The 47,329-nt window shown below is 36.8% G+C and carries 47 protein-coding genes, 1 tRNA gene, 2 rRNA genes and 4 pseudogenes (2 of these 54 running past the window's edge); 25 read left to right on the top strand and 29 right to left on the bottom strand.

Translation table 11 applies throughout. The annotated features are described in order from the left end of the window. The 3 genes from A6J68_RS02690 to A6J68_RS02680 all read right to left on the bottom strand — a co-directional run. Positions 1–1,023, bottom strand: a 23S ribosomal RNA gene (locus A6J68_RS02690); it reaches 1,880 nt to the left of the window's first position. A gap of 154 nt (positions 1,024–1,177) precedes the next feature. After that, positions 1,178–1,250: transfer RNA gene (locus tag A6J68_RS02685), tRNA-Ala, on the bottom strand. A gap of 54 nt (positions 1,251–1,304) precedes the next feature. Next, a 16S ribosomal RNA gene (locus A6J68_RS02680) occupies positions 1,305–2,853 on the bottom strand. Together the 16S and 23S rRNA genes with 1 tRNA gene alongside form the textbook arrangement of a ribosomal RNA operon. A gap of 419 nt (positions 2,854–3,272) precedes the next feature. On the opposite strand from A6J68_RS02680, the gene A6J68_RS02675 reads away from it, so the two are divergent. From A6J68_RS02675 to A6J68_RS02660, 4 genes and pseudogenes are all read left to right on the top strand, one after another. Beyond that, on the top strand, positions 3,273–4,418 hold the full coding sequence (locus tag A6J68_RS02675; RefSeq protein WP_000529594.1) for a betaine/proline/choline family ABC transporter ATP-binding protein: 1,146 nt from the start codon (positions 3,273–3,275) through the stop codon (positions 4,416–4,418). Next, a complete protein-coding gene (locus tag A6J68_RS02670) occupies positions 4,418–5,053 on the top strand; it encodes an ABC transporter permease (protein ID WP_000247053.1) in 636 nt (211 codons plus the stop codon). The genes A6J68_RS02675 and A6J68_RS02670 overlap by 1 nt, the downstream gene beginning before the upstream one ends. 116 nt (positions 5,054–5,169) lie before the next feature. Next, positions 5,170–5,982: pseudogene (locus tag A6J68_RS02665) on the top strand (osmoprotectant ABC transporter substrate-binding protein); the annotation flags it as partial. Continuing rightward, a complete protein-coding gene (locus A6J68_RS02660; protein ID WP_000812155.1) occupies positions 5,983–6,633 on the top strand; it encodes an ABC transporter permease in 651 nt (216 codons plus the stop codon). A gap of 61 nt (positions 6,634–6,694) precedes the next feature. Here the strand turns inward: A6J68_RS02660 and A6J68_RS02655 are convergent, their stop codons facing one another. The 6 genes and pseudogenes from A6J68_RS02655 to A6J68_RS02615 all read right to left on the bottom strand — a co-directional run bounded on the left by A6J68_RS02655 (position 6,695) and on the right by A6J68_RS02615 (position 11,532). Further along, a complete protein-coding gene (locus tag A6J68_RS02655; RefSeq protein ID WP_001024511.1) occupies positions 6,695–7,876 on the bottom strand; it encodes an MFS transporter in 1,182 nt (393 codons plus the stop codon). Between the two features lie 72 nt (positions 7,877–7,948). Beyond that, positions 7,949–8,802 (bottom strand): annotated as a pseudogene (locus A6J68_RS02650) (MutR family transcriptional regulator). An 830-nt stretch (positions 8,803–9,632) separates the two neighbouring features. Continuing rightward, positions 9,633–9,914 carry a hypothetical protein gene (locus tag A6J68_RS02630; RefSeq protein WP_000052405.1) on the bottom strand — a complete coding sequence of 94 codons (282 nt, stop codon included), beginning with the start codon at positions 9,912–9,914 and terminating at the stop codon, positions 9,633–9,635. Positions 9,915–9,947: 33 nt separating this feature from the next. Beyond that, a complete protein-coding gene (locus A6J68_RS02625; RefSeq protein WP_000256356.1) occupies positions 9,948–10,334 on the bottom strand; it encodes a hypothetical protein in 387 nt (128 codons plus the stop codon). Further along, positions 10,319–10,999, bottom strand: coding sequence for a hypothetical protein (locus tag A6J68_RS02620; RefSeq protein ID WP_001873767.1), 681 nt, complete (start codon positions 10,997–10,999; stop codon positions 10,319–10,321). Before A6J68_RS02620 ends, A6J68_RS02625 begins: the two co-directional genes overlap by 16 nt. Beyond that, complete coding sequence (locus A6J68_RS02615) at positions 10,945–11,532, bottom strand: hypothetical protein (protein ID WP_001873766.1); 588 nt, start codon at positions 11,530–11,532, stop codon at positions 10,945–10,947. Before A6J68_RS02615 ends, A6J68_RS02620 begins: the two co-directional genes overlap by 55 nt. Positions 11,533–11,940: 408 nt before the next feature. Here A6J68_RS02615 and A6J68_RS02605 point away from each other — a divergent pair, with 408 nt between their 5' ends. The 15 genes and pseudogenes from A6J68_RS02605 (at position 11,941) to A6J68_RS02535 (ending at position 25,936) form a co-directional block, all read left to right on the top strand. Beyond that, positions 11,941–12,255: a YdcP family protein gene (locus A6J68_RS02605; protein WP_000420682.1), complete on the top strand. Its 315-nt coding sequence runs from the start codon at positions 11,941–11,943 to the stop codon at positions 12,253–12,255. A 15-nt stretch (positions 12,256–12,270) separates the two neighbouring features. Beyond that, positions 12,271–12,657, top strand: a complete 387-nt coding sequence (locus tag A6J68_RS02600; RefSeq protein ID WP_000985015.1) for a YdcP family protein — start codon at positions 12,271–12,273, stop codon at positions 12,655–12,657. 28 nt (positions 12,658–12,685) lie between these two features. After that, on the top strand, positions 12,686–14,071 hold the full coding sequence (locus A6J68_RS02595; RefSeq protein ID WP_000813488.1) for an FtsK/SpoIIIE domain-containing protein: 1,386 nt from the start codon (positions 12,686–12,688) through the stop codon (positions 14,069–14,071). Positions 14,072–14,073: 2 nt separating this feature from the next. Further along, on the top strand, positions 14,074–14,226 hold the full coding sequence (locus A6J68_RS02590; RefSeq protein WP_000879507.1) for a hypothetical protein: 153 nt from the start codon (positions 14,074–14,076) through the stop codon (positions 14,224–14,226). 22 nt (positions 14,227–14,248) lie between these two features. Beyond that, the gene (gene mobT / locus A6J68_RS02585; protein ID WP_000398284.1) at positions 14,249–15,454 is read left to right on the top strand and encodes a MobT family relaxase; all 1,206 of its coding nucleotides are present in this window, start codon (positions 14,249–14,251) and stop codon (positions 15,452–15,454) included. 42 nt (positions 15,455–15,496) lie between these two features. Next, positions 15,497–15,718, top strand: coding sequence for a hypothetical protein (locus A6J68_RS02580; RefSeq protein ID WP_001009056.1), 222 nt, complete (start codon positions 15,497–15,499; stop codon positions 15,716–15,718). 116 nt (positions 15,719–15,834) lie between these two features. Next, positions 15,835–16,332, top strand: coding sequence for an antirestriction protein ArdA (locus A6J68_RS02575; protein WP_000342539.1), 498 nt, complete (start codon positions 15,835–15,837; stop codon positions 16,330–16,332). Positions 16,333–16,420: 88 nt separating this feature from the next. Further along, positions 16,421–16,813: a conjugal transfer protein gene (locus A6J68_RS02570; RefSeq protein ID WP_000723888.1), complete on the top strand. Its 393-nt coding sequence runs from the start codon at positions 16,421–16,423 to the stop codon at positions 16,811–16,813. Beyond that, positions 16,797–19,244, top strand: coding sequence for an ATP-binding protein (locus tag A6J68_RS02565; RefSeq protein WP_000331160.1), 2,448 nt, complete (start codon positions 16,797–16,799; stop codon positions 19,242–19,244). The genes A6J68_RS02570 and A6J68_RS02565 overlap by 17 nt, the downstream gene beginning before the upstream one ends. A 2-nt stretch (positions 19,245–19,246) precedes the next feature. Continuing rightward, a complete protein-coding gene (locus A6J68_RS02560) occupies positions 19,247–21,424 on the top strand; it encodes a CD3337/EF1877 family mobilome membrane protein (RefSeq protein WP_000804748.1) in 2,178 nt (725 codons plus the stop codon). Then, the gene (locus tag A6J68_RS02555; protein ID WP_000769868.1) at positions 21,421–22,422 is read left to right on the top strand and encodes a lysozyme family protein; all 1,002 of its coding nucleotides are present in this window, start codon (positions 21,421–21,423) and stop codon (positions 22,420–22,422) included. The genes A6J68_RS02560 and A6J68_RS02555 overlap by 4 nt, the downstream gene beginning before the upstream one ends. Then, positions 22,419–23,354 (top strand): conjugal transfer protein, encoded by a 936-nt coding sequence (locus A6J68_RS02550; RefSeq protein ID WP_001224320.1) that lies wholly within the window; start codon positions 22,419–22,421, stop codon positions 23,352–23,354. Before A6J68_RS02555 ends, A6J68_RS02550 begins: the two co-directional genes overlap by 4 nt. Positions 23,355–23,667: 313 nt before the next feature. After that, positions 23,668–23,715, top strand: a pseudogene (locus A6J68_RS11730) (hypothetical protein); the annotation flags it as partial. A gap of 15 nt (positions 23,716–23,730) precedes the next feature. After that, positions 23,731–25,650 carry a tetracycline resistance ribosomal protection protein Tet(M) gene (gene tet(M) / locus A6J68_RS02540; protein ID WP_000691753.1) on the top strand — a complete coding sequence of 640 codons (1,920 nt, stop codon included), beginning with the start codon at positions 23,731–23,733 and terminating at the stop codon, positions 25,648–25,650. Positions 25,651–25,768: 118 nt separating this feature from the next. Continuing rightward, positions 25,769–25,936, top strand: coding sequence for a cysteine-rich KTR domain-containing protein (locus A6J68_RS02535; protein ID WP_000336323.1), 168 nt, complete (start codon positions 25,769–25,771; stop codon positions 25,934–25,936). A 59-nt stretch (positions 25,937–25,995) separates the two neighbouring features. Here the strand turns inward: A6J68_RS02535 and A6J68_RS02530 are convergent, their stop codons facing one another. Beyond that, positions 25,996–26,349, bottom strand: a complete 354-nt coding sequence (locus A6J68_RS02530; protein WP_001227347.1) for a helix-turn-helix transcriptional regulator — start codon at positions 26,347–26,349, stop codon at positions 25,996–25,998. Positions 26,350–26,853: 504 nt separating this feature from the next. Between A6J68_RS02530 and A6J68_RS02520 the strand changes: the two genes are divergently transcribed. Continuing rightward, complete coding sequence (locus tag A6J68_RS02520) at positions 26,854–27,276, top strand: sigma-70 family RNA polymerase sigma factor (protein WP_000804885.1); 423 nt, start codon at positions 26,854–26,856, stop codon at positions 27,274–27,276. After that, complete coding sequence (locus A6J68_RS02515) at positions 27,273–27,503, top strand: helix-turn-helix domain-containing protein (protein ID WP_000857133.1); 231 nt, start codon at positions 27,273–27,275, stop codon at positions 27,501–27,503. Before A6J68_RS02520 ends, A6J68_RS02515 begins: the two co-directional genes overlap by 4 nt. Before the next feature lie 225 nt (positions 27,504–27,728). On the opposite strand, the gene A6J68_RS11555 is transcribed toward A6J68_RS02515, so the two are convergent. Beyond that, a complete protein-coding gene (locus tag A6J68_RS11555) occupies positions 27,729–27,980 on the bottom strand; it encodes a hypothetical protein (RefSeq protein WP_001845478.1) in 252 nt (83 codons plus the stop codon). Between A6J68_RS11555 and A6J68_RS02505 the strand changes: the two genes are divergently transcribed. Then, entirely contained in the window at positions 27,964–28,167 is a 204-nt protein-coding gene (locus A6J68_RS02505; RefSeq protein ID WP_000814511.1) for an excisionase, read from the top strand. The two genes, A6J68_RS11555 and A6J68_RS02505, sit on opposite strands and share 17 nt — an antisense overlap. A gap of 81 nt (positions 28,168–28,248) precedes the next feature. Next, positions 28,249–29,466, top strand: coding sequence for a tyrosine-type recombinase/integrase (locus A6J68_RS02500; protein WP_001291561.1), 1,218 nt, complete (start codon positions 28,249–28,251; stop codon positions 29,464–29,466). Between the two features lie 121 nt (positions 29,467–29,587). Here the strand turns inward: A6J68_RS02500 and A6J68_RS02495 are convergent, their stop codons facing one another. The 14 genes from A6J68_RS02495 to A6J68_RS02425 all read right to left on the bottom strand — a co-directional run bounded on the left by A6J68_RS02495 (position 29,588) and on the right by A6J68_RS02425 (position 43,420). Further along, positions 29,588–29,980 (bottom strand): hypothetical protein, encoded by a 393-nt coding sequence (locus tag A6J68_RS02495; protein WP_001172779.1) that lies wholly within the window; start codon positions 29,978–29,980, stop codon positions 29,588–29,590. Between the two features lie 85 nt (positions 29,981–30,065). Further along, the gene (locus A6J68_RS02490; RefSeq protein WP_000749953.1) at positions 30,066–30,473 is read right to left on the bottom strand and encodes a hypothetical protein; all 408 of its coding nucleotides are present in this window, start codon (positions 30,471–30,473) and stop codon (positions 30,066–30,068) included. A gap of 70 nt (positions 30,474–30,543) precedes the next feature. Beyond that, on the bottom strand, positions 30,544–30,834 hold the full coding sequence (locus tag A6J68_RS02485) for a WXG100 family type VII secretion target (protein ID WP_000078283.1): 291 nt from the start codon (positions 30,832–30,834) through the stop codon (positions 30,544–30,546). A gap of 818 nt (positions 30,835–31,652) precedes the next feature. Continuing rightward, on the bottom strand, positions 31,653–33,101 hold the full coding sequence (locus tag A6J68_RS02480; RefSeq protein ID WP_065736059.1) for an ATP-binding protein: 1,449 nt from the start codon (positions 33,099–33,101) through the stop codon (positions 31,653–31,655). Positions 33,102–33,156: 55 nt separating this feature from the next. Beyond that, entirely contained in the window at positions 33,157–34,359 is a 1,203-nt protein-coding gene (locus A6J68_RS02475) for an abortive infection system toxin AbiGii family protein (RefSeq protein ID WP_057499240.1), read from the bottom strand. Next, positions 34,359–35,240 (bottom strand): abortive phage resistance protein AbiGI, encoded by an 882-nt coding sequence (abiGI, locus tag A6J68_RS02470; RefSeq protein ID WP_057499241.1) that lies wholly within the window; start codon positions 35,238–35,240, stop codon positions 34,359–34,361. The genes A6J68_RS02475 and abiGI overlap by 1 nt, the downstream gene beginning before the upstream one ends. Positions 35,241–35,291: 51 nt before the next feature. Further along, positions 35,292–35,780: a hypothetical protein gene (locus tag A6J68_RS02465; RefSeq protein ID WP_057499242.1), complete on the bottom strand. Its 489-nt coding sequence runs from the start codon at positions 35,778–35,780 to the stop codon at positions 35,292–35,294. Between the two features lie 62 nt (positions 35,781–35,842). Beyond that, positions 35,843–40,246: an Eco57I restriction-modification methylase domain-containing protein gene (locus A6J68_RS02460; protein WP_057499243.1), complete on the bottom strand. Its 4,404-nt coding sequence runs from the start codon at positions 40,244–40,246 to the stop codon at positions 35,843–35,845. A gap of 2 nt (positions 40,247–40,248) precedes the next feature. Next, on the bottom strand, positions 40,249–40,941 hold the full coding sequence (locus A6J68_RS02455; RefSeq protein ID WP_057499244.1) for a hypothetical protein: 693 nt from the start codon (positions 40,939–40,941) through the stop codon (positions 40,249–40,251). A 345-nt stretch (positions 40,942–41,286) separates the two neighbouring features. Beyond that, positions 41,287–41,643: a hypothetical protein gene (locus A6J68_RS02450; protein WP_057499245.1), complete on the bottom strand. Its 357-nt coding sequence runs from the start codon at positions 41,641–41,643 to the stop codon at positions 41,287–41,289. Continuing rightward, positions 41,643–42,005, bottom strand: coding sequence for a plasmid mobilization protein (locus tag A6J68_RS02445; RefSeq protein WP_057499246.1), 363 nt, complete (start codon positions 42,003–42,005; stop codon positions 41,643–41,645). Before A6J68_RS02445 ends, A6J68_RS02450 begins: the two co-directional genes overlap by 1 nt. Next, positions 41,998–42,288: a DUF5962 family protein gene (locus A6J68_RS02440; protein ID WP_057499247.1), complete on the bottom strand. Its 291-nt coding sequence runs from the start codon at positions 42,286–42,288 to the stop codon at positions 41,998–42,000. The genes A6J68_RS02445 and A6J68_RS02440 overlap by 8 nt, the downstream gene beginning before the upstream one ends. A gap of 14 nt (positions 42,289–42,302) precedes the next feature. Further along, positions 42,303–43,127, bottom strand: coding sequence for a DnaD domain protein (locus A6J68_RS11550; protein ID WP_225791481.1), 825 nt, complete (start codon positions 43,125–43,127; stop codon positions 42,303–42,305). Positions 43,128–43,135: 8 nt separating this feature from the next. Next, entirely contained in the window at positions 43,136–43,420 is a 285-nt protein-coding gene (locus A6J68_RS02425) for a DNA-binding protein (protein WP_057499248.1), read from the bottom strand. 147 nt (positions 43,421–43,567) lie between these two features. Between A6J68_RS02425 and A6J68_RS02420 the strand changes: the two genes are divergently transcribed. Together A6J68_RS02420 and A6J68_RS02415 are read left to right on the top strand one after the other, a co-directional pair. Beyond that, entirely contained in the window at positions 43,568–44,086 is a 519-nt protein-coding gene (locus A6J68_RS02420) for a helix-turn-helix domain-containing protein (RefSeq protein WP_057499249.1), read from the top strand. 53 nt (positions 44,087–44,139) lie between these two features. Next, complete coding sequence (locus A6J68_RS02415; protein ID WP_057499250.1) at positions 44,140–45,294, top strand: site-specific integrase; 1,155 nt, start codon at positions 44,140–44,142, stop codon at positions 45,292–45,294. 133 nt (positions 45,295–45,427) lie between these two features. On the opposite strand, the gene rpsI is transcribed toward A6J68_RS02415, so the two are convergent. The 4 genes and pseudogenes from rpsI to A6J68_RS02390 form a co-directional block, all read right to left on the bottom strand. After that, positions 45,428–45,820, bottom strand: a complete 393-nt coding sequence (rpsI, locus tag A6J68_RS02410; RefSeq protein WP_000035940.1) for a 30S ribosomal protein S9 — start codon at positions 45,818–45,820, stop codon at positions 45,428–45,430. Positions 45,821–45,840: 20 nt separating this feature from the next. Next, positions 45,841–46,287 (bottom strand): 50S ribosomal protein L13, encoded by a 447-nt coding sequence (gene rplM / locus A6J68_RS02405; protein WP_001867156.1) that lies wholly within the window; start codon positions 46,285–46,287, stop codon positions 45,841–45,843. A 224-nt stretch (positions 46,288–46,511) separates the two neighbouring features. Next, positions 46,512–46,631 (bottom strand): annotated as a pseudogene (locus A6J68_RS02400) (helix-turn-helix transcriptional regulator); the annotation flags it as partial. A 536-nt stretch (positions 46,632–47,167) separates the two neighbouring features. Further along, positions 47,168–47,329, bottom strand: the 3' portion of a protein-coding gene (locus A6J68_RS02390; protein ID WP_000143135.1) for a DegV family protein. Its footprint extends 699 nt past the window's final position; the window shows 162 of its 861 coding nt (coding positions 700–861); its start codon lies off the right edge, out of view; its stop codon occupies positions 47,168–47,170.

Below are 47,329 nucleotides of genomic sequence, written 5' to 3'. Positions count from 1 at the left end.
TCTGGGCTGTTTCCCTTTCGACTACGGATCTTAGCACTCGCAGTCTGACTGCCGATTATATCTCGTTGGCATTCGGAGTTTATCTGAGATTGGTAATCCGGGATGGACCCCTCACCCAAACAGTGCTCTACCTCCAAGAGACTTAACATCGACGCTAGCCCTAAAGCTATTTCGGAGAGAACCAGCTATCTCCAAGTTCGTTTGGAATTTCTCCGCTACCCACAAGTCATCCAAGCACTTTTCAACGTGCCCTGGTTCGGTCCTCCAGTGAGTTTTACCTCACCTTCAACCTGCTCATGGGTAGGTCACATGGTTTCGGGTCTACAACATGATACTATGGCGCCCTATTAAGACTCGGTTTCCCTACGGCTCCGTCTCTTCAACTTAACCTCGCATCATATCGTAACTCGCCGGTTCATTCTACAAAAGGCACGCTCTCACCCATTAACGGGCTCGAACTTGTTGTAGGCACACGGTTTCAGGTTCTATTTCACTCCCCTCCCGGGGTGCTTTTCACCTTTCCCTCACGGTACTGGTTCACTATCGGTCACTAGAGAGTATTTAGGGTTGGGAGATGGTCCTCCCAGATTCCGACGAGATTTCGCGTGTCTCGCCGTACTCAGGATACTGCTAAGGTTAATCTATCATTTTAAATACGAGGCTGTTACTCTCTTTGGCTTACCTTCCCAGGTAATTCTTCTATAATGATTAATCCTATATCGCAGTCCTACAACCCCGAAGTGTAAACACTTCGGTTTGCCCTCCTGCCGTTTCGCTCGCCGCTACTAAGGCAATCGCTTTTGCTTTCTCTTCCTGCAGCTACTTAGATGTTTCAGTTCACTGCGTCTTCCTTCTCATATCCTTAACAGATATGGATACTAGTCATTAACTAGTGGGTTCCCCCATTCGGACATCTCTGGATCAGCGCTTACTTACAGCTCCCCAAAGCATTTCGTCGTTAGTCACGTCCTTCTTCGGCTTCTAGTGCCAAGGCATCCACCGTGCGCCCTTATTAACTTAACCTTATTAAACTAGTTTCTTTAAAACTAGAAAACTCATTAAATATTCACAGCGTTTTCGGTTTATTTTCTTGTTACTTTCTACAATCTATTTCTAGATCGTGGAATTTGATATAGATATTCAATTTTCAATGAACAATTTGAACCTTTCGATTCAATGGAGCCTAGCGGGATCGAACCGCTGACCTCCTGCGTGCAAAGCAGGCGCTCTCCCAGCTGAGCTAAGGCCCCACAAGACCTCTCAAAACTAAACAAGACGCAAATGGCAGGTTTCCTTATCCTTAGAAAGGAGGTGATCCAGCCGCACCTTCCGATACGGCTACCTTGTTACGACTTCACCCCAATCATCTATCCCACCTTAGGCGGCTGGCTCCTAAAAGGTTACCTCACCGACTTCGGGTGTTACAAACTCTCGTGGTGTGACGGGCGGTGTGTACAAGGCCCGGGAACGTATTCACCGCGGCGTGCTGATCCGCGATTACTAGCGATTCCGACTTCATGTAGGCGAGTTGCAGCCTACAATCCGAACTGAGATTGGCTTTAAGAGATTAGCTTGCCGTCACCGGCTTGCGACTCGTTGTACCAACCATTGTAGCACGTGTGTAGCCCAGGTCATAAGGGGCATGATGATTTGACGTCATCCCCACCTTCCTCCGGTTTATTACCGGCAGTCTCGCTAGAGTGCCCAACTTAATGATGGCAACTAACAATAGGGGTTGCGCTCGTTGCGGGACTTAACCCAACATCTCACGACACGAGCTGACGACAACCATGCACCACCTGTCACTTCTGCTCCGAAGAGAAAGCCTATCTCTAGGCCGGTCAGAAGGATGTCAAGACCTGGTAAGGTTCTTCGCGTTGCTTCGAATTAAACCACATGCTCCACCGCTTGTGCGGGCCCCCGTCAATTCCTTTGAGTTTCAACCTTGCGGTCGTACTCCCCAGGCGGAGTGCTTAATGCGTTAGCTGCGGCACTAAGCCCCGGAAAGGGCCTAACACCTAGCACTCATCGTTTACGGCGTGGACTACCAGGGTATCTAATCCTGTTTGCTCCCCACGCTTTCGAGCCTCAGCGTCAGTTACAGACCAGAGAGCCGCTTTCGCCACCGGTGTTCCTCCATATATCTACGCATTTCACCGCTACACATGGAATTCCACTCTCCCCTTCTGCACTCAAGTCCTCCAGTTTCCAAAGCGTACAATGGTTAAGCCACTGCCTTTAACTTCAGACTTAAAGAACCGCCTGCGCTCGCTTTACGCCCAATAAATCCGGACAACGCTCGGGACCTACGTATTACCGCGGCTGCTGGCACGTAGTTAGCCGTCCCTTTCTGGTTAGTTACCGTCACTTGGTAGATTTTCCACTCCTACCAACGTTCTTCTCTAACAACAGAGCTTTACGATCCGAAAACCTTCTTCACTCACGCGGCGTTGCTCGGTCAGACTTCCGTCCATTGCCGAAGATTCCCTACTGCTGCCTCCCGTAGGAGTCTGGGCCGTGTCTCAGTCCCAGTGTGGCCGATCACCCTCTCAGGTCGGCTATGTATCGTTGCCTTGGTGAGCCTTTACCTCACCAACTAGCTAATACAACGCAGGTCCATCTCACAGTGAAGCAATTGCTCCTTTTAAATAACTAACATGTGTTAATTACTCTTATGCGGTATTAGCTATCGTTTCCAATAGTTATCCCCCGCTATGAGGCAGGTTACCTACGCGTTACTCACCCGTTCGCAACTCATCAGTCTAGTGTAAACACCAAACCTCAGCGTTCTACTTGCATGTATTAGGCACGCCGCCAGCGTTCGTCCTGAGCCAGGATCAAACTCTCATTAAAAGTTTGAGCTTTGCTCTTTTCTGTCTCGCTGACAGATTTATTGTTTTTTGTCATTGACGGATTTACAATGTAAATCCACCCTGCACATTCGTTCGTCTTGTTCAGTTTTCAAAGGTCTTTGCCTCTCTTGAGACAACTTCTATATTCTAGCAAACTTATTCTGCTTTGTCAACCACTTTTTTTAAGTTGTTAACTACGCGCTACTAGAAACTGCTCTCTCGAGACAACTTATTTAGTTTACTACATCATCTCTTACTTTGTCAACTCTTTTTTCATACTTTTTCTACATTTTCTGAAAATGTAGATCGGGCGCAAGCTTAACGATTCTTTTTAAAATCATTAAATTTTAAAACAAATTTCAGACATATTGCCAAAGTTTTGATATTATTACTATAATATAGTTTGTAGAGGAGAATAATATGGGCCAAGAACCTATCATCGAATATCAAAATATCAATAAAGTGTATGGGGAAAATGTTGCGGTTGAAGATATTAACCTTAAAATTTACCCTGGTGATTTCGTTTGTTTCATCGGTACGAGTGGATCAGGTAAAACAACATTAATGCGTATGGTTAACCATATGTTAAAACCAACAAATGGTACTCTATTATTTAAGGGAAAAGATATCTCTACTATTAACCCCATTGAATTAAGACGCAGAATTGGATATGTTATCCAAAACATTGGTTTAATGCCTCATATGACCATTTACGAAAATATAGTTCTTGTACCAAAATTATTGAAATGGTCAGAAGAAGCTAAAAGAGCTAAAGCAAGGGAACTTATTAAATTAGTTGAATTACCCGAAGAATATTTGGATCGCTACCCTAGTGAGTTGTCTGGCGGTCAGCAACAACGTATCGGTGTCATTCGCGCTCTTGCAGCAGACCAAGATATTATTTTAATGGATGAGCCTTTTGGAGCTCTGGATCCTATTACTAGAGAAGGTATTCAAGACTTAGTCAAGTCTCTTCAGGAAGAAATGGGGAAAACTATCATCTTAGTTACTCATGATATGGATGAAGCCCTCAAGTTAGCAACAAAAATTATTGTTATGGACAATGGTAAAATGGTCCAAGAAGGGACACCCAATGATCTCTTACATCATCCTGCTACTAGTTTCGTTGAACAAATGATTGGAGAAGAGCGTCTCCTTCATGCGCAGGCTGATATTACTCCTGTTAAACAGATAATGTTAAATAATCCTGTTTCAATAACTACTGAAAAAACACTAACTGAAGCTATTACACTAATGCGCCAAAAACGCGTTGACTCACTTCTAGTAACCGATAACGGTAAATTAATTGGTTTTATTGACTTAGAATCTCTAAGCAGTAAATATAAGAAAGATCGACTTGTTTCTGATATCTTAAAACATACTGATTTTTATGTTATGGAAGACGACTTACTTAGAAATACTGCTGAGCGTATTTTAAAACGTGGTTTAAAATACGCTCCAGTTGTTGACCATGAGAATAACTTAAAGGGCATTGTTACTCGTGCATCCCTAGTTGATATGTTATACGATATTATTTGGGGCGATACTGAAACGGAGGATCAATAATGGTCAATTTCTTATCACAGTATGGCATGCAAATATTAGTAAAAACATGGGAACAAGTCTATATCTCATTTTTTGCTATAGCACTTGGGATTGCAATTGCTGTTCCATTGGGTGTGGTCTTAACACGTTTTCCCAAAGTAGCCAAAATTATCATTGCTATAGCTAGCATGCTACAAACTATACCAAGTTTAGCCTTATTAGCTTTAATGATTCCATTGTTTGGAATTGGAAAAGTCCCAGCTATCGTTGCTTTATTTATTTATTCCTTGCTTCCTATACTAAGGAATACTTATATAGGTATGAATAATGTCAATCCAACACTTAAAGATTGTGCTAAAGGGATGGGAATGAAACCTATTCAATCTATATTTCAAGTTGAGTTACCTTTAGCTACTCCAATTATTATGGCTGGTATTCGCTTGTCTACTATTTATGTTATTGCTTGGGCTACATTAGCTTCTTATATAGGTGCAGGTGGACTTGGTGATCTCATTTTTAGCGGGTTAAATCTTTTTCAGCCCAAATTAATTCTAGGGGGCACAATTCCTGTTATTATCCTGTCACTTATTATAGATTATCTTTTAGGATTACTGGAAACAGCTCTAACGCCCAGAACAACAAGAAGGGAGGCTTAGATATGCTTAAAAAATCGCACTTTTTACAGATATTTACACTTTGCTTAGCCCTCTTAACGATTTCTGGTTGTCAATTAACCGATACTAAAAAACCTGGTCATACCACAATTAAGGTTGCTGCCCAAAGTTCTACAGAGTCTAGTATCATGGCAAATATTGTCACCGAATTAATTCATCACGAATTAGGATACAACACAACTTTAATAAGCAATCTTGGTTCCTCTACGGTTACTCACCAAGCTTTGCTCCGTGGTGATGCTGACATTGCTGCCACACGTTATACAGGAACAGACATCACAGGAACTCTTGGCTTAAAAGCTGTTAAAGACCCTAAAGAAGCTTCTAAGATTGTAAAAACTGAATTCCAAAAACGCTACAATCAAACTTGGTATCCTACTTATGGTTTTTCTGATACTTATGCATTCATGGTTACTAAAGAGTTTGCCAGACAGAATAAAATCACCAAGATCTCTGATCTCAAAAAGTTATCAACAACTATGAAGGCAGGGGTTGATAGTTCATGGATGAATCGCGAGGGAGATGGATACACTGATTTCGCTAAAACATACGGTTTTGAATTTTCACATATTTACCCTATGCAAATTGGCTTAGTCTATGATGCGGTTGAAAGTAACAAAATGCAATCTGTATTAGGCTACTCCACTGACGGTCGTATTTCGAGCTATGATTTAGAAATTTTAAGGGATGATAAAAAATTCTTTCCTCCTTATGAAGCCTCTATGGTTGTCAACAATTCTATCATCAAAAAAGATCCTAAACTAAAAAAATTACTCCATCGACTCGATGGTAAAATCAATTTAAAAACGATGCAAAACCTTAATTATATGGTAGATGATAAACTTTTAGAACCTTCAGTTGTTGCCAAACAATTTTTAGAAAAAAACCATTATTTTAGAGGAGATAAATAAATGAAACAAATGAATACTTTCCAACAATTTATCTACTACTTCCAACATAATGGTAGTTATATCTTAGAACAATTTATCCACCACTTTTTAATTTCAATTTACGGCGTTATTTTAGCTGCAATTGTTGGTATCCCTCTAGGTATCTTCATCGCTAGACGTGGTAAAATTAAAACCTTTGTTATGGGAATCGCAAATGTCATCCAAACCATTCCTTCTTTAGCTATGATCTCTATCATTATGTTAGGTCTAGGGCTAGGTATTAAAACAGTAGTTGCAACTGTCTTTCTTTATTCTCTTCTGCCAATCATCACAAATACTTACACTGGTATTAGAAATGTTGACTCCGACTTACTAGATGCTGCTAAAGGAATGGGCATGACTAAGCGTCAACGTTTATTTATGGTTGAGTTACCACTATCTATTTCTGTTATCATGGCTGGACTTAGAAATGCCCTTGTTGTAGCAATTGGTATTACAGCCATTGGTGCTTTCGTCGGTGGAGGCGGACTTGGAGATATCATCATAAGAGGAACTAATGCAACAAATGGTGGTGCTATTATCTTAGCAGGATCTCTTCCAACAGCCCTTATGGCAATTTTCTCTGATTTAATCCTAGGCGGTATCCAACGCATGCTTGAACCAAGAAAATAACTATTAAAAACTTGTCAGTAGAGACAAGTTTTTTTGATGTTTCAGAATAATTTCTTAAGTTCTAAAATTGTTTTTTACTATAGCTAAATCCTAATCCTCCCAATATAGCAATGGCACATCCTATAACAATAAAGCTAACATTTGATAAGGCAAATGAAAAGATAGTCATAAATAGTGTTCCTATAGGCATAAACATAATAGCAATAGTAAATATAGTCGACATCACACGCCCCATATACGCTTCATCGACCCTGATTTGTACCTGACTGAAAAAATGAATATTAAACATTGTCAGAAGACTATTAAAAAGAAAACTACCACTGTAAGATATCCATATCGGTAATTCAAATAGAGATGGGAATCCCATAACTATGACTCCCAAACTACTGAATACTAGCATAGATAGCATAGAATTAATACTAGATTTAATTTTTCTAGCAATAAGCGCTCCAATAATTGATCCGATAGCTGATATACTAAGTATTGTTGCATAAGCACCTGAAGTTTTCAATAGGGAGTTAGTAAAAGGTAAAAGATAATTGAACATTGCTAGGAAAGTGTTTAATAAAGCAGCAATAATTAGAAAAAACATAATTTCTTTTTCTTTTTTGATGTAAGTAAATCCATCTGCAATATCAGCTAAAATATTTTTTATCGCTACCTTTTCTTGTTTTGAAAGCTGTACCCTTTCCACTTTAATAGCATAAAGAAACAGGAAAGAGATCAAAAAAGTAATCGCATCAACAATTAAAGTAATCCTAATACCAAAATTATTAAAAATAAGGAAACCTAAAACAGGGGAACTTACACTAATAATTTGCACAATGGTTTCCAGATTAGCATTATAGGTAATGATATCAGCTTTATCTACTATTTCAGGAATATAAGATTTATAAGCCGGAGAAGAAAAAGCATTGGAAACCGCTAAGATAGCATTAGCAACTATTAGACCATACACCATTACTTTATCATCTCCAATAAAAGAAAGTAAGAAACACATGATAGCACAGATAGCATCTGTTATTAGTAAAATTTTTCTTCGTTGAAAGCGATCAGCTAAGGCGCCTCCAAAAGGGTTGAGGACAATAGAAACCAACAACTCTACTATCTGATAAATACCTAAAATCTTTTGTCCTAGACCACCTATCGAAGCAATCCAAGTACTATTTCCATAATCATAAAGCACATCACCAAGTTTACTGACTGCTCGACTAGATAGTAATTTTATACCATTAATATTCATAATTCCCTCCTTAGTTCGACATTATAGCAAACCAAAAGGAGAAATATTAAAAAATCCCATAAATGGGATTTTTTATAATCTTGTTACCCTATTAAAGTGTTCCTGAAAATTTTCAACATGATGTTTAGAACCAATTGCTTGGAAGCAAAAAATAGCTTGCTTCATGCTTTGTATTCCTCGACTATCCCCTTTAGCATAGGCAAGAAATCCTTTTTCATAGAGTAAAATAATACGGTGATAAGCATTCCGCTCATTATTTAAAAGTGCTTCAACTTTCTCTAGAAAAAACGTTGCTTCTTCTAGAGCGCGCCGTTCTATTAGTGTCTCTACCACATTTAGGAGGGTTGCTTCGACAACATTGCGGTTTGTATAAATATCTCGATAATATTCCTTTTGATTGATAACCTCTTTAACAAGTTGGCAAATATGCCTTGTGTTGTAATACCGGTAAAGATTTCCAATCAAAATATAGTCACTAATTTCCCAACTATCCTTTTGAAAGAGGTAATCCGACAAAAAGCAAAGGTCTTCTTCCGACATTTTTCTTGAGGAGTCATATTCACATATCATTCCTCTAAAAAGAACTATGTTTAAACGACAACGTATATCTGAACTATCCTTTTTTAGTTTACCTTCTTCCACAGAAATCATCTTTTCTAACCCAGCTACGTCTCTTTGATAATGATATTGAGCCATCTGAGACATTACTGATCAGATTTTTGATATTTATTTACTCTATCCATAAATTCGCTAATTGATAAATCAATTGCCTCTAAAGCCCCTAAAAATTTTGTTAATGATAAATCTGATTCACCCCTCTCAAATCGTGATAACTGAGAAACAGAAAGTTCATTTGAAGCAACCTGTTTAAGAGAAAACTGTCGATTAAGTCGAAATTCCCTAAAAATAGGGCCATATATAAACATTAGTATTCCTTTCTAACCGTAATCTCATTGGTAAACTTATGAGGTAATTTCAATAATTTATATTTACCAACTTTAACCAATATATGAGCTGATATATAGTCATTTTCTTTTATTTGTAATATCATATCACAAGTTCTTCTAAATCAACATATGTTAATTTATCTGGGAATTTTTCTCGTAAGGTTACTTTCATATATTGAGTACTTACCATACAAAATTCCTCCATCATATACTCTTTTTTTCAATTATAAATTAAAATAGAATCATCTCATCTAACTTTGTCATTGCCTTTGTGCTATTTAAAGTAGTTATTTAAATTTACAATGGTTTCTCAAGTATTTAGAAGTTTTAAAAATGACTTTAGGACAATTTTTGAATATTACACAAAAAACACCCCATGGTGTGAACCATGAAGTGCTTCCAATCGCTGATATATAGGTATATATTAACGTTTTGAGGATTGTGATGCTTTACGGGCTTTTTTTAAACCTGGTTTTCTCTGACAACTGTAATATATGGTGTTATATGGTATAAACTAGCTAAAAATCAACAATTTATATCCCAAAAGTGCACTATGTATTACAATATGTTCGCGGAGGGGTTATCAAAAGGTTATCAAAAAATTTGTTTTCGGGGCTTATAAAATAAAGAAATTAATTATTTATAATTTGATTGAGATACTTATCATTTTTATCTATTGCTTTACCAAAATGTAAATAATAAACTTTGTTATCCTTCATGTAAAATGTTATGTCTTCTAATCCAACTTGATTATTTTCATATCTATAATAACTATCAGGATAGTAAGCTTCCTCAACATTTTCACTCGATTATAAATCATCATAACTACCTTTATTTAAATCTACCTGTGCCTTTACTTTTTCCCAAAATTGTCCTACAAGTCCAGTGTCAATTTGGTTTTTTATCGTTTTTATTGATGATTTAGCAGTCTCAGAAATATCATCAATCTTTTCACTATAAGTCGTCTTAATAGAATCAGCTTCTTCTACTATTTCCGGGGCATGGACAAACCTTACTAAAGCTTTTTGAATTTGCTTTTTGAATTCTTTGTCTTCTTTGGTTCCTTTCAATACAGCGCCTATTAAACTCATTTATTGCCTCTTTCACTTTATAGTCCATCTAAATTAGTAGTATTTTCTTCCTTCTAAACTAGAAATGTCATTTTCTAATTTTACTCGGTCTTTTAGAAACTGTGTCCGACTATTTTCCTCTTGGACAATGATAGTCTGTTTATAGTTTTCATATTCATCAATTAATTCCATTTGATAACTTTCAATTATTCGATTTAAACTCATAAAAGTCGAACCATCTGAATCATTTTGTCTCAAAAAGTGACTTGTCTCTTCATAGACTTCTTGTAAATAAGTCTCTAACTCGTTCTTTTTATCCTCAAGGCTATATAATTTATCTTCTATCTCCATATTTTCGCGATGATAATTATCTTCCAATTTCCCTAGGTTTATTTTTAGACTATTAATTTTGTTTTCATTTTGATCTAGTATTGTGACCATTCCTTAAATTCTCCTGCTAATTTGGAGTCCTCTTCTAGCAATTTTTGGACACCAGATTCAATTTGTTTTTGAAGATTAGTATATGAAGTTGTGATCTCTTGTGCATTAGTAACTTTTTCATCAAAGAAAGTTTCAATTGGTGTTACTATGGTGTCCTCTCTAACTCCACCCGCACTATATGCATCAGCTAATTCTTCTGGACTTAAATCTGTTATACCAGGAGGCATCACTTTAGTTTTTGCAAATAGTTCTGATGCTTTTTCTTTAGCTAATTCAGCATTCTTCTTGATATCATCAGAAGCTGTTTGAGATGCCGTGGTTAAACCGTTAGCAATAAATATAGCCTGTTCAGAATCTAAATATACTTTTTCACTATGACTAAGTTTGCCTCCAGATTTTTTTAATTTAGCTTTAGCTTTTTGAAAATGAACTTCTTCATAAAGAACAGACTGAACAGCTGGTGACTTAGGATTTACGATGTTACCTTTTTCATCTTTTAACTGACCATCATCAGTAAATTTCCAACTCTCTATTTTATGACTTTTACCATTTACCCATTTCACGGTACCATAACCTTTATCATCTAGTTTATTAAAATCGTTCCACCAAGTTACATTATCCTCTTTATGTCGAAAATTAGCAAAATATTCAGGATGCTTAGCCATGAATTTTTTTCATCTTCATTTAAAGTGCTATACCTAAACCATCCATTAAATACTGTAGTCGGGATATGATATTTAGCACCTAATTTTAGCATATAAGCAGATTGAGAATAGCCTGAAAGCTGAGTCACAGTCCATTTGTCATGTGACTGTACGTCTTTTAAAAATTTATCAGCTGATTTTAACTGAGTCGAACTTTGATGTGGTTGAGCAGATGAAACTGCGCCAATTAAATCTTTATAATTACTTGAATCCGTTGCGGCGGAAATAACTGCAACACTGTTATAATCTACTTTACCCTTGATAATTGGTGCAACTGCCATACCCTGATAGCCAGACATATCGTCAGGAGAAGTTTTTAATACCTTAAACGCTTTACCCGTCTTTGTTACTATTAAATTTGTTTCATTAGATTTTTTTGGATTAGCTGTTATTATTTTTCCGCCATTTTGTTTCACATAGTTTGGATTTACACTATATACGTTCTCACCTTGATTCAATCTATTTAAATCATACTCGCTATAAGAATATGTCATTATCTTTTTTCCTTTTCTCCTGTAGAAAACTCAACTAAAATATGATTTTTTGTTCTTCCATATTTTTAATTTAAAAATAGCATAAAAATCTAGTTATCCGCATAAAAACTGGACTTATCACACTTTATCAAGGTCAAAACCACTCAATTTACTACTAATTTACTACTTATGAATGAGCTTTGATACGACGATTTATCCTTGAAAAGTGAAGATATAAAGATACTTCCAATAAAATTTGAATATTTAATAGGTAGACACTTCAAAAAATGAGGTGTCTATTTTTTTACCCGATTTTGAAAGGAAGTGAACTTATGAAAACAAAAAATCAAGAATCAAAAGGTCGTTCCCCACTCTTTAAGACCATCAAACATTCATTCAGCCAATAAAAAAGAAAGGATAGGTAAAAATATGGAACTTAAATTTGTGATTCCCAACATGGAAAAAACATTCGGCAATTTAGAATTTGCTGGCGAGGATAAAGTCGTTCAGCGAAGAATCAACGGACGGCTAACTGTCTTATCAAGAAGCTATAATCTCTATTCTGATGTTCAAAGAGCAGATGATATTGTGGTGGTGCTTCCTGCTGAAGCTGGCGAAAAACATTTCGGCTTTGAGGAACGTGTGAAGTTAGTCAATCCACGTATTACCGCAGAGGGCTACAAAATCGGCACTCGTGGTTTTACAAATTACCTTTTACATGCTGACGACATGATAAAAGAATAAAGAAAGAGAGGAAAAATGATGAGATTAGCAAATGGCATTGTATTAGATAAAGACACGACTTTTGGAGAATTGAAATTCTCTGCTCTACGTCGTGAAGTGAGAATCCAAAATGAAGACGGGTCGGTTTCAGATGAAATCAAGGAACGTACCTATGACTTAAAATCCAAAGGACAAGGACGCATGATTCAAGTAAGTATTCCTGCCAGCGTGCCTTTGAAAGAGTTTGATTATAACGCACGGGTGGAACTTATCAATCCCATTGCGGACACCGTTGCTACTGCCACCTATCAAGGAGCAGATGTTGACTGGTATATCAAGGCAGACGATATTGTGCTGACAAAGGATTCTAGTTCATTCAAAGCTCAACCACAAGCAAAGAAAGAACCGACACAAGACAAATAGTCGCTAGGTAGAAAGGAGACTTTTTCGCATGAAACAGCGTGGTAAAAGGATTCGCCCATCTGGTAAAGATTTAGTCTTTCATTTTACGATAGCGTCACTCCTGCCTGTTTTCCTGCTGGTTGTCGGACTGTTTCATGTGAAGACAATCCAGCAGATCAACTGGCAGGATTTTAACCTATCACAAGCAGATAAGATTGACATTCCCTATTTAATTATCAGTTTCAGTGTCGCAATTCTTATCTGCTTGCTGGTAGCGTTTGTATTCAAACGGGTTCGCTATGATACGGTTAAACAACTTTACCACCGTCAAAAACTGGCAAAGATGATACTTGAAAACAAGTGGTATGAATCTGAACAGGTCAAAACAGAGGGTTTCTTTAAAGATAGTGCTGGTCGTACAAAGGAAAAGATAACCTACTTCCCTAAAATGTATTATCGACTTAAAAATGGCTTGATACAGATACGGGTGGAAATCACGCTGGGAAAATATCAAGACCAACTCTTACACTTGGAAAAGAAATTAGAGAGTGGCTTGTACTGTGAGCTGACGGATAAAGAGTTAAAGGATTCCTATGTGGAATATACTTTGCTCTATGACACCATAGCCAGTCGTATTTCTATTGATGAAGTAGAAGCTAAAGATGGTAAACTTCGCTTAATGAAAAACGTATGGTGGGAATATGATAAGCTCCCTCATATGTTGATTGCTGGTGGTACAGGTGGCGGTAAAACTTACTTTATACTGACACTGATTGAAGCCTTGCTTCATACAGATTCAAAACTGTATATTCTTGACCCGAAAAATGCTGACCTTGCGGACTTAGGTTCTGTGATGGCAAATGTCTACTATAGAAAAGAAGACTTGCTTTCTTGCATTGAAACATTCTATGAAGAAATGATGAAACGTAGTGAGGAAATGAAGCAGATGAAGAACTATAAGACTGGCAAAAATTATGCTTACTTAGGTCTCCCGGCACACTTCTTAATCTTTGATGAATACGTCGCTTTCATGGAAATGCTGGGAACAAAAGAAAACACCGCAGTTATGAATAAGCTGAAACAGATTGTCATGTTAGGTCGTCAAGCTGGCTTCTTTCTAATACTGGCTTGTCAACGTCCAGACGCAAAATATTTAGGCGACGGAATCCGTGATCAGTTTAATTTCAGAGTGGCTTTAGGTCGTATGTCTGAAATGGGCTATGGCATGATGTTTGGCAGTGACGTACAAAAGGATTTCTTCTTAAAGCGAATCAAAGGTCGTGGCTATGTTGATGTAGGAACAAGTGTCATATCAGAGTTTTATACTCCCCTTGTACCAAAAGGATATGATTTCTTGGAGGAAATTAAAAAGTTATCCAACAGCAGACAGTCCACGCAGGCGACGTGCGAAGCGGAAGTCGCAGGTGTGGACTGATCTTGCTGGCTGGTGTGGCAATAGCCACGCCAGCACTTAACCCCCCGTATCTAACAGGGGGGTACAAATCGACAGGAAACAGTCAAAAAAACATTAGAAAATCCTTTGGTTACAAGGGATTTACAAAATTTCAGCGTATGTCAAATGGGCTTTAAAAGTTGACATACGCCTTTTTGATTGGAGGGATTTTTACTGAATGAACAAACTTGGTTACAGCATTTAAAAGAAAAACGCTTGGCTTATGGACTATCTCAAAACCGTTTAGCTGTTGCGACTGGTATTACAAGGCAGTATCTAAGCGATATTGAAACAGGAAAAGTCAAGCCATCAGAGGATTTACAGCAGTCCCTTTGGGAAGCTCTGGAACGCTTCAATCCCGACGCTCCCCTTGAAATGCTGTTTGATTATGTAAGGATTCGCTTTCCGACAACAGACGTACAGCAGGTGGTCGAAAACATCTTACAACTGAAACTGTCCTATTTTCTTCATGAGGACTATGGTTTCTATTCTTATTCAGAGCATTATGCTTTAGGCGACATATTCGTCCTTTGCTCCCATGAACTGGACAAAGGAGTTCTGGTGGAATTGAAAGGTCGTGGGTGCAGACAATTTGAAAGCTATCTTCTGGCACAACAAAGAAGCTGGTATGAGTTCTTTATGGACGTTTTGGTGGCTGGCGGTGTGATGAAACGCCTTGACCTTGCCATTAACGATAAGACAGGGATTTTGAATATCCCTGTACTCACTGAAAAGTGCCAACAGGAAGAATGTATCTCCGTCTTCCGCAGTTTTAAAAGCTATCGCAGTGGCGAACTGGTACGCAAAGAGGAAAAGGAATGTATGGGAAACACCCTCTATATCGGTTCATTACAAAGTGAAGTTTATTTCTGTATCTATGAAAAGGACTACGAGCAGTACAAGAAAAATGATATTCCCATTGAAGACGCAGAAGTAAAAAACCGTTTTGAGATTCGATTGAAAAATGAGCGTGCCTATTATGCAGTCCGTGATTTACTCGTCTATGACAATCCAGAGCATACCGCCTTTAAAATTATCAATCGGTATATCCGTTTTGTAGATAAAGACGATTCCAAACCTCGTTCTGATTGGAAACTGAATGAAGAATGGGCTTGGTTTATTGGGAACAATCGTGAACGATTAAAACTAACCACAAAACCAGAGCCTTACTCCTTCCAAAGGACGCTGAACTGGCTATCTCATCAAGTTGCCCCGACCTTAAAGGTTGCGATTAAACTTGATGAAATCAACCAGACGCAGGTTGTAAAAGACATTCTCGACCATGCGAAACTGACAGACCGACACAAGCAGATTTTGAAGCAACAGTCAGTAAAAGAACAGGACGTGATAACAACAAAAAAATAACTCAAATACAAATTCATTGAATATAGAGAGGAGAACATTTTTATGAATTTTGGACAAAACCTTTATAACTGGTTTCTATCAAACGCTCAATCACTGGTGCTTTTAGCAATCGTTGTGATTGGCTTGTATCTTGGCTTCAAGCGTGAGTTTAGCAAACTGATTGGCTTTTTAATTATTGCGATTATTGCGGTTGGCTTAGTCTTCAACGCTGCTGGAGTAAAAGACATTTTACTAGAGCTATTCAATCGCATTATTGGTGCTTAAATAAAACCGTTCTTTTGTGGAATATAAGTGGTTTTCTTATGTTCCGCAAAGGAATGGTACACCAAACGAAGTGCGGTAGGGATTTTTGAATCTCTACAAAGAAAGGACGTGAATATATGGACGATATGCAAGTCTATATTGCGAATTTAGGCAAATACAATGAGGGCGAATTGGTCGGTGCGTGGTTTACCTTTCCCATTGACTTTGAGGAAGTCAAAGAGAAAATCGGCTTGAATGATGAATATGAGGAATACGCCATTCATGACTACGAGTTACCCTTTACGGTTGACGAATACACTTCCATTGGCGAACTCAATCGACTATGGGAAATGGTATCGGAATTACCCGAAGAATTACAATCGGAGCTATCTGCTCTGCTCACTCATTTTTCAAGCATTGAAGAACTAAGCGAACATCAAGAGGATATTATCATTCATTCCGATTGTGATGATATGTATGACGTGGCACGCTACTACATTGAAGAAACGGGTGCTTTAGGCGAAGTACCAGCTAGTCTTCAAAACTATATTGATTATCAAGCCTATGGTCGGGATTTAGACCTTTCAGGAACGTTTATCTCAACCAATCATGGGATTTTTGAAATCGTCTATTAAATCTGTCGGTACATTACTACTGGCAGATTTTCTATTTTACGGGGTGGCTCAATCAGCTACCCCTATTTTTTATGAAAGGATTGATTACATGAAGAAAATACGAAGCTATACCAGTATCTGGTCTGTGGAAAAGGTACTGTATTCTATCAATGATTTTAGACTTCCGTTTCCCATAACCTTTACGCAAATGACATGGTTTGTCGTGTCACTCTTTGCAGTGATGATACTTGGCAACTTGCCCCCTCTTTCCATGATAGAGGGAGCATTTCTCAAATACTTTGGGATTCCTGTGGCTTTCACATGGTTTATGTCTACAAAAACTTTTGATGGTAAAAAGCCTTATGGATTTTTGAAGTCTGTCATTGCTTATGCACTGCGACCAAAGCTGACCTATGCAGGAAAAAAAGTAACGCTTGGCAGAAACCAGCCACAAGAAGCCATTACAGCAGTTAGGAGTGAATTTTATGGCATATCCAATTAAATACATTGAAAACAATCTCGTCTGGAATAAAGACGGGGAATGTTATGCTTACTATGAGCTTGTTCCTTACAATTACTCATTTCTAAGTCCAGAACAGAAAATACAAGTGCATGATTCTTTCAGACAGCTTATCGCACAAAATCGTGATGGCAAAATTCATGCTTTACAAATCAGTACAGAATCCAGCATACGTTCTGCACAAGAGCGTTCCAAAAATGAAGTCACTGGCAAGCTCAAAGCGGTTGCCTATGACAAAATCGACCAACAGACAGACGCTTTAATATCCATGATTGGCGAAAATCAAGTGAACTACCGTTTCTTTATCGGCTTTAAGTTGCTTCTCAACGATCAGGAGTTTTCTATGAAAAGTCTTACCGTTGAAGCAAAAAATGCTTTGTCTGATTTTGTCTATGATGTGAACCATAAGCTGATGGGCGATTTTGTTAGTATGAGTAATGATGAAATCCTGCGTTTTCAGAAGATGGAAAAGCTCTTAGAAAATAAAATCTCTCGTCGTTTCAAAATCCGCAGGTTAGATAAGGACGACTTCGGCTATCTGATTGAACACCTTTACGGACAGACAGGCACTGCCTATGAAGAGTATGAGTACCATCTATCAAAGAAAAAGCTGGATAATGAAACGCTGATTAAATACTATGACTTGATTAAGCCTACTCGCTGTTTGGTGGAAGAAAAACAGCGATATTTGAAAATCCAGCAGGAAGATGAAACCGTCTATGTAGCTTACTTTACCATTAACAGCATTGTCGGAGAACTGGACTTCCCGTCCTCTGAAATCTTCTACTACCAGCAACAGCAATTTACATTCCCGATTGATACGTCAATGAATGTGGAAATTGTAGCGAATCGTAAAGCCCTATCTACTGTCCGCAATAAAAAGAAAGAACTGAAAGACTTGGATAACCACGCTTGGCAAAGTGATAATGAAACCAGCTCCAATGTGGCGGAAGCTCTGGAAAGTGTGAATGAGCTGGAAACCAATTTAGATCAAAGCAAGGAATCTATGTACAAGCTGTCTTATGTGGTAAGGGTATCAGCAAATGATCTTGACGAACTCAAACGTCGTTGTAATGAAGTGAAAGATTTTTATGACGATTTAAGCGTAAAACTGGTACGACCATTTGGGGATATGCTCGGCTTACATGAAGAATTTTTACCTGCCAGCAAGCGTTATATGAATGATTATATTCAATACGTGACCTCTGATTTCCTCGCTGGTTTAGGTTTTGGTGCTACTCAAATGCTGGGGGAAAATGAGGGGATTTATGTTGGCTACAGCTTAGATACTGGACGCAATGTCTATCTGAAACCTGCTCTTGCCAGTCAAGGGGTTAAGGGTTCAGTAACCAATGCGTTAGCGTCGGCTTTTGTTGGTTCGCTGGGTGGTGGTAAATCCTTTGCGAATAACCTTATCGTCTATTATGCGGTGCTTTATGGGGCACAAGCAGTGATTGTAGACCCAAAAGCAGAACGTGGCAGATGGAAAGAAACCTTGCCAGAGATTTCCCATGAAATCAATATCGTCACTCTGACTTCTGATGAGAAAAACAAAGGCTTACTTGACCCTTATGTGATTATGAAAAATCCCAAAGATTCTGAATCACTGGCTATTGATATTCTGACATTCCTTACGGGGATTTCCTCTCGTGATGGGGAACGCTTCCCAATCCTTAGAAAAGCCATTCGTGCAGTAACCAATAGTGAAGTACGAGGGTTGATGAAAGTGATTGAGGAATTACGGGTTGAGAATACGCCACTAAGTACCAGTATAGCCGACCATATCGAAAGTTTTACAGACTATGACTTTGCACATTTATTATTCAGTAATGGTTATGTGGAGCAGTCTATCAGCTTAGAAAAACAACTGAACATTATACAGGTTGCGGACTTGGTACTTCCCGACAAGGAAACTTCCTTTGAGGAATATACCACTATGGAGCTTTTATCCGTTGCTATGCTGATTGTCATTAGTACCTTTGCTTTAGACTTTATCCATACAGACCGAAGCATTTTCAAGATTGTAGATTTAGACGAAGCATGGAGCTTTTTACAGGTAGCACAAGGAAAAACACTATCTATGAAGCTGGTTCGGGCTGGTCGTGCTATGAACGCTGGGGTATATTTCGTGACCCAAAATACAGACGACCTCTTAGATGAAAAACTGAAAAATAACCTCGGCTTAAAATTTGCATTTCGTTCCACTGACCTTAACGAGATTAAAAAGACCTTAGCCTTTTTTGGTGTAGACCCAGAGGACGAAAACAATCAGAAGCGATTGCGTGATTTGGAAAACGGGCAATGCCTTATCAGTGATTTATATGGTCGTGTCGGTGTGATACAGTTCCACCCTGTATTTGAAGAACTGCTCCATGCCTTTGATACCAGACCACCTGTGCGAAAAGAGGTGTAAATGTGAAACCATCAATAGTAAACAGAATAAAATCAAACTGGACGCTGAAACGTCTAGGTAAAGTGGCAATGACAGTGGCTTTCACACTTGTGATTGCCATTTTTCTTTTAGCCATGCTGGGAACGGTGGTTCAAGCTGCGGGCTTGGTAGATGATACGGTCAATGTGGCAAATGAATACAGCCGATACCCACTTGAAAACTATCAACTGGATTTTTATGTGGATAATAGCTGGGGCTGGCTTCCGTGGAACTGGTCGGACGGGATTGGAAAACAGGTCATGTATGGACTATATGCCATTACCAATTTTATTTGGACAATCAGTTTGTATGTTTCCAATGCGACAGGTTACTTAGTACAGGAAGCCTATTCCTTAGACTTCATTTCCGCTACAGCAGATTCCATTGGTAAGAATATGCAGACCTTAGCTGGTGTGAGTGCAAACGGATTTTCAACAGAGGGTTTCTATGTTGGATTCCTCTTACTCTTGATTTTGGTTCTTGGGGTTTATGTTGCCTATACGGGACTGATAAAGAGAGAAACCACAAAGGCAATTCATGCCATTATGAATTTTGTGCTGGTGTTTATCCTATCGGCTTCCTTTATTGCCTACGCTCCCGACTACATTAAAAAAATCAATGACTTTTCATCAGACATCAGTAATGCCAGTTTATCACTTGGCACGAAGATTGTCATGCCCCATTCCGATAGTCAAGGCAAGGACAGCGTGGACTTAATCAGAGATAGCCTGTTTTCCATACAGGTTCAGCAACCGTGGCTACTGCTTCAATACAACAGTTCAGACATTGAAAGTATCGGTATTGACCGTGTGGAAAGCCTGCTCTCCACCAGCCCAGATTCCAACAATGGCGAAGACAGAGAAAAAATTGTTGCGGAAGAAATTGAAGACAGAAGCAATACCAATCTAACCATTACAAAGACCATTAACCGTTTAGGTACAGTCTTCTTCCTATTTGTCTTCAATATTGGGATTTCCATATTTGTATTCCTATTAACAGGAATCATGATTTTCTCGCAGGTACTTTTTATCATCTATGCTATGTTTCTGCCTGTGAGCTTTATTTTAAGCATGATTCCATCATTTGATGGTATGTCAAAACGAGCCATAACAAAGCTCTTTAATACCATTTTGACACGAGCTGGAATCACATTGATTATTACGACAGCATTTAGTATTTCAACCATGCTCTATACCTTATCGGCTGGTTATCCGTTCTTTTTGATTGCTTTTCTACAGATTGTGACCTTTGCAGGAATCTACTTCAAGCTGGGCGATTTAATGAGTATGTTTTCTCTACAGAGTAACGATTCTCAAAGTGTGGGAAGTCGTGTGATGAGAAAACCTCGTATGCTTATGCACGCTCACATGCACCGTCTACAGCGGAAACTTGGACGTTCCATGACTACTCTAGGGGCTGGGTCTGCCATTGTTACAGGTAAAAAAGGACAGTCGGGTTCGGGGAGTTCTGCAAGGACACAAGCAGATCACTCCCGACCAGACGGAAAGGAAAAATCAACACTTGGAAAACGTATCGGTCAAACCATCGGTACAGTAGCTGATACCAAAGACAGAATGGTAGACACTGCTAGTGGTTTGAAAGAACAGGTTAAAGATTTGCCGACCAATGCAAGATATGCAGTATATCAAGGAAAATCCAAAGTAAAAGAGAATGTCCGTGATTTAACCAGTAGTATTTCTCAAACCAAAGCGGACAGAGCCAGTGGACGCAAGGAACAGCAGGAACAAAGGCGAAAAACCATTGCGAAGCGTCGCTCTGAAATGGAACAGGTCAAACAGAAAAAACAGCCTGCTTCTTCTGTTCATGAAAGACCGACTACAAGACAAGAACAATATCATGATGAACAGACCTCAAAACAGTCTAATATTCAGACTTCATATAAGGAATCTCAACAAGCCAAACAAGAGCGTCCAGCAGTTAAGTCCGATTTTTCAAGTCCAAAAGTGGAACGCCAAGGCAATACCGTTCAAGAAAAAACCGTTCAAAAGCCAGCAACTTCAACCACTACAGCAGATAGAACTTCACAACGTCCAATCACAAAAGAACGTCCGTCTACTGTTCAAAGAGTACCACTACAAAATACAAGAAGTAGACCACCAATCAAAACCGCCACCATTAAGAAAGTCGGTAAGAAACCATGAAGTTGAAAACTTTAGTGATTGGTGGTTCTGGATTATTCTTGATGGTCTTCTCACTGCTTCTGTTTGTTGCCATTTTATTTTCAGATGAACAGGACAGCGGAATTTCCAATATTCATTATGGAGGTGTGAATGTTTCCGCAGAAGTGCTGGCTCATAAGCCTATGGTAGAAAAATATGCCAAAGAATATGGCGTTGAAGAATATGTCAACATACTTCTTGCGATTATACAGGTGGAATCGGGCGGTACTGCGGAAGATGTTATGCAGTCCTCGGAATCCCTCGGTCTTCCACCTAATTCATTGAGTACAGAAGAATCCATTAAGCAAGGTGTGAAGTATTTCAGTGAATTATTAGCCAGTAGCGAAAGGCTCAGTGTAGATTTAGAATCGGTTATCCAGTCCTACAATTATGGTGGTGGTTTCTTAGGGTATGTGGCTAATCGTGGAAATAAATATACCTTTGAACTGGCTCAAAGTTTCTCAAAAGAGTATTCAGGTGGCGAAAAAGTGTCTTACCCCAATCCCATAGCCATACCTATCAATGGGGGCTGGCGATACAACTATGGCAATATGTTTTATGTGCAACTGGTAACGCAGTATCTTGTCACAACAGAGTTTGATGATGATACGGTACAAGCCATCATGGACGAAGCACTGAAATATGAGGGCTGGCGATACGTTTACGGTGGAGCTTCCCCGACTACTTCTTTTGATTGTAGCGGACTGACACAATGGACGTATGGAAAAGCTGGAATTAACTTACCACGAACCGCACAACAGCAATATGATGTGACCCAGCATATCCCACTATCGGAAGCACAAGCTGGCGATTTGGTTTTCTTTCATTCTACCTATAACGCTGGCTCTTATATTACTCATGTTGGGATATACCTTGGCAATAACCGTATGTTTCATGCAGGCGACCCAATCGGTTATGCCGACTTAACAAGCCCCTACTGGCAACAGCATTTAGTGGGAGCAGGACGAATCAAACAATGAGAAAGGAAGATTTAATGATGAAATTTAGAAAAAATCAGAATAAAGAAAAACAGATACCAAAGGAAAAGAAACCTCGTGTCTACTATAAGGTCAATCCTCATAAAAAGGTTGTGATTGCCTTGTGGGTACTTTTAGGGCTTAGTTTCAGCTTTGCGATATTCAAGCACTTTACAGCTATAGATACTCATACTATTCACGAAACAACTATCATAGAAAAGGAATACGTTGATACTCATCATGTAGAAAATTTTGTAGAGAACTTTGCGAAAGTCTACTATTCATGGGAGCAATCCGATAAGTCCATTGATAATCGAATGGAAAGTCTAAAAGGCTATCTGACAGATGAACTTCAAGCTCTCAATGTTGATACAGTACGCAAAGATATTCCTGTATCGTCTTCTGTAAGAGGATTTCAGATATGGACGGTAGAGCCAACTGGCGACAATGAGTTTAATGTAACCTACAGTGTAGACCAGCTCATTACAGAGGGAGAAAATACAAAGACCGTCCACTCTGCTTATATAGTGAGTGTCTATGTAGATGGTTCTGGAAATATGGTACTGGTTAAGAATCCGACCATTACCAACATACCTAAGAAATCAAGTTATAAACCAAAAGCCATTGAAAGTGAGGGGACGGTTGATTCCATTACAACCAATGAAATCAATGAGTTTTTAACGACGTTCTTCAAGCTCTATCCTACAGCGACAGCCAGTGAACTTTCCTACTATGTGAATGACGGGATATTAAAACCAATCGGAAAAGAGTACATCTTTCAAGAACTGGTAAATCCTATTCACAATCGTAAGGATAATCAAGTCACGGTATCGCTGACAGTGGAGTATATCGACCAGCAGACCAAAGCAACGCAGGTATCTCAATTTGATTTGGTACTTGAAAAGAACGGGAGTAATTGGAAGATTATAGAATAACAAATATTGGTACATTATTACAGCTATTTTGTAATCACGTACTCTCTTTGATAAAAAATTGGAGATTCCTTTACAAATATGCTCTTACGTGCTATTATTTAAGTATCTATTTAAAAGGAGTTAATAAATATGCGGCAAGGTATTCTTAAATAAACTGTCAATTTGATAGTGGGAACAAATAATTGGATGTCCTTTTTTAGGAGGGCTTAGTTTTTTGTACCCAGTTTAAGAATACCTTTATCATGTGATTCTAAAGTATCCGGAGAATATCTGTATGCTTTGTATGCCTATGGTTATGCATAAAAATCCCAGTGATAAGAGTATTTATCACTGGGATTTTTATGCCCTTTTGGGCTTTTGAATGGAGGAAAATCACATGAAAATTATTAATATTGGAGTTTTAGCTCATGTTGATGCGGGAAAAACTACCTTAACAGAAAGCTTATTATATAACAGTGGAGCGATTACAGAATTAGGAAGCGTGGACAGAGGTACAACGAAAACGGATAATACGCTTTTAGAACGTCAGAGAGGAATTACAATTCAGACGGCGATAACCTCTTTTCAGTGGAAAAATACTAAGGTGAACATCATAGACACGCCAGGACATATGGATTTTTTAGCAGAAGTATATCGTTCATTATCAGTATTAGATGGGGCAATTCTACTGATTTCTGCAAAAGATGGCGTACAAGCACAAACTCGTATATTGTTTCATGCACTTAGGAAAATAGGTATTCCCACAATCTTTTTTATCAATAAGATTGACCAAAATGGAATTGATTTATCAACGGTTTATCAGGATATTAAAGAGAAACTTTCTGCGGAAATTGTAATCAAACAGAAGGTAGAACTGCATCCTAATATGCGTGTAATGAACTTTACCGAATCTGAACAATGGGATATGGTAATAGAAGGAAATGATTACCTTTTGGAGAAATATACGTCTGGGAAATTATTGGAAGCATTAGAACTCGAACAAGAGGAAAGCATAAGATTTCATAATTGTTCCCTGTTCCCTGTTTATCACGGAAGTGCAAAAAACAATATAGGGATTGATAACCTTATAGAAGTGATTACGAATAAATTTTATTCATCAACACATCGAGGTCAGTCTGAACTTTGCGGAAAAGTTTTCAAAATTGAGTATTCGGAAAAAAGACAGCGTCTTGCATATATACGTCTTTATAGTGGCGTACTGCATTTGCGAGATTCGGTTAGAATATCGGAAAAGGAAAAAATAAAAATTACAGAAATGTATACTTCAATAAATGGTGAATTATGTAAAATCGATAAGGCTTATTCCGGGGAAATTGTTATTTTGCAGAATGAGTTTTTGAAGTTAAATAGTGTTCTTGGAGATACAAAGCTATTGCCACAGAGAGAGAGAATTGAAAATCCCCTCCCTCTGCTGCAAACGACTGTTGAACCGAGCAAACCTCAACAAAGGGAAATGTTACTTGATGCACTTTTAGAAATCTCCGACAGTGACCCGCTTCTGCGATATTATGTGGATTCTGCGACACATGAAATCATACTTTCTTTCTTAGGGAAAGTACAAATGGAAGTGACTTGTGCTCTGCTGCAAGAAAAGTATCATGTGGAGATAGAAATAAAAGAGCCTACAGTCATTTATATGGAAAGACCGTTAAAAAAAGCAGAGTATACCATTCACATCGAAGTTCCACCGAATCCTTTCTGGGCTTCCATTGGTCTATCTGTAGCACAGCTTCCATTAGGGAGCGGAGTACAGTATGAGAGCTCGGTTTCTCTTGGATACTTAAATCAATCGTTTCAAAATGCAGTTATGGAGGGGATACGCTATGGCTGTGAACAAGGATTGTATGGTTGGAATGTGACGGACTGTAAAATCTGTTTTAAGTATGGCTTATACTATAGCCCTGTTAGTACCCCAGCAGATTTTCGGATGCTTGCTCCTATTGTATTGGAACAAGTCTTAAAAAAAGCTGGAACAGAATTGTTAGAGCCATATCTTAGTTTTAAAATTTATGCGCCACAGGAATATCTTTCACGAGCATACAACGATGCTCCTAAATATTGTGCGAACATCGTAGACACTCAATTGAAAAATAATGAGGTCATTCTTAGTGGAGAAATCCCTGCTCGGTGTATTCAAGAATATCGTAGTGATTTAACTTCCTTTACAAATGGACGTAGTGTTTGTTTAACAGAGTTAAAAGGGTACCATGTTACTACCGGTGAACCTGTTTGCCAGCCCCGTCGTCCAAATAGTCGGATAGATAAAGTACGATATATGTTCAATAAAATAACTTAGTGTATTTTATGTTGTTATATAAATATGGTTTCTTGTTAAATAAGATGAAATATTTTTTAATAAAGATTTGAATTAAAGTGTAAAGGAGGAGATAGTTATTATAAACTACAAGTGGATATTGTGTCCTGTATGTGGAAATAAAACACGATTAAAGATAAGGGAAGATACTGAATTAAAAAAATTCCCCCTCTATTGTCCGAAATGCAGACAAGAAAATTTAATTGAAATAAAGCAGTTCAAAGTAACTGTGATTACAGAGCCAGACGCAAAGACGCAGAGCCGATAAAATGAGATTAATACAATCTCATTTTATCGGCTCTTTCCGTTATGTATGGATTCTTTTAATTAGTCTTCGATGTTTCTTGCTTCGTTGATACCGCTGGCTAAAGATTCCATTAAGGATAGTTCTTTGTCTGTAAAGCTATCCATGTATTTCTCTATCTGTAATCGTCGGGTGCTTTTTACCAAGTTATTAGCAGGTAAGAAAAATTCATCAACGGAAACATGAAGTAACGATACAAGGTCATAAAGAACTTGTATGCTGGGGTGTTGCCCTTTATTTTCAATATTAGTTAAGTACCGTGGGTCAATTTCAATCAATGCTCCCACTTGTTCACGAGTTAAACCTCGTTTCAATCGAGCTTCTTTAATGGCTAAACCAAAGGCTCTAAAATCATATTTATCTTCTTTTTTACGCATAGTAGACCACCTCTATACATTTTATTGTTCCTACTGAATTAAAAACAGGTATAGAAAAACGTGTTATATGGTTTATAGGTTTATATTTAATAAAAAGCACTACTAAACGCCAATAAAAAAAACCGTTATATGGTAGTGCTATTTACGCTGTTAAAATATTGTATATTACTTCCAAATGGCGGTTTGTTGGAGGTCAACGTCGCCATGAAGTACATCATATACAATAAATTTCCTTACATTGGGTTCTTGTCAAAAAAAGTCGTCTATCTGCAATAGATAAGTACGTCCACCAATGTGGTTTTATAAATCATATAGATAGAATAACAGAAGCATGTAAACAGAGAAATAAATCTGTTTATATGCTTTTTTGGCTATTCAGAACTTTTTTACAAAGTTTATTTATCAGTAATGCAACAAATCCCCCTTTCACATTGGGACTAAGAGTGAAAGGAGATAAACGAGCAAGGCTCACTTCCTTTCCTAGACAGAAAGGGGGTGAGAAACATGAAACCATCTTCTTTTCAGACCACAATAGAAAATCAGTTTGACTATATCTGTAAACGTGCTATGGAAGACGAGCGAAAGAATTATATGCTTTATCTTTCAAGGATTGCAAAGCGTGAGGTGTCCTTTTCGGATGTTGGCGATTATCTTGTTAGCCAGTTTGCGACAACAGATAACTATTCAACTGACTTTCAGATTTTTACACTCAATGGGTTATCAGTAGGCGTTGAAAATGATTTGTTGAGTGAAGCATTACGTGAGTTGCCAGACAAGAAACGTGAAATTCTACTGCTGTTTTACTTTATGGACATGAGCGATTCAGAAATTGCAGACCTGTTGAAATTGAACCGTTCTACTGTCTATCGGCATAGAACCAGTGGACTAGCCTTAATTAAAAAGTTTATGGAGGAATTTGAAGAATGAAAACACAATATCCTATGATTCCCTTTCCTCTCATTGTAAAGGCAACAGATGGCGATACCGAAGCGATTAACCAGATTCTACATCATTACAGAGGGTACATAACGAAGCGTTCCCTACGACTTATGAAAGATGAATATGGCAATCAAAGTATGGTCGTTGATGAAGTCTTACGTGGAAGAATGGAAACCAGACTGATTACAAAGATTTTGTCATTTGAAATTAAGTAATATCCTCTCTCCTTTCGTGGAAGCGTGCTAAACCATTCCACGCTTCCCGAACAGGGAGGTTTGTTATTCCACCAAAGCATATTGAGCTTTCAATGTGTTTTGATAGGCTAACGAGCCATTGTTCTTTGAAAACTGAATAAAAGTAATCGAATACGTTTCGATAAGAAAAGAGCCAACGGAACTAACCGCCATGACCTATCTTATAAAGATAGCGAGCGATTCATGTTAGTGATCCGAGAAGCAATCTTTAGCAGGATTGCCTGCAACGACATTCTTATCGTGATAATGATACTCCCATACAGTCAATAGTCCGAGCGTGATAAAACCGTCGCAGGCAATGAGTATGGCTACATGAGAACCATGCAGGGGTGGAACTCCCGTGAGCTTTGCTAAAGCTGTTCGATTGCTGGTAAAACAACTTTTATGAAATCCAAATAAGTGATTTGGAAAGGAGGATTTTATGAAGCAGACTGACATTCCTATTTGGGAACGTTATACCCTAACCATTGAAGAAGCGTCAAAATATTTTCGTATTGGCGAAAACAAGCTACGACGCTTGGCAGAGGAAAATAAAAATGCAAATTGGCTGATTATGAATGGCAATCGTATTCAGATTAAACGAAAACAATTTGAAAAAATTATAGATACATTGGACGCAATCTAGCGTCGCCAAAGGGTCTTGTATATGATAAAATAGTATTAAGTCGTATCAAGGCTCTTTCCATAAAGGAAAGGAGCAAATGCCATGTCAGAAAAAAGACGTGACAATAAAGGTCGAATCTTAAAGACTGGAGAGAGCCAACGAAAAGACGGAAGATACTTATACAAATATATAGATTCATTTGGAGAACCGCAATTTGTTTACTCGTGGAAACTTGTGGCTACAGACCGAGTACCAGCAGGAAAGCGTGATTGTATCTCACTTAGAGAGAAAATCGCAGAGTTACAGAAAGACATTCATGATGGTATTGATGTTGTAGGAAAGAAAATGACACTCTGCCAGCTTTACGCAAAACAGAACGCTCAAAGACCAAAGGTTAGAAAAAACACTGAAACTGGACGCAAATATCTTATGGATATTTTGAAGAAAGACAAGTTAGGTGTAAGAAGTATTGACAGTATTAAGCCATCAGACGCTAAAGAATGGGCTATTAGAATGAGTGAAAATGGTTATGCTTATCAAACCATCAATAACTACAAACGTTCTTTAAAGGCTTCATTCTATATTGCTATACAAGATGATTGTGTTCGGAAGAATCCATTTGACTTTCAACTGAAAGCAGTTCTTGATGATGATACTGTCCCTAAGACCGTACTAACAGAAGAACAGGAAGAAAAACTGTTAGCCTTTGCAAAAGCTGATAAAACCTACAGCAAAAATTATGATGAAATTCTGATACTCTTAAAAACAGGTCTTCGTATTTCAGAGTTTGGTGGTTTGACACTTCCAGATTTAGATTTTGAGAATCGTCTTGTCAATATAGACCATCAGCTATTGAGAGATACTGAAATTGGGTACTACATTGAAACACCAAAGACCAAAAGTGGCGAACGTCAAGTTCCTATGGTTGAAGAAGCCTATCAAGCATTTAAGCGAGTGTTAGCGAATCGAAAGAATGATAAGCGTGTTGAGATTGATGGATATAGTGATTTCCTCTTTCTTAATAGAAAGAACTATCCAAAAGTGGCAAGTGATTACAACGGCATGATGAAAGGTCTTGTTAAGAAATACAATAAGTATAACGAGGATAAATTGCCACACATCACTCCACATAGTTTGCGACATACATTCTGTACCAACTATGCAAATGCAGGAATGAATCCAAAGGCATTACAGTACATTATGGGACATGCTAATATAGCCATGACGCTGAACTATTACGCACATGCAACATTCGATTCTGCAATGGCAGAAATGAAACGCTTGAATAAAGAGAAGCAACAGGAGCGTCTTGTTGCTTAGTAGTACAAATGAATTTACTACTTATTTACCACTTCTGACAGCTAAGACATGAGGAAATATGCAAAGAAACGTGAAGTATCTTCCTACAGTAAAAATACTCGAAAGCACATAGAATAAGGCTTTACGAGCATTTAAGAAAATATAAAAAGATAATTAGAAATTTATACTTTGTTTTACTTAAAAATAAATGTTCTTTTTCATTTATTGATCCACTGCGATTAATTTCATCATCTTTATTATGGGTTATACAGTAAGTGATTTCATCATTATCTGAAAAAATAATTTTCACAGTACTACGCCAATCACCTGGCATTGTTGTTGTTATTGGATTGGAAATTTGAATCTCCTTAATATCTGAATATGAATTTTTCAATGCTTTGACTAGACTAACCTCATATTCTCGATTCCGTTTTAGTTCTTCTTTTCTTTGTTGTTCTTTCATATAAAATCCTCCGCTAAAAATAAGTAGTAATAGGGCAACTATTAGTAGTATTATTTTAGAACTCTTTTGCATTTTCACTCCTTTATGAAACAATTACATCATCTAGCTATAATATATCAACTTAGGAATTTGAATAAGCCAATATATGAAAATACCATTATTCAAATTTCTCCTGACCATCTGAAAAAATAATTTTTATAGTTTTTTTTGTTTTACCAATTCTTGAATCAAAAAAATTCATATTTTTTTCATTAAATTTTCCGCTATAATTTTTTTTCGATTCCAAATTATGTGTAATATTATAAACAATAGATTTTTTATCATTAAATGAAATCTTTACAGTACAATGCCAATCTCCAGGAATTTCAGTTGAAACAGGATGTGTGATTTTTATTTCTTCTATATTCTCATAGGAATTTTTCAATGCTTTGACTAGACTAACTTCATATTCTCGATTCCGTTTTAGTTCTTCTTTTCTTTGTTGTTCTTTCATATAAAATCCTCCGCTAAAAACAAGTATGAATAATGCAACTATTAGTAGTATTATTTGGGTACTCTTTTTCATTTTTACTCCTTTATGAAACAATTACATCATCTAGCTATAATATATCAACTTATGAATTTGAATAAGCCAATTATTTATTAATTTGTGAGGCAATATCTGAGTCTGTTTGTTCGACAACATCCGCAACTTTCAATAATTGTTGATTTATATCTTCTAATAATTGTGCAAATTGTGTGATTTTTGGAGATAATTCATTGAATTGGGCTTCAAAGCTATCAAATGCTGTACCATCCCAATTTTCATCAATAACAGCTTGTTCTTGAGTCAAAACTGTTAACACATCTGTAATTGATTGTGATCCTGTTGTATATTTTTGTGCTGAAATACGGAGTTCTTCAGGTGTTAGTTTAATTTGTGACATCATTTGCTCCCTATTTTTTTAACTGCAGTATAGCATATTTAGATGTTCCTTACACAGATAAAACTCATAATAGGTTAATCTATTAAAAATACAAACAGCGATTTATATTACATCTACTTTACTTTCAAAACGGAAAGGTTATCAAAAGATTTTAAAAAAACACCCTACAATATCTTGCAAAGTGCTTTGAAACGTTGATATAACAGTATATTAACATTTTGAGAATTGTGATGCTTTACGGGCTTTTTTAAGACCTGGTTTTCTCTGACAACTGTAATATATGGTGTTATATAGTATAAACTAGCTAATACTCATCAATTTACATCCAAAAAGTGTACTATGTATTGCAATATATTCGCGAAGGGGTTATCAGGTTATCAAAAGTAAAATTGACAATAAAAAAACACCTTGCAATTGCTTGCAAAGTGCTTTGAAACGTTGATATAACAGTATATTAACGTTTTGAAAATTGTGATGCTTTACGTGCTTTTTTAAGACCTGGTTTTGGGTAAAAAAAATCAAATATCTTTAAAAGCCTATTAAACTAAGCTTTCAAACTTCATTTTCGTTGAAAATAAGCACTTATAACCTAATCTTACAAACAATGGATTACCATTAGATTACCAAAAAATTCGTTTTCGGAGCTTATGTAATTGAGAAATCGCATTTATTTCATTTGGTATATTATGCCTAGGTTCAGAAACTAAAATTAATCGATAATATCCGAAAAGTTTTTCAAACTATTGTAAGATAATACTCCAATTTGAAAATAAACTCAAAAAACCTTTTTCTTCGTTTTTCTTCGTTTTTCTTCGTTTTTACTTCATTTCTAACTTGTAATACTGACTACGATCCCTTGTACTAGTGCCATACCAAGTTAAAATTTTCTTATCACGTAATCTCTTTAACAATTTTGATGAATATGACACACTCCGCCCCAATAATTCTGAGGCTTTTTTTGTGGTCATTTGTTCACCAGTATTATACATATGTTGAAGTAATAATTTCTCATCTACACTTAATTTGCTATAATCTTCAACCTTAATCTCTAAGGAATCCCTTGTACGTAATGTTCGACTCGTAATGCTATTCTCTAACGTCAAAACTACCTTATTACCCGGTTCTGAATATTTAGGCTCATGAAGAAAAGCCGACTCCATCTCAGAATAGATACGCTTAACCCCTTCATTCATCTCACGAACCCAACCAAATTCAGTCAGGGTTCTCGCAATCCGAGGATTTCTAGAAAAACGTTCATGCTTGATGTTCTCAACCGTTACAATATTCGGTAACTTACCTGGACTGTGAATCTCTAAGCGATCATCGAACATTAGAACACGGATATGATCACCATAGACAGAATAATCACGGTGAGTTACGGCATTGACAATACCTTCAAACCAAGCAAATTCTGGGTATTCTGGTAAGATTTGAAACTGACCATTGTCATCGAGATACTGAAATTCTCTAAGCTGCGTACGGATAAAGTCCCTAACCTTAATAATCAGCACTGGCAAAGCATCATCAAAGGTCACTTCTTTGATGACATTAAAGTTACTCCCTGTTCCCATATCTGTCCCATCAAATCGTTGGAAACGAACACGTGCTTGAGGGAAGAAAGCTGATGGATACTTCCCAAAAAGTAAAATCGCAGCTTTAGTCAATTTGCCATTAACCAAAAATCGTCTAGCTTTGAGGATTTCCTCTGTGGAGCGCTCTGATAAATCAAAGTGACTTTTGAAATCCTGTACGATATTTTCATCAATATCTTCCAGTGTTGCATCTAAAACAGTCTCATCTTCAAAAAAGCGTTGCCCTTTGTCATAGCTAAGTTGTGTTCGTTGTTCATAACTTAACTTTATCGACTCATCACCTTGACGAAGGTAAACGTCATCATTCGGTGCAGCAATAACGCGATTAGAAGACAATTCAACTGAGATAATCAGAATGAGATCATCTTCTCCCTTGTAATTAACCACAGGAATTTCCTCAAAGGATAAGTTTAATGGTGTCTCACGCATCTCACGGTCAATTTTTTTAAACTCATCAATAGGATAAGCTTTGCCATCCTTGAAACCAGTGATGAGATTTCCTTTCTTCTCATCCTCAATACCAATAACTAACTGACCACCATCAGCATTGGCAAAAGCAATTAAATGCTTGAGCAGTTCTGACGGTTTTTTACGTGCAGATTTTCTATCTAGATATTGACTTTCTGGTGAGAATTGGTAGTGGGCTACATAGTGAGATAAATCATTATTTTTTATCAAAATTAATCCTCCTCTCGACTGCAACAATAGAACTTCCTAGTTGCAGAATATTTTAATCTAGTACAGAAAAATCTATGTCTTGTAGAGTTATTGCACTATCTGTTAAGTCAAATAAATCCCGTCCAGACTTAGACATATCAAAATCATCTATTGAATCCAATGAAAATAGTACATAATAGTTACTATCCTCAGGTAAGTCAAAGATCATTTTGATTTCTTCTTTGTTTTCATCTAACATTCTTTTGAAGGTCATCCTTGGATATATAGTATATTCTAGAAACTGTATCTCAGCTCCAAATAATTCTAAAGAGATTATCTCTCTAGGACGTACTACACCTATTTCAGTACCGACTTCTAATTCAGGATAACTTGAAGAATATAGCTTCTCTTTATCAAATGAAAAAGTAATTGTCCCCTGATTTTTTATTTCTACCATTCTATTATTAACAAATGACTCGAACAAGACTTTTGTAAAATAGACATCATCATTATTTATTTTATGAGGAAAATCAAAAGTAACAGAAAAAATTTCTTGTATCTTCCTAAGTGCTTCAAAAAAATCATGGTTGTTCTTAAATACTTCTCTTTGACCGTCATCAGGTACCAAAGTTTTATTAAATATTTTTATGCCAGTTGTAAAGAAGGACCTGATAATGTCTAAATTTTTGAAATAATCCTCTAAAGTCGTTAAAGTATCATAATTTAATTTAGTAGTTAATTTTATATGATCGGATTCTTCGTTTAATATTATTCCTAAATCAATCAACTGATCTCTATGTGAAATAATTTTAATCTCCGTTAAGCTGGAATATGGTACTCTCTTCACAGGTACTATAATTTTTTCTCTTCCTACTTTCACTTCTATTGGATCAAGAGCAGGAAATGTTTCTACAGGACCTATTATTTGTTTTGTAACCCCTGAACTACCTAAATGAATAATAGTTGGAGGATCTTTTTGAAGTGATTCATCTAGTTTAAAACTTCTTTGAGTTCTATACATAGCTTCAGTTAATTCATCAATATTATGTAATATCATACCTTCAAATTCTAATGGAAATTTTATTCTCACTTGAAAGCTGTTCTCTTTACGATTCTTTTTTGAACGTAAAACATACATATCCTTAGTTCCCGCCATCAGTTCATATGAATATCCTTTTGGAGCTTCCAGATTGAGTTTTTTCCTTAGAGCAGTAGGAGTATTTATTTCTTTGTTAGTCTTTTTAGAAAATACCGAATTAAACTTCGAGGTAACCATCACCAATCCTCCTTTAACTCATCATACACCATTATTTTTGATATTAGAATATCTTTTTCCTGAGTAGATAATCGTTTCCCCTTTCGTTTTCCTCTGATAAATTGAATCAATTGATTTCTATTTTGATTAGTATCAACAAAAATATACCTCACATCACTTACATCAAATTTTAGTACGCCATCATGCGTTTGTGATATGCTATCCGTATAAATTTTATTGATTTCTTCAGCTCGAATATCCTCTTCCTCAACCAACATTAACGGAAGCTCCTTCGGATTCAATTTAGGAATGTACCGCCACTCATGCTCATCTTGAAAATTCTTTGTTATTTCTATGACATTATTATCTTTATCTCTACGTTTCATCTTACCTACATAAGGTTTAATCATTCTAATATATTCAAAAATAAAGTTAGTTAAGACTTCATTAACTTCCATGGAGTTGCCTCCTTGATTTAATAATAAATCCATAGTGTTTGTCAGTTCTTCTACATGAGCAGAATTCTCATTTAGGTAATGAATTGGTTGTATCCCTTTTTCTATTCCAAATTTTTTGTGAAAAGCTATTGAAAATTTACCATATCCTTTATCATTTGATGATAATGAATTTCCCTCTGCATGATAGCTTATCTGGTGTAGTGGAATATCACAAAAACATGTCATAGGAATATACCATTCAGTTAAATCTTTGTCGTTATATCTTAAGTTCAAATAACTAATATCTTCAGGGTAGTATCTGGGAGAAATTGCCATATTAAATATAACTTTTTCTAAGAAGGAGTACTCTCTCATAAAATTAAATAACGCATTTGCCGTAATCTTTGATTGTACAGCTTCAGAGACTATTATCTCATCTTTCGCTTGAAAAGCTTTCATATCCATTGTCAAAAACCTCTAAAATAAATTAATTCACCCAGTTCCCCTATCATAGTTTTACTTCTTCTTGCTTTTAGAAAAATTCCCTAGTCTAGATTTGATAGTGTTCGCACAAACTTCGGTTAAAGGTTCACCGATTGCTTCTCTGTAGTTAAACCCTAATAATTGCATTGTTTTTAGGGTGTCTTTATTTAACAGCTCTGTCATTTGTTGAAACGAAACAGATTGCTCTTTCGTCACGTTACCAAAAGTCCCCAATAAAGAAATAATACGTTTAAGGGTATTATGAAGATATTCAATATCCTCATCTTTAATGGTAACTTTTTCGTACTCTTCTTTATAGATTTGCGCAATCCTTAAAGCATCAGCTCGTTCAGATAGTAACTCATTTACAATATCATCATAAGAAGCTCTCAACTTGTCAGCCTCACGCTCAGTCTTCATTGATTGAATTTTACTATTGATTTTAGCTGTTGTTCCTTTAACTGCTAAAATACCTAATTCAACACCGACATTAGCAATTGATTCTGTAATATAAGGTTCCATAATCCTACTTTATCTCCTTCACTTTACTTTCAATAACTTCCACATTACCAACAGATAGACCATTATTTCCTTAAACTATCTACTACTTCTTTAATATAGACCATTTGTTCATCTGTTAGTTCCAGAAGAGTTTGCAACTGTTCATCAATATTCTTTTCGAAATCAAGTAAATTATTACTATCTGAATAGTCTAAAATATCCGGAACGACTTTAGCTAAAGAGGTGAGGGATTCATCGGTCATCAAAAAGGCAAGACGTATCACATAGGAGCTGACATACTGATAAAAGTTTTCTGCTTCTTTTTGGCTATCAAACATCTTTAAAGCTAGACGACTTCGGCCAAAAGCAGTCTGTGGCGGAAGAATCTCAAGTTGATTATCACGCTTTTGACCACCAGCATTGGCACTTGAAACCACAACTTTCCACTTGTCAATTAAATCTTTATTAACCTTTATCACGTCTCTTTCAGCAATAAACCAAGTTGCACGTCCCGCCTTTCCTGCTTTGTCATTAGTCAAGAGTTTAATCTGATGTGAAACATCGAAAGACTGCCCTTGATCAAGGATAACTTTATCAGGATTTAGTTCTGCAAAGTCACTTTCAACCTGAAAAAGCTTCTGATTAATCACCTTACTGTCTGATAATGGTTTCAGATGATAATTTCTCATAAAGACTTCAATATGCTCAACAATTGCCTCGTTACTTGGATTTAAAGGCATTAGCTTATCACCTGGATGACTTCTAGTCACAGTTACTTCCTCACCGGCATAACTATAGGTGTAGTCGAAAGTCTCTCTTTCTACCTGATAATCTTTGACAACAACTGAAATACCATCTGGAATAGCAACTTCGCCAAATATTTCACCAGCATCAGGATAGTAAATTAATTGTCTTAAATGTTGACTATTAATTTGATTTTTACCAAATTCTTTCATTCCTTTTCCAGACTGATGAACCCAACGCCCACCAGGATATATGAGACAGCTATATTTCAGAGCTAAGTTATCTGCTAATAATTGAAAGTCTTGGAAAACATTTTTTACTCGTTTTTGTTGACCAGTCCTCATAATATTTTCGTTTGTAGACTCTTGGTATGGCGGATTGCCAATAACTATATCAAATTTCACTTGATTAAATGCCTCCTCTACAATTTCTTTTCCCTTATCCTGTGTACTCTTGAGTATCTCCGTTAAGTTTTCAATATAAACCACATTGGTCTTATAATCTCGATAGCCTACTAATGTTCGCTCAGTGATTGTCTTAGCCATTGGTGTTTTAGCAATAGCATATACATTATTAGCTAATATTTCTTGATAAACTCGATCCGCTTCAAATCGACTATCATCATTTTCTATCATCCGTTGATAATACAAACTAATGGCACTATGTAAAGGATAGAGTCCCGTTTTTGAGTTGAGGTCTAAAATTTTAACATCTTGATAATAAACTGATGATGTTAGCTGATTATCTACCCAGTGGAGATTGGAAGTAGCACCATCTGTGACAGACTGAAAATTATCATCATAAAAGTTCAGACCACCTATAGACTTGGTAATCTGCATATTCACAACTCTCCAAGGTGTCAAAACAGTTTCTTTGTCAGGATTCTTAAATGTCCCAAATAGCTCGGCAATATGCTCAGCGCGCTCTATAAAGTCTAAATCATCAAAAGATTTCGCTCGTTGACGGATAATACGGCCTGCTTCAATAAAGACTTCGGCATCATAGTACTTGGTAATATCTTGAAACATTCCCTTGGTAAAGCCCTTAGGCATAAACTCTTTCCAGGATTCATTATCAACTTGCTTGATAAAGTCTTTGATCGTGATATCCTTAGACAGGTCTACTTTCATTCCATAAATCATCATAGGAATACGGATAGAAACTCCACGTAATATGGAAATTAAATTTTTACGTTGCTTCTTAGCTTCTTTTTGCTTTTCTATAAGTTCTAGATCCTCCGCTGTCCTCTTTGCTTTTGGTTTCTTCTTAGCACGCTCAGCTTGTTCATTCTCAGCATCAGTCAGACCATTTTCATTAATGACAACTTTTTTAGGTGTCTTCTGACTTTGTGTCTTTCCAACAATAGCATTTAGCTCATTAAACATTGATTCATCATCTGATGTAAGAGTAAGCAGGTGGTCATTGTAGAGACTATCATCTTCAAAGCCTGAACGTACTGCTTTTTCAGCATAGACCTTTTTAAGCTGAGTCAACATTCTGTCCACATCAAAAGTCTTCATACCATTATCAGAGACTCCTAAAATAGGCATGAAATTAAGCAGACGAGCCATTGCCTGTTTTTGCTCTTGAGTATTCTTTTTACCTACACCCGAATTTATTTGAGCACTCTCTGCCATAACTGTTAGAGCTCTATCTGGTGCAAAATCAAAAACATAACAATTTTTCTTCATTCCTAGCTTTTCATGAGAAAAAGGTGTCTGAGCACGAAACGCAGCCTGAAGGTAATTCATGGCACTATTGGTATTTGACAAGAATAAAACAGCTGTCCACTCTGGAATATTGACCCCTGTTGTTAACTTGCGAACCGTCAAAGTGATGGTTTTTGTTGCTGATGGGTCGTCTGTTATAGCATGACGAACTTTTTCAATATCAACTTCATTCGCAACACCATCATCACTACTCGAACCACGAACGACATTAACAATAGCATATTCTTTACCAAAAATGGGATGTTCCTTTAGTAGATCTTCAAAAGCATTTGCTTCTTTCACACCAGGCATCAACCAAAGGGTATGACGCAATTCTTCTCGATAAGATTTTGTTGAAAATGGATAATTTGTCGTGCTATCTGGATTCGTAATATTATCCAAAAATGCTCGAACACTAGACTCATGAACAAGTTCTCCAGCTCCATTGACGCGAAAGAATTCCCTAAAGTTAAAGGATTTCGATTCATCCGAAAAACGTTCCTTATGTTTCATTTCAAAAGTATACATTGATACTTTGGGTAAGGTTTCATATGGATTAGGCTTATCCGGATGTTCCAATTCCCATTTCTTTTTAGCTGCTTGCTCCATGACGTAGTCCCAAGTATAAACTTGTTCATCGTCAAATTGGTCAAGTAAATTAAACGGGGTACCTGATAATTCTAGAACTTTCGTCTGCTCCTTAAGCAACTCTTTCATGACGGTATCACTCAATTCCGTCTGAGTTCCTTCATGTGCTTCATCAATAATAATTAGGTTCCAATCAACATCTGAGAAATCTTTTAGATTTGTCTGTCCATTATTATAACGAAGCAATTGTATAGAAGCAAAATAGATAAAGGGATGGTCTTCCTTCTTCAAGTTTTCAAGTGTCTCTCCTTGATTGACCGATCCATAATTATAGCCTTCATCAGCCATTTTCATTTTTTTGAAGTCATCAAACCATGAATCAGCTACTACTGGACGGTGGGTCATGATAAGTACTTTATTGAATTGTTCATTTTTTATCAACTGCAAAGAGGTTAAAGTTTTACCGAAACGCATTTTAGCATTCCAGAGCATCCTATCTTTCTTCTTAAAGATTTTTTGAGTTTGTTCAACAGCAGCCTCCTGTTCAGGACGAAGTATGATGATAGGCTCTTCCACAACTGTTTCATCAGCAGGGATATTAAGATAATTTTTACCTTCTTTAACCGCTTTAATTGCAGACTTAGCTGTCTCTAAATCTGTCTTGAACCACTCTGTACCCTCCAATTGCTCTGCTTGCTTAACACCTGAACGTTTTAAAACATTATGCACATCGTAATCATGAAACCAAGATTTTGTTGACTTCTTATAGGCAAGTTCAACCCAACCAAGTGTATAAGGCAAACCTGAAGTTTTCATATATTGATTGATACGTTTTGGTGCAGCTGTTCTTAAAAACTCACTATTAGGAGACCAGTCCGTCTCTATATCATCTGAAGAAACAGTACCTTCACCAATTTTTTGTGTTCCTTCAAAAGCATTGAATAAGCCACTTTGATTATCAACGGTCTGAATATAAATAAATTTCCTCTCAGCAGTCTTGTACATTTCTTGAGCCCTTGGCTCCAAGAATCGACCAATAGCACTAGCTTTGATATCAGGATCAATATAAGTCAACATAACCCAAGCCAAAATATCAAATACTTGTTCCAATGATTTTAAAGCATTCTCTTTTGTGGCGTCTTCTGGATTTAATATATGAGCTGAATTATTCCCCTTACCCTTTATTTCATAGAAGTTATCTACAATTTTTTTATTAGGGATAAGTCCTCTTATGTCCTTCAAAACATCGTTAAAAGTTGCTCGCTCTCGAATGTCAATATATTCTCTATCAGCAATTAATCTAGCTGTATTTTCAGCAACTTTTCTAACCTTTGTTAATGTTCCTTCGTAATCGCCGTGAGTATAATTTTCTTCCGCCATGTTAATGGTTTTAAAAAGTTCTGACGTATCTATATCAATAGCTAAAAATTCAAAATTTGATATCATCCTTAATCTCCTAACAAATAAACTTTCTGAATATTTATTTCTTTACTCTCCAATATCTTTTCAGCAGTTTCTTCTACAACAAAATTATCATCTATATCGAAGAAACTAAGCTGTCCTTCAACAATACTTTTATCATTTTCAACTTCTTTTCCTAAAAGTTCTGATAAAGAAAAAGGAATTTTTCTAACCAGACTAGGGTGGCCTTTTACTACTTGCCATTCATTAAACCAAATAAGATCCCCTGTAACAGGATGTCTCTGAGTTAAGGTATTTCCTCTTACAATATTTTTATGAATCAGATAATACGCAGATTTATAAATATCACTCTTATTCGTCAATCTATCTCCAAACGTTATCTCGTACCAATCTAAATAATAAAGGAACATACGTGATCGCGCCACTTCTAAATTATCTTCAAGAAATTCAATTCCATAAATAGATGACAGAGCTATCAACGATTTCGTCTTCCAATTTCGTTTATCATATTGTTTAATTACAGAAGCGAGTTTTCTTTCTAAAATAGCTTGTAAAAAATTACCATCTCCTGCAGATGGCTCTAAGAATGTCGCAGAGATATTTTCACATGCCTCTTTTACTCCAGGAGTATCTAGCATTTTCTGAACCATCCATGATGGTGTAAATACTTCACCATGCTTTTGAACTCTATGCTTTGATTTTATTAAATTCTCTTTCAAAACCTACTCCTTGAAACCTTTATTGTTAATTCCTATTATATCATGTTTCAGTAAATATCTTTATATTTACAGGGGTTTGGGGATTCTCCCCAAAATAAAATAGAATCATCAGTCAAAAAGTGTCAGTCTGACCTTTACTGATGGTTCTATTTTTACGATAGTGTGTATACACTGTCTGAGCTCGCAAAGACCTTTGGCATTTTAAAGACATTGCCGTACTTTATACAGTGCCGTACATTGTCCGCACAAAGATTTTTAACGACTTCATGATAAAAAACGCTGACCATCATCAGCGTTTTTGCTATCATATTTTAAAACTATGCCATCAAAATGACTGGAAGACTATCACTTCTTAGCTATTCGTTGCTTATCTTCCTTCAACTGCTTCTCCACTAGTTCCACATGCTCCTCCATTAGCTGACCAAGTTCCATCAAATCTTGTCGGGAAATTTTCCCAAACTGGGTTGCACTCTTGGCAATAGAATTAATTGTTCTACCAATAGATAGCAACCTATCCGTCAGCGACTGATATTCTGGAAAACTCACTACCCAAGCTTCAAAATCAGGTTTTAATAACTGCTTTCTAGCAAAAAGAGAAAAATTTGAGATGCCATCTTGCTTCATGCGCTCTAACAGTTTTTGATTTTCTTCTTCAGATAAAAAGACCTGTTTTATAACATTTCTAATTCTCTTTTTAGCCATTATGCCCCCTTAGACAGTAGTTTCCGTTTCTTTTTCTGGTGGTAACGTGTTAACTGCTTCTCATAATTTGAAACTAGCCTTCTGCTATACTCCATAGCTCTGTATGCTTGACTATCTTGAGATTGCTCTGCAATTTTAGATAATTGCCTTAAATTATTTTCGATACGTCTTAGAGAATAAATCAATTCATCAAACTGAGATTCATCAAATCGCATAAAGAGTGACGTTTCCTTAAGGAGCATCCGACGAGCATAATTAGAGAATGTCTGTAATCCTGTATCATCTACTAACTGATTAAGCACTTTATTCTGCGACTCCGTCACATAAAACTTCTTTAAAACATTTCTTACACGTTCAGACATGATGGATCATCCTTAAATACCTGTCTGCCAGCTTAGTATCATATCGTTTCAACTGTTCTACTAGTTCTAAATAGTCAGTTAATATTCCTTCTTCTAAATCTGGAAAATCATTCTCTGAGGTTTGACAAATGATTTCAAGCTGATTTGTAATTTCCCTAATCGAAAAGCTGTAGTCCTCCGTCTCACTTTCATAGTCTCTCTTGAGTTCTTGGTAGCAGTTGTACTCCTCTTGTGACTTAAACCCAGCCACTAACATATTTTCTAATTGGTAATATACTGTCATCTCTAGTTATCCTCCTAATCTTTCCATAAATCCATAGCTGCTAAGAAATCTTCTGAGACTTCCACATTTGAAATTTCTAATGGGTGGTAGTCTTTTTCAGATGCTATCACTTGGTCAGCAGTTATAAGCCCTCTAGCTTCCCAATTCGTCAGTATCCCTTTGACGTAACTCATGTTTTGTTTCCTTGGTTCAAGCTCAGCTGTTTTCTGAATAGCTAACTGCAATAAGGACTGATTAACCGTTAATCCTTCTAGTAATGTTTTCTCCTGTTGGGTTAATTCTCGATGCCATAGCGTTTCCATTAACCAGATGTCATCAGTCAGTCGTGATGAAATTGGATCATTATCTAATCCTATCTTATCTTGACTTAACTTATCTTTACCTATCCTATCTTTACTTATCTTATCTTTAATTATATTGCGGTTCCCATCTGGATCCAGACTGGTTCCAACTTGGAGCCGAGTATTTTGAAGATAATTGACCAAGCGCGGACCTAGATTTAAGCTCTCCAACAATTGATTATCCTTCAGATAATCTATAAGAAGTTGACGATGACTACTCGGTGTGTAACGGTCTGCTTTGATGGTATTCTGCTCAAAGAAATCCTTGATAAAGTAAACCATCTCATTATTTAACAAGAGTAAATACTGCTTAAGGGTTAATAAATTTAGGCTATCTTCATTAGCATTGATCATTCGCATAATTGGAAAAGCTTCAACAATACCATCGTCATCCGCATTGACTACCAAGTGACAATAAAGTGCCTGCGCTTCAAGTGGTAGGCGCAAAAATCGTTGTGTCTGCACCACTGTCTTACTTAACATTCGTCTATTAGCCATCCTTTACCTCATCTTTCATATTGCTTCAACCAACGGGTGACCGCTCGTTTATCGTACAGAGTCACACCATCAATAACCATTGTAGGCATTCCTTCTCGTGTCCATTTTTGAATGGTGGTCGTTGAAACATCTAACCAGCGGGATAAGGCAGACATCCTAACCATCGGCTTATAGAGTTCCTTATCCTCTAAAGCACGTTCAATGGCACTGCTGACCATCCCGTCATAATAAGCTCGCAACTGTCTTTCCAATGATTTTGGCAGTTGTACAACTAAAGTCGTTTCATCCGTCATAAGATTACCTCATTTCTATTTCTCAATTAAATAAACTCCGAAATTTATTTATTATTCATTTTGAATTATATATCCTTTTAGAATTTATGTCAACTATTTTTATTCAAAAAGAATTAAATGTGTTATAATACTCTCAAGGAGGTATTTATGACCAATCATATTGCAAAACTGATAGAAGAGAGTGGCAAAAAACTGACTGAGATTAGTTCTGCTACAAATATTGCTTATCCTACCTTATCGGGATACAATCAAGGCATTCGTCAACCCAAAAAAGGAAATGCTCAAAAATTAGCTGATTATTTTGGAGTATCTGTTGCTTACATCTTAGGACTTGACGATAATAGACAAGCCCCGTCAACTATGGACATTATCACAGACAGCTTTAAAGTTTCCGAGATTAGTTCTGTAACACCTTTTAAAAGCGATATGGAGAAGCTGAAGAAAGGAATTGAATTAGGGGAGATTCATTTGTCTATGCCCTTAAATGAGGGTTTCTCAGACGATTTTAGACGCATTTTAGCTCGTTACTTGGTCAATCATGAAGAAGAGTTCATGAAAACCTTCACTAAACACATGAATAGTTTAAAACGAGAGTCAGAAATTTGGCAAACCTGGATTCAGACCGAAGAATACCGAATTAGACAAGAAGATCGACACAAAAAATAACTAACAGTTTCTCAATTACATAAGCTCCGAAAACTTAGAAACGGAGAACTGTTATGTCTGTACATAAGTACCAATCAACAAAAGGAATCACCTATTTTGTTAAAGTTTATCTTGGTCTAAATGACTATGGTAAGAAAAAATATTACACTAAGCGGGGGTTCAAAACTCGCAAAGCTGCTAAAGCACATGAAACTGCTGTTAATCATCAGTTGAATAGTGGGACATTTGTTCATCTTACTGCTCAAACAACCTATACTTACCAAGAGTTATATCAAAGGTGGTATGAAGCTTATAAAGATACCGTTGAAGCAACTACTGCATCAAAAACTGCCGACCTTTATCGCCTACATATTCTTCCTGTTTTTGGAGAAAAGAAAATTTCAAAAATCAGTCCTTTAGACTGTCAAACCTTCATCACTAACAAAGCTAAGACTTTTAAAAACATGAAGCAAATCAAATCTTATACTTCTAAAATATTTGAATTTGCTATTAACATGAACTATATTGAGCGCAATCCTATGAGTAAGGTTATTATGCCGAAATTCAAAAAAACTGTCAGTGAGAATTACTGGACAGTTAACGAGTTACATCAATTTTTGACAATCATTTTGGAAAATGAACCCTATAAACATTATGCTCTATTTAGATTACTAGCTTATAGTGGGTTACGAAAAGGAGAACTATATGCTCTCAAGTGGGAAGATTTTGATTCTGATAGCCAACTATTAACAGTCAGCAAAAGTCTAGGCAGAATAGATGGCCATGCCATCGAAAAAGAAACAAAAAATACTTTCTCAGTTCGCTCCATTTATCTTGATGACGAAACATGTTCTATCCTAAACAAATGGAGACAAGAAACATGCAAAGAAAAGGGGCAATTATCAGTAACACCTCTTTCTATCGATAAAGAGTTTATGTTTACATACTGCAACCGAGATGGTGAGATAGAACCCTTGCATGCTGACTACATCAACAATATTCTAAAACGCATTATACGGAAACATCATCTTAAAAAGATTAGTCCACATGGTTTTAGACACACTCATGCGACTTTGATGATTGAAATGGGAATTGACCCTGTAAATACTGCTAAACGTCTAGGACATGCTAGCAGCCAGATGACTTTAGATACTTACAGTCATGCTACAAAATCAGGAGAAAAACAATCCATTAAAAAGTTTGCGGATTACCTCAATAAAGCTAAATAACTTTTCTGACTTAACCGCTCTTAAAACTAGGTCTCAACAGATTACCAAAAGGATTACCAAGGCGCTTTTTTCAACAAAAAAGCACCTTGCGAAATCTTCGCAAAGTGCTCTGAAACGTTGATATAACTGGATATTAACGTTTTGAAAACTGTGAAGCCTTGCGGGCTTTTTTGAGACCTGGTTTTTTACGTTCAACCATACGTGCGTCACGTGTAAGAAGTCCAGCACGTTTCAATGAATCGCGGAAATCTGGGTCAACTTCTAAAAGTGCACGTGAGATACCATGACGGATCGCACCTGATTGACCTGCATATCCACCACCTACAACGTTAACAAAAACATCGTATGAACCTTGAGTTGAAGTAACTGCGAAAGGTTGGTTGATAACAAGACGAAGGTCTGCGTGTGGGATGTACTCTTCTACATCTTTTTTATTGATTGTAATTTTACCAGTACCTGGAACCAAACGAACGCGTGCAACAGCGTTTTTACGGCGACCAGTACCTGCATATTGTGCTTGTGCCATTATATAATGCTCCTTTCCTCTTAGATAAGTCCTGAGATATCAAGTACTTCTGGTTGTTGTGCAGCATGTGTATGCTCACCGCCAACAAATACTTTCAATTTCATACCTTGTGCACGTCCAAGAGTGTTATGTGGAAGCATGCCTTTAACTGATTTTTCAATCAAACGAACAGCATTTTTAGAACGAAGTTCACCTGCTGAGATTTGTTTCAAACCACCTGGATACATTGAGTGAGTGTAGTAGATTTTATCTGATGCTTTTTTACCAGTTAATTTAACTTTTTCAGCATTGATAACAATCACAAAGTCACCTGTATCAGTGTGTGGTGTGAAAGTTGGTTTGTTTTTTCCGCGAAGTACGCTAGCAACTACTGCAGAAAGACGTCCAAGAGGTACATCTGTTGCGTCAACAACGTACCATTTGCGTTCAACTTGGCCTGGTTTAGCCATGAAAGTTGTTTTGTTCATGATTTCTCCTATACGAATTCGTTTTTGTTTACAGGTGTGGATGTTCCGGTCCACGAGAGTATTTGAAAGGTTCCGGGGCCTTACAAATGGGGTAAACAATACCGCTTATAATCATATCAAAATAAGGTAGCATTCGTCAAGTTATTTCTTTTATTTTATCAATTTTCATCCCAAAATAAATCATCTACAGTTTTATTCAAAGCTTGACACAATTTAATCGCTTAATTATAGCCTCCTTTTTCAATGGCGGCTATTGTCTGACATGATACACCGACCTTTTCAGCTAGAGACTGTTGTAATAAATCCATACTAGCTCTAGCTGTCTTTAAGCGTAAATTTTTCATATTACTATCTGTCCTTATACTTAAGGTAGTATACTGAAGTTCCCATAGCTATCAATGATATTCCTATAACTGCTAAAATTGCATCATTTCCCCTTGAAAAATAAGTAGCAATATCAACTTCCTAGTAAAAGCATCAATAAAATAGTTATTCCTATGAGGGCAAATGCGCCAGCAACAAAAACATTTTCCAAAATCTTTCATCAACAAACGGAGAGACTCTTTTTAGATTAGAAGTCGTAACAAAATAGAAATACCACTAAATAAAGTTAATATTATTATAAAATCAGGTGACACGCTTCCCTTTATTAGCTTTCCAAAAACACTTTCAAGCCATAAGATAAAAAACATCGTCTAAAAACATTTTTGATAACTTTGTAAAACCAATTGTTGTTGTCGTTCATCATATTGAGGATAGTTCTTATTTTATTTTTCATAATATGTCTCCTACTATTTTATAGTTTCATAGCATCATATAAAATACATTTTATAAAATGTATACTAAAAGAACATAACGTACTGTTATGCCCTTTGATTTGTTATCGGTTTTCTTCCCCTAAAGAGAATAGAGCTAAAGCACCTGAGCCCACATGAGCTGAAATAACTGGCCCTAATGGACGAATAATAACTTCTTCAATACGCTCATCTGCTAATAACTGTTCTTTCATAACTTGAGCTGAATCTTTCTCTCCACTATAAGC

Origin of the sequence: Streptococcus sp. 'group B' (genome assembly GCF_002073795.1) — a bacterium.
Classification (GTDB): Bacteria; Bacillota; Bacilli; order Lactobacillales; family Streptococcaceae; genus Streptococcus; species Streptococcus agalactiae.
Note: the sequence above shows the minus strand (reverse complement) of the source record. Positions and strands in the feature narration are given on the sequence as shown.

Coding starts and splice junctions, on each gene's coding strand:
- A6J68_RS02530 (WP_001227347.1), bottom strand. CDS start 26,349: ATGCGTAAAAAAGAAGATAAATATGATTTTAGAGCCTTTGGTTTAGCC.
- A6J68_RS11555 (WP_001845478.1), bottom strand. CDS start 27,980: ATGTCAGTCTGCTTCATAAAATCCTCCTTTCCAAATCACTTATTTGGA.
- A6J68_RS02460 (WP_057499243.1), bottom strand. CDS start 40,246: ATGATATCAAATTTTGAATTTTTAGCTATTGATATAGATACGTCAGAA.
- A6J68_RS02520 (WP_000804885.1), top strand. CDS start 26,854: ATGAAACCATCTTCTTTTCAGACCACAATAGAAAATCAGTTTGACTAT.
- A6J68_RS02515 (WP_000857133.1), top strand. CDS start 27,273: ATGAAAACACAATATCCTATGATTCCCTTTCCTCTCATTGTAAAGGCA.
- A6J68_RS02500 (WP_001291561.1), top strand. CDS start 28,249: ATGTCAGAAAAAAGACGTGACAATAAAGGTCGAATCTTAAAGACTGGA.
- A6J68_RS02595 (WP_000813488.1), top strand. CDS start 12,686: ATGAAACAGCGTGGTAAAAGGATTCGCCCATCTGGTAAAGATTTAGTC.
- A6J68_RS02620 (WP_001873767.1), bottom strand. CDS start 10,999: ATGGCTAAGCATCCTGAATATTTTGCTAATTTTCGACATAAAGAGGAT.
- rpsI (WP_000035940.1), bottom strand. CDS start 45,820: ATGGCACAAGCACAATATGCAGGTACTGGTCGCCGTAAAAACGCTGTT.
- A6J68_RS02425 (WP_057499248.1), bottom strand. CDS start 43,420: ATGACGGATGAAACGACTTTAGTTGTACAACTGCCAAAATCATTGGAA.
- A6J68_RS02615 (WP_001873766.1), bottom strand. CDS start 11,532: ATGACATATTCTTATAGCGAGTATGATTTAAATAGATTGAATCAAGGT.
- abiGI (WP_057499241.1), bottom strand. CDS start 35,240: ATGGATATGAAAGCTTTTCAAGCGAAAGATGAGATAATAGTCTCTGAA.
- A6J68_RS02580 (WP_001009056.1), top strand. CDS start 15,497: ATGAATTTTGGACAAAACCTTTATAACTGGTTTCTATCAAACGCTCAA.
- A6J68_RS02495 (WP_001172779.1), bottom strand. CDS start 29,980: ATGCAAAAGAGTTCTAAAATAATACTACTAATAGTTGCCCTATTACTA.
- A6J68_RS02555 (WP_000769868.1), top strand. CDS start 21,421: ATGAAGTTGAAAACTTTAGTGATTGGTGGTTCTGGATTATTCTTGATG.
- A6J68_RS02570 (WP_000723888.1), top strand. CDS start 16,421: ATGAAGAAAATACGAAGCTATACCAGTATCTGGTCTGTGGAAAAGGTA.
- A6J68_RS02575 (WP_000342539.1), top strand. CDS start 15,835: ATGGACGATATGCAAGTCTATATTGCGAATTTAGGCAAATACAATGAG.
- A6J68_RS02445 (WP_057499246.1), bottom strand. CDS start 42,005: ATGTCTGAACGTGTAAGAAATGTTTTAAAGAAGTTTTATGTGACGGAG.
- A6J68_RS02655 (WP_001024511.1), bottom strand. CDS start 7,876: ATGAATATTAATGGTATAAAATTACTATCTAGTCGAGCAGTCAGTAAA.
- A6J68_RS02485 (WP_000078283.1), bottom strand. CDS start 30,834: ATGTCACAAATTAAACTAACACCTGAAGAACTCCGTATTTCAGCACAA.
- A6J68_RS02475 (WP_057499240.1), bottom strand. CDS start 34,359: ATGGTTACCTCGAAGTTTAATTCGGTATTTTCTAAAAAGACTAACAAA.
- A6J68_RS02505 (WP_000814511.1), top strand. CDS start 27,964: ATGAAGCAGACTGACATTCCTATTTGGGAACGTTATACCCTAACCATT.
- A6J68_RS02605 (WP_000420682.1), top strand. CDS start 11,941: ATGGAACTTAAATTTGTGATTCCCAACATGGAAAAAACATTCGGCAAT.
- rplM (WP_001867156.1), bottom strand. CDS start 46,287: ATGAACAAAACAACTTTCATGGCTAAACCAGGCCAAGTTGAACGCAAA.
- A6J68_RS02550 (WP_001224320.1), top strand. CDS start 22,419: ATGAGAAAGGAAGATTTAATGATGAAATTTAGAAAAAATCAGAATAAA.
- A6J68_RS11550 (WP_225791481.1), bottom strand. CDS start 43,127: ATGGCTAATAGACGAATGTTAAGTAAGACAGTGGTGCAGACACAACGA.
- A6J68_RS02600 (WP_000985015.1), top strand. CDS start 12,271: ATGATGAGATTAGCAAATGGCATTGTATTAGATAAAGACACGACTTTT.
- A6J68_RS02420 (WP_057499249.1), top strand. CDS start 43,568: ATGACCAATCATATTGCAAAACTGATAGAAGAGAGTGGCAAAAAACTG.
- A6J68_RS02415 (WP_057499250.1), top strand. CDS start 44,140: ATGTCTGTACATAAGTACCAATCAACAAAAGGAATCACCTATTTTGTT.
- A6J68_RS02565 (WP_000331160.1), top strand. CDS start 16,797: ATGGCATATCCAATTAAATACATTGAAAACAATCTCGTCTGGAATAAA.
- A6J68_RS02625 (WP_000256356.1), bottom strand. CDS start 10,334: ATGGTCACAATACTAGATCAAAATGAAAACAAAATTAATAGTCTAAAA.
- A6J68_RS02465 (WP_057499242.1), bottom strand. CDS start 35,780: ATGGAACCTTATATTACAGAATCAATTGCTAATGTCGGTGTTGAATTA.
- A6J68_RS02670 (WP_000247053.1), top strand. CDS start 4,418: ATGGTCAATTTCTTATCACAGTATGGCATGCAAATATTAGTAAAAACA.
- A6J68_RS02660 (WP_000812155.1), top strand. CDS start 5,983: ATGAAACAAATGAATACTTTCCAACAATTTATCTACTACTTCCAACAT.
- A6J68_RS02450 (WP_057499245.1), bottom strand. CDS start 41,643: ATGGCTAAAAAGAGAATTAGAAATGTTATAAAACAGGTCTTTTTATCT.
- A6J68_RS02630 (WP_000052405.1), bottom strand. CDS start 9,914: ATGAGTTTAATAGGCGCTGTATTGAAAGGAACCAAAGAAGACAAAGAA.
- A6J68_RS02675 (WP_000529594.1), top strand. CDS start 3,273: ATGGGCCAAGAACCTATCATCGAATATCAAAATATCAATAAAGTGTAT.
- A6J68_RS02490 (WP_000749953.1), bottom strand. CDS start 30,473: ATGAAAAAGAGTACCCAAATAATACTACTAATAGTTGCATTATTCATA.
- A6J68_RS02440 (WP_057499247.1), bottom strand. CDS start 42,288: ATGACAGTATATTACCAATTAGAAAATATGTTAGTGGCTGGGTTTAAG.